This is a genomic window from Mycobacterium sp. NPDC050551, assembly GCF_040674075.1.
Classification (GTDB): domain Bacteria; phylum Actinomycetota; class Actinomycetes; order Mycobacteriales; family Mycobacteriaceae; genus Mycobacterium.
The window spans coordinates 624,970-681,728 of the sequence record NZ_JBFARC010000003.1 but is presented as its reverse complement, the minus strand read 5'-3'; the positions used below and the strand labels follow the sequence as shown (position 1 = coordinate 681,728).

Sequence of the window (56,759 nt, the reverse complement as noted above, 5' to 3'; positions counted from 1 at the left end):
GGCCAGGCCGTCTCCATCGGTGTCCGCAAGCTGGTCATCGGCCTGACCGTCGGCGTCGACGTCGACCAGCGGACCGCCGACCTGCTCGGCGCCGTCCAGCCCGAACCAGCGCACCTGGCCCGCCCGGTCGACGCTGAGCAGCCAGGTGCCCGAGCCGTCGTCGGTGAAGTGGGCTTCCGCGCGGTCGTCGTCGTCGAGGTCGAGGGCGGCCTGATCGGCGAGGCCGTCACCGTCGAGGTCGGCCAACGCGTCGTCGAGGCGGCCGTCGCCGTCGAAGTCCAGGCCGACCGCGTCCAGCCGGCCGTCACCGTCGAGGTCGACGTCGGGCTCCGCGGTCCAGATGGTCGCCGACCCGTCACCCTCGCCCAGGCAGTACTCCATGTGGGTCAGACGTCGCGCCGTGGCGGGCGGTTCCCCTACGTGTTCTGGCGGGTCTTCCACCAGGCGAGCAGTTCGTCGACGGCCTCGTCGTGGTCGAGCGGCCCGCGGTCCAGCCGCAGTTCCTTGAGATACCGCCACGCCTCGCCGACCTCGGGGCCCGCCGGGATGTCCAGCAGCCGCATGATCTCGTTGCCGTCCAAGTCCGGGCGGACCCGCTGCAGGTCCTCCTTTGCCGCCAGCTCGGCGATCCGTCGCTCCAGGTCGTCGTAGTTCGCCTGCAGCCGCGCCGCCCGCCGCTTGTTGCGGGTGGTGCAGTCGGCCCGCACGAGCTTGTGCAACTGGGACAGCAGCGGTCCGGCATCGGCCACGTAGCGGCGGACCGCCGAGTCGGTCCAGCGGCCGGTCCCGGTCCCGTCGGCGTAACCGTGGAACCGCAGGTGCAGATACACCAGCTGCGAGACGTCGTCGACCATCTGCTTGGAGTACTTCAGCGCGCGCATCCGCTTGCGGCTCATCTTCGCGCCGACCACCTCGTGGTGGTGGAAACTCACGCCGCCGTCGGGTTCGTGGCGACGGGTGGACGGCTTGCCGATGTCGTGCAGCAGCGCCGCCCAGCGCAACACCAGATCCGGCGACTCCTCCAGGTCGATCGCCTGCTTGAGGACCGTCAGCGAATGCCAGTACACGTCCTTGTGCTGGTGGTGCTCGTCGATCGCCATCCGCATCGCACCCACCTCGGGCAGCACCACGTCACCGAGCCCCGTCCGCACCATCAGGTCGATGCCCGCCACCGGGTCGGCGCCCAACAACAGCTTGTCCAGCTCGGCGGCCACCCGCTCGGCGGTGATCCGCCCCAGCTGCGGGGCCATCTCGGTGAGCGCGGTGAGCACCCGCGGCGCGACGTCGAACCCCAGCTGCGACACGAAGCGGGCGGCGCGCAGCATCCGCAGCGGGTCGTCACCGAAGGACACCTCCGGCGACGACGGCGTGTCCAGCACCCGTGACCGCAGGGCGGCCAGCCCGTTCAGCGGGTCGTGCAGCTCGCCGATACCGTCGGCCGTGATGCGCACCGCCATCGCGTTGGCCGTGAAGTCCCGGCGCACCAGGTCGCCCTCGAGGGTGTCGCCGAACCGCACCTCGGGATTGCGTGACACCTGGTCGTAGCTGTCGGCCCGGTAGGTGGTGATCTCCAGCCGGTGACCGTCCTTGCCGACACCGAGGGTGCCGAACTCGATGCCGGTGTCCCACAGCGCGTCCGCCCACCCCCGCAGCAGCTTCTGCATCTGCGCCGGGCGCGCATCGGTGGTGAAGTCGAGGTCGGTACCCAGCCGGCCGAGGAGCGCGTCGCGCACACTGCCGCCGACCAGATACAGGTCGTGACCGGCGCCGGCGAACACCGCGCCGAGCTCACGCAACAGCGAATCGTGCAGGCGCAGCGCGGCGACCGCACCGGCCAGCAGTTCGAGGTCAGCAGCGGAGTCGGACACGTTCGATGAGCCTAGACGGTAACGGTCCTGCACCGACCGGTGAGTGCGGCCGGGACGTATACCAGGTGGCAGCTACTATCGCTTGGGTGTCGGAAGGCGAACAGGCCAAACCACGACGGCGCCGCGGGCGTCGCCGCGGCCGACGCGCGGCAGGCCCGCCCGAGGCCGGCCAGCAGGCTCAGCCCGTCGCCCCGCAGAACCACTCCGCGGCACCCACCCCGCCGCGCACCCCCGCCGAACACGCCAAGCAGCAGAAGAACCGGCCGCGCCGCCCTCCGGAGCGGTTGCGCACTGTGCACGAGACCTCCGCGGGCGGCCTCGTCATCGACGGTCTCGACGGCCCCAAGGACGGTCAGGTCGCCGCGCTGATCGGGCGCATCGACCGCCGCGGCCGGATGCTGTGGTCACTGCCGAAGGGCCACATCGAACTCGGCGAGACCGCCGAGCAGACCGCGATCCGCGAGGTCGCCGAGGAGACCGGCATCCAGGGCAGCGTGCTCGCCGCGCTCGGCAGCATCGACTACTGGTTCGTCACCGAGGGTCGCCGCGTCCACAAGACCGTGCACCACTACCTCATGCGGTTCCTCGGCGGTGAGCTGTCCGACGAGGACGTCGAGGTGACCGAGGTGGCGTGGGTGCCGCTGAAGGAACTTCCGTCGCGGCTCGCCTACGCCGACGAGCGACGCCTCGCCGAGGTGGCCGGTGAGCTGATCGACAAGCTGCACACCGACGGGCCGAGCTCGCTGCCGCCGCTGCCGCACAGTTCACCGCGGCGGCGCCCCCAGACCCACTCCCACACCCGCAACCGTCGTCGCGACGAGTCGAGCCCACCCACATCAGGCCGGCGGACGAACGGATGCGGACAGGGGCCGTGACCGCCAGGCGCTGCCCGGCCGTGCTGCCGCGGCTCTTCGCCGCCGTGGCGCTGCTCGTACTCTTCGCCGTCCCGGCCGCGCTGCCCAAGGCCGCCGCGGGCGAACCGGGTGCCACGCCGTTCCTGCAGCTGCGCATCGACCGGGTCACCCCCGACGTCGTGACCACCACCAGCGACCCCGTCGTCACCGTCTCCGGTGTGGTGCTCAACGTCGGTGATCGCCCGGTGCGCGATGTGATGGTGCGCCTCGAGCACGCCGCGGCGGTGGACTCGTCGGCGGGCCTGCGCACCAACCTGACCGGCAACCTCGACCAATTCGCCCCCGTCGCCGAGTTCGTGACGCTGGCCCCGGAACTGCAGCGCGGCAGGCAGGTGCCGTTCACCCTGAGCTACCCGCTGCGCTCCCCCGACCAGCCGTCGCTGGCCATCGGCGCCCCCGGGGTGTTCCCGGTGCTGGTCAACGTCAACGGCACCCCCGACTACGGCGCGCCCGCCCGGCTCGACGACGCCCGGTTCCTGCTGCCGGTGCTCGGCGTGCCGCCCGACGGCGCCGCCGCGTCGGTCGCCGAGACCCTGACCTCCGTGGTGCCGCCCGACACCTCCCGGCCGGTGAGGCTGACCATGTTCTGGCCGCTGGCCGACCGGCCGCGGCTGGCTCCGGGTGTCCCCGGCGGCGCGGCGCCGGTCCGGTTGGTCGACGACGAGCTGGCCACGTCGCTGGCGCCGGGCGGCCGGCTGGACACCCTGCTCTCGGCGGTGGACTTCGCCGTCGGCCCGACCGTCGACGCCGGCGGGCAGCTCAGCGGCGCCCTGTGTCTGGCCGTCGACCCCGACCTGCTCGTCACGGTCAACGCGATGACCACCGGCTACGTCGTCAACGACGGCGTCGACGCGGGACCGGGCACGCCGACCCGGCCGGGCACCGGCAAGGACGCCGCGATCAGCTGGCTCAACCGCCTCAAGGCACTGGCGCAGCGGATGTGCGTCGCGCCGACCACCTACGCCCAGGCCGATCTCGACGCCGTGCAGCGGGTCGGCGACCCGGCGCTGCGCGCAATCGCCACCAATGGCGCCGCCGACATCGTCGACCAGCTGCTGGGGGTCCCGTCGATGCGCGGCGTGACGATCGTCGGCGACGGCCCGCTGACCGGTCCTGCCGCACAGCTGCTGTCCGCGCAGGGCCGCCGGGTCGCCATCGCCGCCGCCGACCTGACCGCGCAGGACTCCGCGACCGGCGTGCTGAGCACCGCCGACCTGGCCCCGATGCGGTTGGCGCCCGACCTGGTCGCGGTGCCGTTCGACCCGACCGTCGGGGCGGCGCTGGCGGGTGTCGGCACCGAGCCGGTCGCACCCAGCTACCTGGATCCGTCGCTCGAGGTCCCGGTTCAGCACGACTCGGAGGTGGCCCGCCGCCAGGATGCGCTCGGCTCCCTGCTGTGGCGCGGTCTGCGCCCGGACGCCGCGCCGCGCACCCAGCTGCTGATGCCCCCGCTGACGTGGAACGTGCGGGCCGACGACGCACAGGCGATCCTGACCGCCGCCGCCACCGCGATCCGCGCCGGACTGGCGGTGCCGCGACCGCTGGCCGAGGTGATCGCCGACGGGGACGCCCTGCCGCCGCAGCCGCTGGCACCCGCCCCGCCGTCGGAACTCGGCAACCCGCAGGGCCGCATCGACCAGGCGGTCACGTCCGGCATCGCCGCGGCTGTCGGCAGGCTCAACGGACTCTCGACGGCGCTGACCACCGACGTGCGCACCGGCCTGACGGGCACCCAGTACATCGCGCCGCTGCGCGAGGACATGCTGCGCGCGCTCAGCCTGGCCGTACCGCCCGGTGCCCGCAACGGGCTTGCCCAGCAACGTCTTTCGCGGATTGCGAACACGGTCGACGACCTGTTCGGCGCGGTCACCGTGGTCAACCCGGGCGGCGCCTACACGCTGGCGACCGAGCGCAGCCCGCTCCCGCTCGCCCTGCGCAACGACCTCCCCGTGCCGGTGCGGGTGCGCCTGCAGGTCGACGCCCCGCCGGGCATGTCGGTGACCGACATGGGGGTGATCGAACTGCCCCCGGGCTACCTGCCGCTTCGGGTGCCGATCGAGGTGCACTTCACCCAGCGGGTCGCGGTCGACGTCGCACTGCGCACCGCCGACGGTCTGTCGCTCGGCGAACCGGTGCGGCTGTCGGTGCACTCCAACGCCTACGGCAAGGTGCTGTTCTTCATCACGCTGACCGGCGGGGCGGTGCTGGCGCTGCTGGTCGGCCGGCGGCTGTGGCACCGGTTCCGCGGCCAGCCCGACCGCGCCGACCTCGACGTCGACCCCGACGAGCGGTCCGACCCGCTGGACACCGCCATCCGGCACGCGCCCGGCGCGGAAGCCGACCCGACCCGGGTGGGCCGCGCGTCACCGGGCGACCGGGCATGAGCACCACCGGGCGGTGGGGGCCAGACCCGACGACGCCGCCGCCGGTCCAGCGGTTCGAGCGCACGCCGACCGCGCCCCCGCCGCGCCGCCACGCACCGCCGGGACCCCCTCCCCCGCCACGGCGGCGGCCGCCTCCGCCGCCACGGCAGCGCATCCCCCGCGGACCCGCGCCGCGCCGGAAGGCGGGCCGGCCGGAACTCTCCGACGCGGCCGTGGTGTCACGGTCCTGGGGCATGGCGCTGGCCACCCTGGTCAGCCGCATCACCGGCTTCCTGCGCATGGCGCTGCTGGCCTACCTGCTCGGCGACGCGCTGCTGAGCTCCTTCTCGGTGGCCAACCAGCTGCCGAACCTGATCGCGGCGCTGGTGCTGGAGGCCACGTTCACCGCGATCTTCATCCCGGTGCTGGCCCGGGCCGAGCGCGACGACGCCGACGGCGGCACCGCTTTCGTGCGCCGGCTGTTCACCCTGGCCACCGCGCTGCTGGTGGTCACGACCGTGCTGTCGGTCGCCACCGCCCCGCTGCTGGTGCGCCTGATGCTGGGCGACGATCCGCAGGTCAACAGCCCGCTGACGGTCGCCTTCGCCTTCCTGCTGCTGCCCCAGGTGCTGTTCTACGGGCTGTCGTCGGTGTTCACCGCGATCCTCAACACCCGCAACGTGTTCGGCCCGCCGGCCTGGGCGCCGGTGATCAACAACGTCATCGCGATCCTCACGCTCGGTGTCTACATGCTGGTGCCCGGCGAGCTGTCGCTCGACCCGGTGGAGATGGGCAACGCCAAGCTGTTGGTGCTCGGCATCGGCACCACACTCGGTGTGGTCGCCCAGACCGTGGTGCTGCTGGTCGCGATCCGCAAGGAGCGCATCAGCCTTCGACCGCTGTGGGGCCTGGACGACCGGCTGAAGAGATTCGGCGCGATGGCCGCCGCGATGGTCTGCTACGTGCTGATCAGCCAGCTCGGCCTGATCGTGGGCAACCAGATCGCCAGCACCGCCGCGGCGTCGGGCCCGGCGATCTACAACTACACCTGGATCGTCCTGATGCTGCCGTTCGGCGTGATCGGCGTGACGGTGCTGACCGTGGTGATGCCGCGGCTGAGCCGCAACGCCGCCGCCGACAACCTGTCCGCCGTGCGGGCCGACCTGTCGCTGGCCACCCGGCTGACCATGGTCACCCTGATCCCGATCGTGGCGGTGATGACCGTCGGCGGTCCGGCGATCGGCAGCGCGCTGTTCGCGTACGGCAACTTCACCCCCGAGGCCGCCGGCTACCTCGGGATGGCGATCACGCTGTCGGCGTTCACGCTGATCCCGTACGCGCTGGTGCTGCTCCAGCTGCGGGTGTTCTACGCCCGCGAACGCCCGTGGACGCCGATCGCCGTCATCGTGGTCATCACGACGGTCAAGATCGCCGGGTCGCTGGCCGCGCCGCACCTGACCGACGACCCCCAACTGGTGGCCGGTTACCTGGGTCTGGCCAACGGGCTGGGCTTCCTCGCCGGCGCGACGGTCGGCTACTTCCTGCTGCGCTCGCACCTGCGTCCGCCCGGCGGACGGCTCTTCGACACCCAGGTGCTGCGCACGATCCTGGTGACCGTCGCCGCGTCGCTGCTCGCCGGGCTGCTCGCCCACGTCGCCGACCAGCTGCTCGGGCTCGAGTCGCTGACCGAACGTTTCGGCGCCGGTGGCTCGCTGGTGCGGCTGGCGGTCATCGGACTGCTGATGGGGCCGATCATCGCCGGGGTGCTGCTGGCCGCGCGGGTGCCCGAGGCGGCCGCCGCGCTGGGGGCGGTGCGGCGGCGGTTCGGGCGCCGGTCCGAGGTGGCCGCGGCTCCCGCCGAGCGGGCCGTCTCGCCACGCCCGGGGAGCCGGTTCCCGTACCCTGAGCAGAGGAATCTCCACCCGGAACGACGACTGCCAGGACCGGTCGCCGGCCGGCCGAGACCCCCGGCGGGGGCAGGGATGCGGAAAGGACCAGCGGTGACCGACGAACCCGCGGGTGACGCCGTACCTGCGCCGGACCGCACGGCCACCACCAAGCTGCCCCGCGCCACCGCCGACGACTTCCAGCCCGACGTGGGCTCCTCCGACGATGCTTCCGCCGACAGGGACGTCACGGCGGAGGTGCCCAACGGCACCACGCCGATGCCCGCCTCGGGCCGCCCGCCCGCCGACTACGGCGGCGATCCGACGCGCGAGTCGCTGCCTTTCGACGCGCCCCGCGAACCCGCCATCGAGGCCGCCACCTCCGACGAGGACGTGCACCTCATCCCCGGCGCCACCATCGCCAACGGTCGGTACCGCCTGCTCGTCTTCCACGGCGGCCCGCCGAACCTGCAGTTCTGGCAGGCCGTGGACACCGCCCTGGACCGCCAGGTGGCGCTGACGTTCGTCGACCCCGAGGCCACGCTGCCCGACGACCAGCTGCAGGAGATCCTCGGCCGCACCCTCAAGCTCAGTCGTATCGACATGCCGGGAGTGGCGCGCGTGCTGGACGTCGCGAACACCGGCTCGGGCGGGCTGATCGTGTCGGAGTGGATTCGCGGCGGCTCGCTGGCCGAGGTCGCCGACACGTCGCCATCACCGATCGGCGGCGCCCGCGCCATGCAGAGCCTGGCCGCCGCGGCCGAGGCCGCGCACCGATCCGGGGTGTCGCTGTCGATCGACCATCCCAGCCGCGTCCGGGTCAGCATCGAGGGCGACGTGGCGCTGGCGTTCCCGGCGACCCTGCCCGACGCGACGCCGGAGGACGACATCCGCGGGATCGGCGCCTCCCTGTACGCGCTGCTGGTCAACCGCTGGCCGCTCGACGAGTCGGGGGTGCCGAGCGGCCTTCGGCCGGCCGACCTGGACACGGCCGGCAATCCGGTGGAACCCCGGTCGGTGGATCGCGACATCCCGTTCCAGATCTCGGCCGCGGCCGCCCACGCGGTACAGCCCGACGGCGGTATCCGCAGCGCGCCGACGCTGCTGAACCTGCTGCAGCAGGCGACCGCGATCGCCGACCGCACCGAGCAGATCAACCCCGTCGACCAGCCGAACGGGCCGGAGCGGGCACGCCCGGCGCCGGACGACGACCCCGAGTTCGTCGCCCGTCGGCGCAAGGGCCTGATGGTGGGACTGGCGATCGGCGGCGCGATCCTGGTCGTCGCGCTGATCGTGCTCGCCACGGTGCTCAGCCGCATCTTCGGTGACGTCGGCGGCGGCCTCGACGGCGACGAGCTCGGGCTCAACGCGCCGTCGTCTACCGAGGCCGGAGAGTCCGGCGGCAGCACCGGCACAGCCGTCAAACCCGTTCGGGTGACGGTGTTCTCACCCGAAGGCGAAGCCGACGCGCCCAGTGAGGCCGGCCTGGCGATCGACGGCAACGCCTCGACCGTGTGGCCGATCGACACCTACTCCGACCCCGAGCCCTTCCCGAACTTCAAGAACGGCGTCGGGTTGATGCTCGAGCTGCCCCAGCCCACCACGCTGGCCGCGGTGAAGATCGACCTGAACAGCACCGGCACCGAGGTGGAGATCCGGTCCGCATCGTCGCCCACCCCGTCGTCGCTGGACGACACCACCGAACTCACGCCGGCGACCCCGGTGCGCCCCGGCTCGAACACCATCGAGATCAGCGACGCCGCACCGACGTCGAACGTGCTGGTGTGGGTGTCGAAGCTGGGCAAGGTGGACGGCGAGAGCCGCAGCGACATCGCCGAGGTCACCATCGAGGCCGCCTCCTAGGCGCTGTCCCCAGCTCCCGCGCCGCCGAACACGCGGTGGGAGCCACCGGCGCAAACTGGTGTCACGACCGTCCTCCTGCGCCGTTTAGTGTTCGGCTGTGGAGAGTTTCGGGGGAATCTCTGAACCACCGGCGGTCACGGACTGCCAGTCGGACGCGGAGCTGCTCGCCGCGCACGTCGCGGGTGACCGGTACGCGTTCGAGGTGTTGTTCCTGCGCCACGAGCGGCAGCTCTACCGGCTGGCGCTGGTCACCAGCCGCAACCCCGAGGACGCCGCGGACGCGCTGCAGGACGCCATGCTCAAGGCGCACCGCAGTGCCAACGCCTTCCGGTACGACTCCGCGGTGAGCAGCTGGCTCTACCGCATCGTCGTCAACGCGTGCCTGGACCGGTTGCGGCGCAACAAGAATCACCCCACCACCGCCCTGCTCGACGACGCCGTACCCGCGAGTGACTCCACCGCGCGCGTCGACACGGCGATCGTGGTGGAACGGGCGTTGCTGACGCTGCCGGTGGAGCAGCGGGCTGCGATCGTCGCCGTCGACATGCAGGGCTACTCGGTGGCCGAGACGGCGCGGATGCTGGGCGTGCCCGAGGGCACGGTGAAGAGCCGGTGCAGCCGGGCCCGCGCCAAGCTCGCCGAAGCGCTGCACTACTTCGACGCGGCCGCCGAATCGCGCCGCGAACCGCGGGCGGGTCGCCGCATCGCCGGCACCCATGATGGAGACTGGGTGGCGGACAGGCCAGTGGTGCGGCGACGGAACGACAGGGGCGGCGATGCCGGACGAGGGGCGCACGGACGACGCGCCGGCCGACGTCCCGATCACGCCTGAACTCCTGGCCGATCTGCAGGCCGGTGCCCTCGACGACGAGACGGCCGCGCGGCTGTGGCGTCGGCTGCGCACCGACCCGGCGGCGGCCGCGACACTGGCCGGCCTGGACCGGGTCCGGCGGGACCTCGCGCATCTCGGCGGTGACGACGCATCGGCGTCCGGGGTGCCCGCCGCGGTGACGGCGGGGGTCACCGCAGCACTGCGGGCGGCGGCGACCCGCCCCCGCCCCGGGTGTTGACCGCCCCACACTTGCGCCGGCCGTAGTCTGACCCACAGCCGATCGGGGAACACCCGGACCTAGGCTGGTGTTTGTACCCGTGCCGGCGCGATACGGCAGAAAGGCGCACATGACCACCTCATCGAAGGTCCACGACCTGATCATCATCGGTTCTGGCCCGGCGGGTTACACCGCGGCGGTCTACGCCGCCCGCGCCCAGCTCGAACCCCTGGTCTTCGAGGGCACCCAGTTCGGCGGCGCGCTGATGACCACCACCGAGGTGGAGAACTTCCCCGGCTTCCGCAACGGCATCACCGGACCGGAGCTGATGGACGAGATGCGCGAGCAGGCCCTGCGCTTCGGCGCCGACCTGCGGATGGAAGACGTCGACGCGGTGTCGCTGGAGGGTCCGGTCAAGACGGTGACCGTCGGCGACGAGACCCACCGGGCGCGCGCGGTGATCCTGGCGATGGGCGCCGCGGCTCGCCACCTCGGCGTGCCCGGCGAGGACACGCTGCTCGGCATGGGTGTCAGCACCTGCGCGACCTGTGACGGGTTCTTCTTCCGCGACCAGGACATCGCGGTGATCGGCGGCGGCGACTCCGCGATGGAGGAGGCCACCTTCCTCACCCGATTCGCGCGCAGCGTCACCGTGATCCACCGGCGCGAGGAGTTCCGCTCCTCGCGCATCATGCTCGACCGGGCCCGCGCCAACGAGAAGATCACGTTCCTCACCAACACCCAGGTGACCCAGATCGAGGGCGACCCGAAGGTGACCGGTATCCGGCTGCGCGACGCCATCACCGGCGAGGAGTCCAAGCTCGCCGTCACCGGCGTGTTCGTCGCCATCGGGCACACCCCGCGCTCGGACCTCGTGCGCGGTCAGGTGGAACTCGACTCCGACGGCTACGTGCAGGTCGAAGGCCGCACCACCAGCACGTCGATCGAAGGCGTGTTCGCCGCGGGCGACCTGGTCGACCGGGTCTACCGGCAGGCGATCACCGCGGCGGGCAGCGGCTGCGCCGCGTCCATCGACGCGGAACGCTGGCTGGCAGAGATCGGCGTCGCCCCGGTCGATCAAGAGATCTCCGCGCCGATCTGACGCCTCGACCAACAGCCTGAACTCTGAAGAAGGAGAAATACGATGCCCGAGACCTCCGCGACGGTCGCCGTCACCGACGACTCGTTCGCTGACGACGTATTGTCCAGCAGCACACCGGTACTGGTGGACTTCTGGGCCACCTGGTGCGGCCCCTGCAAGATGGTCGCCCCGGTGCTCGAGGAGATCGCCGGCGAGAAGGCCGGTGCACTGACCGTGGCCAAGCTCGACGTCGACGCCAACCCGAACACCGCCCGCGACTTCCAGGTGGTGTCGATCCCGACCATGATCCTGTTCAAGGACGGGGAAGCGGTGAAGCGGATCGTCGGGGCGAAAGGCAAGGCCGCGCTGCTGCGCGAACTGGCCGACCTGGTCTGACATCCGCCACGCGGCAACCGCGACCCGCCTGCAGTTTTCCGTATTCCGGCGAAGGTCTGCGACAATGCTGACTAGCGGTTTCTGAAATAGTCGGCGCTGTCATTTTTCTGTCAGCCGGATCGAAAGGCCAGCCTGGAGGGCCATATGTCGATTCTTCGTCGCGGTGACCGCGGGGGTGCGGTCACCGAGGTCCGCGCGGCACTGTCCGCTCTGGGCCTGATCGACAGCCCGGATGACGACTTGAGCACCGGAAAGCACGTCGCTCTCGACGTGTTCGACGGCGAGCTCGACCATGCCGTTCGGGCCTTCCAGCAGCACCGCGGGCTGCTCGTCGACGGCATCGTCGGCGAGGCCACCTACCGGGCGCTCAAAGAGGCCTCCTACCGACTGGGCGCGCGCACGCTGGCCCACCAGTTCGGCGCCCCGATGTACGGCGACGACGTCGCCACGCTGCAGGCCCGGCTGCAGGACCTCGGTTTCTACACCGGCCTGGTCGACGGGCACTTCGGCCTGCAGACCCACAACGGGTTGATGTCCTACCAGCGGGAGTACGGCCTGTACCCGGACGGCATCTGCGGCCCGGAGACGTTGCGGTCGTTGTACTTCCTCGGCTCTCGGGTCACCGGCGGGTCGCCGCACGCGATCCGCGAGGAGGAGCTGGTGCGGCGCTCGGGCCCCCGCCTGTCGGGCAAGCGGGTGATCATCGATCCGGGCCGCGGCGGCTCCGATCACGGGCTGATCATGAACGGTCCCGAAGGCCCGATCAGCGAGGCCGACATCCTGTGGGACCTGGCGAGCCGGCTCGAGGGCCGGATGACCGCGATCGGGATGGAGACGTTCCTGTCGCGGGCCAACAACCGCTCGCCGTCCGACGCCGAGCGGGCCGAGACCGCCAACACCGTTGGCGCCGACCTGATGATCAGCCTGCGGTGCGCCACCCAGTCGAGTCCCTCGGCCAACGGCGTCGCGTCGTTCCACTTCGGCAACTCACACGGGTCGGTGTCCACGATCGGGCGCAACCTCGCCGACTTCATCCAGCGGGAAGTGGTGGCCCGCGCCGGGTTACGCGACTGCCGCACCCATGGCCGGACGTGGGATCTGCTGCGCCTCACCCGGATGCCCACGGTGCAGGTCGACGTCGGGTACATCACCAACCCGCGGGACCGCTCGCTGCTGGTGTCGACGCAGACCCGCGACTCGGTCGCCGAGGGCATCCTCGCGGCGGTGAAGCGGCTCTACCTGCTGGGCAAGAACGACCGTCCCACAGGGACTTTCACGTTCGCCGAGCTGCTGGCGCACGAACTGTCGGTGGAGCAGGCGGGCCGGCTGCCGTCCTGACGGGGCGGTGCCGGGCCGAGACATGCTGGGGCACATCGGGATCAACGTCCCCGATCTCGTCGCCGCCAAGAAGTACTACGACGCGTTGATGCCGCTGGTCGGCTTCGAGCCGTTCCTGGCCGCCGACGACCAGTTCGCCTTCCGGCCGGCGAGCGGCAAGCCCGGTACCTACCTGTTCTTCTATCCTGCCGCCGAGGCAGGCCCCTACTCCCGCCACCGCGCCGGCCTGCAGCATCTCGCGTTCATGGTGAAGACGCGCTCGGCCGTGCATGCCGTCCATCGGCTCGTCCAGCGCATCGGTGCCGACGTGGTGCACGAGCCCCAGTCGTTCCCGCAGTACCAGCCGCCGTACTTCGCGACCTTCTGGCTCGACCCGTTCGGGGTGATGCTGGAAGCGGTGTGCCACTACGACCGGGATTGATCCCCAACCGATTCGGCCGATGTCGTCAACCCGACCCGGCCCGCGCCTGCGCCAACGGGTTGCTGCAGCTGCGCGTGCTCCAGTAGCCGCTCCAGCGCCGCCTCGACGCCGGCCTTCCAGCCCAGTCCCTGCTCCAGCTCGAGACGCAGCCGGGGGAAGTAGCGGTGCGGGGAGACGACGGTGAACCCGACGTCTTCGAGGAAGTCGGCGGCGACGATGCACTGGTCGACCGTGCAGTCGCCGAGTGTCTCGACGACCGGAACCAGATCTCCTGGCACCAGCCGCGGGTCGATGAGTTCGGCGGCCTCGGCGGTTCTGCCGAATGCTTCGAGCGCGCGGACACCGCGTCGGACCAGATCGCTGACCACCGATGTCAGCAGGCTGCGCGACAATCCGTCGCAGCCGTCGCCGGCCTCGACGCCGACCGTCGTCAGCAGGATCGCGTCGGCGCTGACCGGCCCGGTCGGGAAGAGCCCGGCCCGCGGCACGGCGCGGGGCGGGGCATAGAACGCGTACCCGAGGCAGGATCCGGTGTCCTCGGTGGGAGCCGCATCCTCGAACCCGGGCGGCGCGTGGACCGCGACCTGGCCGCACGATCCCCACTCCAGCATGACCATCGACAGCCAGGCTTCCTTCTCGAACTCGGGATCACTGAGGTGGTCGTCGGTGCCGAGGGTGGAGGGATCCACCTCCCAGAACACGCAGCGGCGCGCATGCTTCGGCAGCTGTTCGAAGGCCTCGAGCCGAAGAGGCGTGATTCGGGCCGGCACTAGATTCCCCGGATTCGTCGGTGGGCTGGCATTCGCGTGTGCGCCTCCAGGATAGGAGAGCCCGCCGAGCCGGGCCCGGTTTCTGCCGCTTCCCACGACGAAATCGCGTCCGCTGACGAAACAGGTTGTTGCGCAATGAGATTGCGCGACCCATGAGTACGGCGTGGCATCAGTGTCACAGTGACGTAATTACCGTGTGTGGACGGTCATCGTTGCGACGAGTTCATCAAGTCCACAATTCGCTGCAGGTCCTCGACCGACCCGAACTCGACCACGATCTTGCCCTTGCGTTTGCCGAGGCTCACGGTGACGCGGGTGTCGAAGGCCGACGACAGCTTCTCAGCAACGTCCTGCAGGCCGGGCATCTGAATCGGCTTGCGCCGCGGGGCCGACGGCGCTGAGCCGTCCCCCCGGTTGGCCAGCGTGACCGCTTCCTCGGTGGCGCGCACCGACAGGCCCTCGGCCACGATGCGTGCGGCCAGCTCCTCCTGCCGATCCGGGCCACCCTCGAGCGAGAGCAGGGCGCGGGCATGGCCGGCGGACAGCACTCCGGCGGCGACGCGGCGCTGGACGGCGATCGGCAGGCGCAGCAGCCGGATCATGTTGGTGATCAGTGGGCGGGAGCGACCGATCCGCGTCGCGAGTTCATCGTGGGTGACGTCGAACTCTTCGAGCAACTGCTGATAGGCGGCCGCCTCTTCCAGCGGGTTCAACTGCGCTCGATGAATGTTCTCCAGCAGCGCATCGCGCAGCATGCTGTCGTCGGCGGTCTCGCGGACGATCGCCGGGATGGCGGCCAGTCCGGCCTGCTGGGCAGCGCGCCACCGCCGCTCCCCCATCACCAACTGGTAGCGCGGTGTCTCCGTACCGGCGCTGACGGCGCGCACGACGATCGGCTGCATCAGACCGAACTCACGGATCGAGTGCACGAGCTCGGCGAGCGCCTCCTCGTCGAACACCTGCCGCGGCTGGCGCGGATTGGGCTCGATGGCCGCCGGATCGATCTCCCGGTACGTCGCACCGACCTCGTTGTGCTCGGCCACGGACGGTCCGCCGATCACGACGTCGGCGGCGGCGTCGCCCATCCGTGGACCCATGGCGCCGGGGCCGCCCTCATCGGCGGGACCGGTCGGGATGAGGGATGCCAGACCACGTCCGAGGCCGCTGCGCTTACGGGTGGGTTGAGTCATCGTCGTCCTCTCGTCACGGATGTCATGCGGCGTGCGTGCTCATCGCGGCGGTGCCTCGCCTGGCGCACCCCGTTCGGCGAGTTCACGGCTCGCGTCGAGATAGCTCAGGGCACCACGTGAGCCCGGGTCGTAATCGAGGATCGTCATCCCGTAACCGGGCGCCTCGGACACCTTGACGCTGCGCGGGATCACCGTCCGCAACACCTTGCCGCCGAAGTGCGCGCGGACGTCCGCGGCGACCTGATCGGCCAGCTTGGTGCGGCCGTCGTACATCGTGAGGATCACGGTGGTCACATCGAGTTCGGGATTGAGGTGCGACTTGACCATCTCGATGTTGCGGAGCAGCTGGCCCACACCCTCCAGCGCGTAGTACTCGCACTGGATCGGGATCAGCACCTCCGGCGCCGCCACGAGCGCGTTGATGGTGAGGAGTCCCAGAGAGGGCGGGCAGTCGATGAACACGTAGTCGAAGTCGAACTGCTTGAGCTCGGCGAGCGCCGTGCGCAGCCTGCCTTCGCGGGCGACCATGCTGACGAGTTCGATCTCGGCGCCCGCAAGGTCGATGGTGGCGGGGATGCAGAAGAGCCGTTCGTTGTGCGGGCTGCGCTGCAGCGCCTCCGCGACCGGGATCTCCCCGATGAGCACCTCGTACGACGACGGCGTGCCGGGGCGGTGTTCGATGCCGAGTGCGGTGCTGGCGTTGCCCTGCGGATCGAGATCGATCACCAGCGTCTTGAGGCCCTGCAGCGAGAGCGCCGCCGCGACGTTCACCGCTGTGGTGGTCTTGCCGACGCCGCCCTTCTGGTTGGCGATGGTGAACACCCGCTGACGGGCCGGCCGCCGCAGCTGACCCTTCGCTGTGTGCAGCAGGCGCACCGCGCGCTCTGCCTCGGCCCCGATCGGGGTGTCGATGCCGGCGTCGTCGGTCCAGGCGCCGCCGCTCCCGCCGCGTTGCCATGTTTCACGTGAAACATCCCGCGGCGGCTGCGCTGGGCCGCCTGCCCGCGGCCCGGCAGGTCCGGTCGGTGGTAGCGGAGCGCTCGCACCGGGTGGCGCGGTCCGTTCGCTGTCTGGCCCCGGCCTCATCGAGTTCTCCTGCTCGTTCGTTCCGACCGACCCGATCTCGGCTTCTTCATCTCGCGCCGCGCCACGACCACGGTCGCGGGTGGATCTAGATAGTCCGCGCCACATTTCAACACCCTCACATCGACGGCGCCAACCGACGCCAGCACACGCCGGTGTTCTTCGATCTCGGTCTCGGCGCGCTCGCCCTTCAGAGCGATCATCCGGCCGCCGTCCCGAAGCAGCGGAACGCTCCACCGGGCGAGCTTGTCCAGGGAGGCGACCGCGCGCGACGTGACGACGTCCATCTCCCCCACCTGTTCGCGCACTCCCTTGTCCTCGGCTCGTCCCCGCACGACGTCCACTGCGAGCCCCAACTCGGCGACCACCTCGGTGAGGAATTCACTGCGCCGAAGCAGCGGCTCGACGAGGGTCACCTCGAGATCCGGACGCGCCAGTGCCAACGGTATCCCCGGCAGGCCGGCGCCGCTGCCGATATCTGCCAGCCGCTCCTGGGGTGCGAACAATTCGGCGATGGCCGCGCTGTTGAGCACGTGCCGGTCCCACAACCGCTCGATCTCGCGCGGGCCGATGAGGCCACGCTCGACACCGGCTCCGGCGAGGATCTCGGTGTAGCGCTGGGCGATGGACAGCCGGTCGCCGAACAACGCTGCGGCCGCCTCCGGTGGGCGCCCGGCATCGGCATGTTTCACGTGAAACATCCCTCCGCCGAGTCGCTCGCGGGAACTACACCGGTGTAACTCGAATGATCAGTCAGCGAGGACGACAACACGGCGGGACGGCTCCACGCCCTCGCTCTCGCTGTGCACACCCTGAACCGCGGCCACCGCGTCGTGCACGATCTTGCGCTCGAACGGGGTCATCGGCGCCAGCTCCTCACGCTCCCCGGTCTCGAGCACCCGGCGGGCCACCTTGTCGCCCAGGGCCGCCAGCTCGTCGCGGCGATTGCGGCGCCATCCGGCGATGTCGAGCATCAGCCGGCTCCGCTCGCCCGTCTTCTGGTGCACGGCCAGCCGGGTGAGTTCCTGTAGCGCGTCGAGCGCCTCGCCCTTGCGGCCCACGAGCTTGTTCAGGTCGGTGCCGCCGTCGATGCTCACCACCGCACGGTCACCCTCGACGTCCAGGTCGATGTCGCCGTCGAAGTCCAGCAGGTCCAGCAGCTCCTCGAGGTAGTCGCCCGCGATCTCGCCCTCGGCGACCAGTCGCTCCTCGAGGTCCTCCCCGGCCGGGCGGCCGGCGCTGTCCTCGGCCTCACCCTGCTCGAGTCCGTTGTCGACTTCTTCGGTGCGCTCGGTCGTATCAGCGTCCGTCATCTGTGTCTCTCCCTCTCCCCCAGCCCGCGGACTGGTCAACGCTTTCGCTTCTTCGGACGGGCGCCCGGCCGCGGCGTGCGGTTGGCGACCTGTTCTCCGCCGGCCGCCTTGGTGGGGCTGCCGTTGTTCTCACCGTCGATCGACGCGGTGCTCGTCGGCTCGCTGCCTGACGCCTCGGGTTCGCCGGCGACGTCCTTACCCGCGGCAGCCGCCGCCGCCTTGCGCGCGCGATTCGGCTTAGCGCCCGGCGCCGGCGCGTTGGCCGCGCGGCGCTCCAGCGCCTCGGTCTTCTTGGCTTCTTCTTCCTTCTCGATCTTGCCGAAGACGTAGTGCTGCTGGCCGTAGGTCCAGATGTTGTTCGCGAGCCAGTACATGATCACCGCGAGCGGCAGGAACGGTCCACCGACCACCACGCCGAGCGGGAAGACATAGAGGGCGAGCTTGTTCATCATCGCCGTCTGCGGGTTGGCCGCCGCCTCGATGCTCTGCCGCGCCACCGACGCCCGGCTGTTGAAGTGCGTTGCGACGCCGGCCAGGATCATCACCGGCACGCCCACGAGGATCACCGACACGCGGTTGAATTCGGTGAACGCCAGCAGGCCGTGCTGCTGGATCATCGTCGCGCCGAGCGGAGCGCCGAACAGGTTCGCGTCCAGGAAGTGCCCGACGTCGGTCGCGCTGAACACGTAGTTCCCGAGGCTGCGGTTCTCCTCCACCGACAGCCCGAGCCGGCCGATGCCGGTCTGCGTCCGGTTGAAGGACATCAACACGTGGTAGAGGCCGAGGAACACCGGCACCTGCGCGAGCATCGGCAGGCAGCCCAGGATCGGGTTGAAGCCGTGCTCGCGCTGTAGCTTCTGCATCTCGAGCGCCATGCGCTGGCGGTCCTTGCCGTACTTCTTCTGCAGCGCCTTGATCTGTGGCTGTAGTTCCTGCATCTGCCGGGTGGTGCGGATCTGGCGCACGAACGGCTTGTAGAGGATCGCGCGCAGGGTGAACACCAGGAACATCACCGTGAGCGTCCACGTGAAGAAGTTGTCCGGACCCAGGAACGGGATGGCGGAGAAGGCCTTGTACCAGACCCACATGATCGCCGACACCGGGTAGTAGATGATGTCGAGGCTGAACCAGTTAAACACGCGCCTTGCTCCAGACTTGGTCGTCGGCGGCCGCTTCGGTACCGCTCGCATCCGCGGAGTGCGCGCAGGCGCCGCCCGCGCGCTCCGGTATCGGATCCCATCCTCCCCTATGCCAGGGGCCACACTTGGCGAGCCGCACGACGGCCAGCCATCCGCCGCGCACCAGGCCGTACTCGGTCAGCGCGTCGACGGCGTACTGGCTGCAGGTCGGCATGAACCGGCAGGTCGGCAACCGCAGCGGTGAGACCGTGTGCCGGTAGAGCTGAATGGCGCCGATGACCGCACGCGCCGCCAGCGCACCCGCGCCCCGCAGGCCACTCATCGGGCCGTCCCCCGGCGGCGCCGCACGCGAGCCAGGCCGTCCCGCAGTTGGCGTTCCAGATCGGGCGAGACCGCACGGCCGGCGTTCGGCAGCGCCCGGATCACCAACCGCTCGCGGCTGTCGAGATCATCGAGAAGGGTTCGGGACGCGTGCCGCAACCGCCGGGACACCCGGTGGCGCGTCACGGCATTGCCGACGGACTTGGAGACGACCAGGCCGATCCGCGGGCCGGTGTCGTCGGCAGCGTCGAGGGCGGCATGCAACACCAGATCGGGGTGCGCCGAGCGCACCCCTTTACTGACCGTGGTACTGAACTCCGTCGACCGCGTCATCCGGTACCGGGCCGGAAGCACCGCGCTAGACCCTGCGTCGGATCACGCAGTGAGCGAACGACGGCCCTTGTGACGACGACCCGAGACGATCGCACGGCCCGCACGGGTGCGCATCCGCAACCGGAAGCCGTGGACGCGCGCGCGCCGGCGGTTGTTGGGCTGAAAGGTCCGCTTGCCCTTGGCCACGGCAGTATCTCCTCGTTACGAGTGGCGGCCACGCGCCACGCACAGCGGACTGTGTCGGTGGACGCGGTCGCCGTTGGTAAGCTCATGCGTCTTGCTAACCGGCGCGGTCTCCGAAACCCCGGGTCGCAGCCGTGTCGCCACGTGCGGGCGACTGTTCGAGGGTACTGACGAGATTTCGCTGGGTCAAACCTGCTCGGGCGACCCCGGGCCGGCGGTGAAATGTTCACAACAGTCACAACCTTCACCGTCTTCAACCAGCTGTCCAGCGACGTCCAAACAATGTTGCAGAACGGTTGGCACGTCGAGAGAAAACTGTTAGCTTCTGGCAATGCCGTTCCCAGACCGGGGCGGCGGCGACAACGAAGCGAGGACGCCCACCGCACCGAGAGCCCACAGCATGCACCACCACTGTGACGAGCCCCGGCCAGCGGCGTTCCCGCCGGTAGGCAACAGAGAGCGACGACGTACTGTCTCTATCCACAGACTGTGGATAACCATGTGGACAGACGGTCTTCGTTCCTTTGGTCGTCCCTGGACCGACCACGAGGGGGTAGGCGTCAATTGACTGCTGACCCCGACCCGCCCTTCGTCGCCGTGTGGAACAACGTGCTGGCCGATCTGAACGGCGACGGCGACACCCGTGAACACAACGGCTCCGGGCCGGTGCCCGTCCTGACCCCGCAGCAAAGGGCATGGCTGAAACTGGTCAAACCGCTGGTGATCACCGAGGGCTTTGCCCTGCTGTCGGTTCCCACGCCGTTCGTGCAGAACGAGATCGAACGCCACCTCCGCGAGCCGATCATCTCCGCGCTCAGCCGGCACCTCGGTCAGCGGGTGGAACTGGGGGTCCGCATCGCGACCCCGTCGACCGACGACACCGACGACCCCCCGCCACCACCACCTCCGGCTGCGATCTCCGAGCCCGACGAGGTCGACGACGACCGCGAGGCGCTCGCCAGTGCCGAAGAGAACTGGCCGACGTACTTCCGCGCTCCATCGACCGACTCCTCGGCCGCCGACGCCAATGCCGTCAGCCTCAACCGTCGCTACACCTTCGACACCTTCGTGATAGGTGCGTCCAACCGGTTCGCCCACGCCGCGTCCCTGGCGATCGCCGAAGCGCCGGCCCGGGCCTACAACCCGTTGTTCATCTGGGGCGAGTCCGGCCTCGGCAAGACACACCTGCTGCACGCCGCCGGCAACTACGCCCAGCGGCTGTTCCCCGGCATGCGCGTGAAGTACGTGTCGACCGAGGAGTTCACCAACGACTTCATCAACTCGCTGCGCGACGACCGCAAGGCGTCGTTCAAGCGCAGTTACCGCGACATCGACGTGCTGCTGGTCGACGACATCCAGTTCATCGAGGGCAAGGAAGGCATCCAGGAGGAGTTCTTCCACACCTTCAACACGCTGCACAACGCGAACAAGCAGATCGTCATCTCCTCCGACCGGCCGCCCAAGCAGCTGGCCACACTGGAGGACCGGTTGCGGACCCGCTTCGAGTGGGGACTCATCACCGACGTCCAGCCACCCGAACTGGAGACCCGCATCGCGATCCTGCGCAAGAAGGCGCAGATGGACCGCCTCGACGTGCCTGACGACGTGCTGGAACTGATCGCCGCCGGCGTCGAGCGCAACATCCGCGAACTCGAGGGCGCGCTGATCCGCGTCACGGCATTCGCCTCGCTGAACAAGACCCAGATCGACAAGTCGCTCGCCGAGATCGTGTTGCGCGATCTCATCTCCGACGCCAGCACGATGCAGATCAGCACCGCGGCGATCATGGCCGCCACCGCCGAGTACTTCGAGACGACGATCGAGGAACTGCGCGGGCCGGGCAAGACCAGGGCACTCGCCCAGTCGCGGCAGATCGCCATGTATCTGTGCCGCGAGCTCACCGAGCTCTCCCTGCCCAAGATCGGTCAGGCCTTCGGCCGCGACCACACCACGGTCATGTACGCCGAGAAGAAGATCCGCGGCGAGATGGCCGAGCGCCGTGAGGTGTTCGACCACGTCAAGGAACTCACCACCAGGATCCGTCAGCGCTCCAAGCGCTGAGTTCCGGTCTCTCCGCTCTCCCCGCCTCTTCTGGCGTGACTTCTTCGTGTCGTCGGCATGCTCCGGTGGCGATCCGCATGCGTTCATGGGCCGCCGGGGCGCCCGAATTGCACCGCCGCACGCGAAAAACTTCCGTCACATCGGCATCACTCGTCACCGGCACGGCCTGTGCACAACGGTGTGAACAACATGGTGGCCGACCGGCCGAACCGGCGATGTTGTCACACACCGACCGGGTGCTCCACAGTTGCCGACCGCCCGCAGCCGGCCCGTCCACAGCCGACTCACAATTCGACACGCATGACTGCCAGCGGCGACACTGCTTCATCCCCAGCGTCCACAGCCCCTATTACTGTTACTCATTTCTCTCCATAGGTTTCTTCTCTGAACACAGCGCCTGGGGAAACTCCGTCACCACCCCGGCCGGACCGCCGCACACGCTCGGTTGTCACCCCGATCGATTAGCTTTCAAGTTGGCGCGGAAAGCTCTACGGTGGTTCATCGACAGCCGTTACGGTCATCGCATCGCATGCAGGTCACGCGGGTTGAGACACCGAGAAACCGCTGGTTATCGCTGATTGTGTGGTTCATCGAAGGGACGTTTTGGACGTGACGACATCGACGGCTGGTCTCACGGATCTGAAATTCCGCCTGGTTCGTGAGGACTTCGCCGACGCGGTGGCCTGGGTGGCCCGCAATCTGCCGACCCGCCCGACCGTTCCGGTGCTCGCCGGCGTGCTGCTCACCGGCAGCGACGACGGGCTGACGATCTCCGGATTCGACTACGAGGTCTCCGCCGAGGTCCGCGTCGCGGCCGAGATCGCTTCTCCGGGAAGCGTTCTGGTGTCCGGCAGGCTGCTGTCCGACATCACCCGGGCGCTGCCGGCCAAGCCGGTGGACGTCAGCGTCGAGGGCACCCGCGTCTCGCTGACCTGCGGCAGCTCCCGATTCTCGCTTCCGACGATGGCCGTCGAGGACTACCCGACGCTGCCCACCCTGCCCGAGGAGACCGGTGTGGTTCCCGCCGATCTCTTCGCCGAGGCGATCGGTCAGGTCGCGGTGGCGGCCGGCCGGGACGACACCCTGCCGATGCTGACCGGAATCCGCGTCGAAATCTCCGGCGATTCGGTGGTTTTGGCAGCGACCGACCGGTTCCGGCTCGCGGTCCGCGAGTTGACGTGGTCCACCGGAACCGCAGGCATCGAGGCCGCGGTGCTGGTGCCCGCCAAGACGCTCGCCGAAGCGGCGAAGGCCGGTACCGACGGCTCCGACGTGCACCTGTCGCTGGGCGCAGGCGCGTCGGTCGGCAAGGAGGGCCTGCTCGGCATCCGCAGCGAGGGCAAGCGCAGCACCACCCGCCTGCTCGACGCGGAGTTCCCGAAGTTCCGCCAGCTGCTGCCCAGCGAGCACACCGCCGTGGCCACCATCGGCGTCGCCGAACTGACTGAGGCGATCAAGCGTGTCGCCCTGGTCGCCGACCGCGGCGCGCAGATCCGGATGGAGTTCTCCGAGGACGGTCTGCGGCTGTCCGCCGGTGCCGACGACGTCGGCCGCGCCGAGGAAGACCTCCCGGTGTCGTTCGCCGGCGATCCGTTGACCATCGCGTTCAACCCGACCTACCTGACCGACGGTCTGGGCTCGCTGCACTCCGAGCGGGTGGCATTCGGCTTCACGACACCCAGCCGTCCCGCTGTGTTGCGGCCCGCGGGCGAGGATGATGGAACAGTCGGCGCAAGTGGTCCCTACCCGGCCGCCCAGACCGATTACGTGTATCTGTTGATGCCGGTACGGCTTCCCGGCTGACCGGCCCTTAACGCCGGAGAAGAGGGCACACATGCAGCTGGGTCTGATCGGGCTGGGCAAGATGGGCTTCAACATGCGGGAGCGCCTGCGTGAAGGTGGCCACGAGGTCGTCGGATTCGACCCGCGCCCGGAGGTGACCGACGTGCCGACCATCGGCGCGCTGGCCGAGGCCCTCGCGGCACCCCGGGTGGTGTGGGTGATGGTGCCGTCGGGACCCATCACCCACGACACGATCGCGACCCTGGCGAACGAGCTCAGCGAGGGCGACCTGGTGATCGACGGCGGCAACTCCCGCTACACCGAAGACGGCCTGCACGCGAAGTTGCTGCACGAGAAGGGAATCGCGTTCATCGACGCGGGTGTCTCGGGTGGTGTCTGGGGCCTGAAGGAGGGCTACGGCCTGATGGTCGGCGGCAGTGACGCCGACGTCGAGCGGGCCATGCCGATCTTTGACACGCTGCGGCCGCCGGGTGAGCGGGCGGACGGATTCGTGCACGCCGGGCCGGTGGGCGCGGGTCACTTCGCCAAGATGGTGCACAACGGCGTGGAGTACGCCCTGATGACCGCCTACGGCGAGGGCTACGAGATGCTCGCCGCCCAGGAGCTGATCAAGGATCCGCAGGCGGTGTACCAGGCGTGGACCAACGGCACCGTGGTGCGCTCATGGTTGCAGCAGCTGCTCGCCAAGGCGCTCTCCGAGGATCCGCAGCTGGCCGAGATCTCGGGCTACACAGAGGATTCCGGTGAGGGCCGGTGGACGGTCGAGGAGGCGATCCGGTTGCGGGTGCCGGTGCCGAGCATCGCCGCGTCCCTGTTCGCGAGATTCTCCTCGCGTCAGGAGGATTCGCCGACGATGAAGGCCGTCGCGGCGCTTCGCAACCAGTTCGGGGGTCACGCCGTCAAGAGGATCAGCGAGTCCGGTTAGCCCGTGTACGTCCGTCACGTGACACTCACCGACTTCCGGTCCTGGGCACACATCGACATCGAGTTGACGCCCGGCCGGACGGTGTTCGTCGGTCCGAACGGCTTCGGCAAGACGAATCTCGTTGAGGCACTCTGGTACTCGGCGACGCTCGGGTCGCATCGTGTTGGTGCGGACGCCCCGCTGATCAGGACGGGCGCCGAACGGGCGGTGGTGTCCTCGATCGTCGTCAACGACGGCCGCGAGCTCGCCGTCGACCTCGAGATCACCAGCGGCCGTGCGAACAAGGCGCGGCTGAACCGCTCCCCCGTGCGCAGTGCGCGCGAGATCCTCGGGGTGCTGCGCGCCGTGCTGTTCGCGCCGGAGGACCTGGCGCTGGTGCGCGGCGACCCGAGCGATCGGCGCCGCTACCTCGACGAGCTGGCCACCACCCGGCGACCGTCGATCGCCGGGGTGCGAGCGGATTACGAGAAGGTGGTGCGCCAGCGGACCGCGCTGCTCAAGACCGCCGCGGGTGGCAGGCACCGCGGCGACCGCAGTGTGCTCGACACCCTCGACGTGTGGGACGGCCACCTGGCCGCGCACGGCGCCCGGTTGATGGCGGCGCGCGCCGTGCTGATCTCCGAACTCGCCCCCGAGGTGGAGAAGGCCTACCAACTGCTGGCCCCCGCGTCGAGGCCGGCCGCCATCCGGTACCGCCCCAGCATCGAACTCGACGACGAGGTGCCCGCGGCCGACAGCGTCGAGTACTACGAGGCGGCGCTGCTGGCGGCGATGAGCAGCCGGCGCGACAGCGAGCTGGAACGCGGGCTCTGCCTGGTCGGTCCGCACCGCGACGACCTCGAGCTGCGGCTCGGCGACCAGCCCGCCAAAGGCTTTGCCAGCCATGGGGAATCGTGGTCGATGGCGCTGTCGCTGCGGTTGGCGGCCTACGAATTGTTACGTGCCGACGGCGGCGACCCGGTACTGCTGCTCGACGACGTGTTCGCCGAACTCGACACCGCCCGGCGGCGGGCGCTGGCCACCGTCGCCGAATCGGCGGAGCAGGTCCTGGTCACCGCGGCCGTCGGCGAGGACATTCCCGAGGGCTGGGACGTCCGGCGGATCGAGATCCGCATGGAGGACGGCGACGACGGGCGGATCTCGACGGTGCAGACATGACAAACGACGGCAGCCAGGAAAAGAACGACGACGACGACACCCCGCCGGGGCCGCCGGCTCATCTGGCCGGCCTGTCCGGGATGGACCTGGTGCGGCGCACCCTCGAGGAGGCCCGCGGCGCTGCGCGCAGCCAGGGTAAGGACGTCGGCCGCGGTCGCACGTCCCCGACCCGCCGCTCCCCCGTCGCAGGACGGCGCCGCAGCTGGTCGGGGCCCGGCCCGGACTCCCGGGATCCACAGACGCTCGGCGCCGCGACCAACGACCTGGCGCGCAACCGCGGCTGGTCGGGCCGGGTGGCGGAGGGTTCTGTGCTCGGCCGGTGGACCACGGTGGTCGGTGAGCAGATCGCCGAACACGCCGTGCCCACCGGCCTGCGCGACGGGGTGCTGACGGTGTCGGCGGAATCGACCGCCTGGGCGACCCAGCTTCGGATGGTGCAGTCCCAACTGCTGGCCAAGATCGCGGCGGCGGTCGGCGACGGCGTGGTGACGTCGTTGAAGATCGTCGGCCCGGTGGCGCCGTCCTGGCGCAAGGGCCGCTACCACATCTCCGGCCGCGGGCCCCGCGACACGTACGGGTGAGCGGCGACCGATCCGCTGTGCGCCGTCTGGCGCACAGATCGACGGTCCTCAAGCGTCCTCACGCACCGAACTTCGAGAAATTCCGCGCACGGCCCAGTCAGATAGGTCAAAACGCCGCCACAGTGTCAGTCCAGTCGGCATGTTTCGGTAGACTGGTGGCCGATCACGAGGGGCAGTCGACCCCTCATGCGAACCCCGAGGAGACGCGTCCGACGTGCCTGCCCAAAAGAAGAGTGCTCCGACCGAGTACGGCGCCGAGTCGATCAAGGTCCTCGAAGGGCTGGAGGCGGTCCGTAAACGCCCGGGCATGTACATCGGTTCCACGGGCGAGCGCGGTCTGCACCACCTGGTCTGGGAGGTGGTGGACAACGCCGTCGACGAGGCGATGGCCGGCTACGCCACCAAGGTCGACGTCAGGATCCTCGAGGACGGCGGCGTCCAGGTCACCGACGACGGCCGCGGCATCCCCGTCGCCATGCACTCCACCGGCATCCCCACCATCGACGTCGTGATGACCGTGTTGCACGCCGGCGGCAAGTTCGAGGAGGGCGCCTACCAGGTGTCCGGCGGTCTGCACGGCGTCGGCGTCTCGGTGGTCAACGCATTGTCGTCGCGGCTGGAGGCCGACGTCCGCACCGACGGCTACGAGTGGTTCCAGACCTACGAGCGGTCGGTCCCGGGAACCCTGAAGCAGGGTGAGAAGACGAAGGAGACCGGGTCGACCATCCGGTTCTGGGCGGATCCCGACATCTTCGAGACCACCGACTACGACTTCGAGACGATCGCGCGGCGGCTGCAGGAGATGGCCTTCCTCAACAAGGGGCTGACCATCGACCTCGTCGACGAGCGGGTGAAGGCCGACGAGGTGGTCGACGAGGTGGTCAGCGACACCGCGGAAGCCCCCAAGACCGCGGAGGAGAAGGCCGTCGAGAAAGCGGCGCCGCACAAGGTCAAGCACCGCACCTTCCACTACCCGAACGGTCTCGTCGACTACATCAAGCACATCAACCGCACGAAGACGGCGATCCACCAGAGCATCGTCGATTTCGGCGGCAAGGGCACCGGCCACGAGGTCGAGATCGCGATGCAGTGGAACGCCGGCTACTCCGAATCGGTGCACACCTTCGCCAACACCATCAACACCCATGAGGGCGGCACCCACGAGGAGGGTTTCCGCGCCGCGCTGACCTCGGTGGTGAACAAGTACGCCAAGGACAAGAAGCTGCTCAAGGAGAAGGACCCCAACCTCACCGGTGACGACATCCGTGAGGGCCTGGCCGCGGTCATCTCCGTGAAGGTGGGCCAGCCGCAGTTCGAGGGGCAGACCAAGACGAAGCTCGGCAACACCGAGGTCAAGTCTTTCGTGCAGCGGATCTGCAACGAACAGCTCACCCATTGGTTCGAGGCCAACCCGGCCGAGGCGAAAACCATTCTGAACAAGGCGGTCTCGTCGGCGCAGGCCCGGATGGCCGCGCGCAAGGCCCGGGAGCTGGTGCGGCGCAAGAGCGCGACCGACATCGGTGGTCTGCCGGGCAAGCTCGCCGACTGCCGGTCCACCGACCCAAGCCGCTCGGAACTGTATGTGGTGGAGGGTGACTCGGCCGGCGGCTCGGCCAAGAGCGGCCGCGACTCGATGTTCCAGGCGATCCTGCCGCTGCGCGGCAAGATCATCAACGTCGAGAAGGCGCGCATCGACCGGGTGCTGAAGAACACCGAAGTCCAGGCGATCATCACCGCGCTGGGCACCGGCATCCACGACGAGTTCGACCTGTCCAAGCTGCGGTACCACAAGATCGTGCTGATGGCCGACGCCGACGTCGACGGCCAGCACATCTCGACGCTGCTGCTGACCCTGCTGTTCCGATTCATGAAGCCGCTCATCGAGAACGGCCACGTCTTCCTGGCCCAGCCGCCGCTGTACAAGCTGAAGTGGCAGCGCACGGAACCGGAGTTCGCCTACTCCGACCGCGAACGCGACGGCCTGCTCGAGGCGGGTCGCGCGGCGGGTAAGCGGATCAACACCGAAGACGGCATCCAGCGGTACAAGGGCCTCGGTGAGATGGACGCCAAGGAGCTGTGGGAGACCACCATGGACCCGTCGGTGCGGGTGCTGCGGCAGATCACGCTGGACGACGCCGCGGCCGCCGACGAGCTGTTCTCCATCCTGATGGGCGAGGACGTCGAGGCCCGTCGCAGTTTCATCACCCGTAACGCCAGAGACGTTCGCTTCCTTGACGTTTAACCGCCTCGCGACCACGACCAGCGACCAGAGGATCTGATGACTGACACCACGTTGCCCCCGGGCGACGAAGCCGGCGACCGCATCGAACCGGTCGACATCCAGCAGGAGATGCAGCGCAGCTACATCGACTACGCCATGAGCGTGATCGTCGGCCGCGCGCTGCCGGAGGTGCGCGACGGCCTCAAGCCTGTGCACCGCCGCGTCCTCTACGCGATGTTCGACTCCGGCTTCCGTCCCGACCGGGGACACGCGAAATCCGCACGGTCGGTTGCCGAGACGATGGGCAACTATCACCCGCACGGCGACTCGTCGATCTACGACACCCTGGTCCGGATGGCGCAGCCGTGGTCGCTGCGCTACCCGCTGGTCGACGGGCAGGGCAACTTCGGCTCGCCGGGCAACGACCCGCCGGCCGCCATGCGTTACACCGAGGCGCGGCTCACTCCGCTGGCGATGGAGATGCTGCGTGAGATCGACGAGGAGACAGTCGATTTCGTTCCGAACTACGACGGGCGCGTGCAGGAGCCGACGGTCCTGCCCAGCCGGTTCCCGAACCTGCTGGCCAACGGCTCCGGCGGGATCGCCGTCGGCATGGCCACCAACATGCCGCCGCACAATCTGCGCGAGCTCGCCGAGGCCGTGTACTGGTGCCTGGAGAACTTCGAGGCCGACGAGGAAGCCACCCTGGCCGCCGTCTGCGAGCGGGTGAAGGGCCCCGACTTCCCGACCCACGGCCTGATCGTCGGGTCACAGGGCATCGAGGACACCTACAAGACCGGCCGCGGGTCGGTCCGGATGCGCGGCGTGGTCGAGATCGAGGAGGACAGCCGCGGGCGCACCGGCATCGTCATCACCGAGCTGCCCTACCAGGTCAACCACGACAACTTCATCACCTCGATCGCCGAGCAGGTGCGCGACGGCAAGCTCGCCGGCATCTCCAACATCGAGGACCAGTCCAGTGACCGGGTGGGCCTGCGGATCGTCGTCGAGGTCAAGCGCGACGCCGTGGCCAAGGTGGTGCTCAACAACCTCTACAAGCACACCCAGCTGCAGACCAGCTTCGGCGCCAACATGCTGTCCATCGTCGACGGCGTCCCGCGCACGCTGCGGCTCGACCAGCTGATCCGTCACTACGTCGACCATCAGCTCGAGGTCATCATCCGGCGCACCACCTACCGGTTGCGCAAGGCCAACGAGCGGGCCCACATCCTGCGCGGCCTGGTCAAGGCGCTCGACGCGCTCGACGAGGTCATCGCGCTGATCCGGGCGTCGGCGAACGTCGACGTCGCGCGGCAGGGCCTGATCGAGCTGCTCGAGGTCGACGAGATCCAGGCCCAGGCCATCCTGGACATGCAGCTGCGGCGCCTGGCCGCCCTGGAACGCCAGCGCATCGTCGACGACCTCGCCAAGATCGAGGCCGAGATCGCCGACCTCGAGGACATTCTCGCCAAGCCCGAGCGCCAGCGCGCCATCGTGCGCGACGAGCTCAAGGAACTCGCCGACAAGTACGGCGACGACCGGCGCACACGCATCGTGCCTGCCGACGGCGAGGTCAGCGACGAGGACCTGATCGCCCGCGAGGACGTCGTCGTCACCATCACCGAGACCGGCTACGCCAAGCGCACCAAGACCGACCTGTACCGCAGCCAGAAGCGCGGCGGCAAGGGTGTCCAGGGCGCGGGGCTGAAGACCGACGACATCGTCAACCACTTCTTCGTCTGCTCCACCCACGACTGGATCCTGTTCTTCACCACCCAGGGCCGGGTCTACCGGGCGAAGGCCTACGAACTGCCGGAGGCCTCGCGCACCGCGCGCGGCCAGCACGTGGCCAACCTGCTGGCGTTCCAGCCCAACGAGCGCATCGCCCAGGTCATCCAGATCAAGGGCTACGAGGACGCGCCGTACCTGGTGCTGGCCACCCGCAACGGCCTGGTGAAGAAGTCCAGGCTGACCGACTTCGACTCCAACCGCTCCGGCGGCATCGTGGCGGTGAACCTGCGCGACGGCGACGAACTGGTCGGCGCGGTGCTGTGCTCGGCGCAGGAGGATCTGCTCCTGGTGTCGGCCAAGGGCCAGTCGATCCGGTTCTCGGCAACCGACGAGGCGCTGCGGCCGATGGGCCGCGCCACCTCGGGTGTGCAGGGCATGCGGTTCAACGAAGAGGACAAGCTGCTCTCGCTCAACGTCGTCCGGCCGGACACATATCTGCTGGTCGCGACCGCGGGCGGGTACGCCAAGCGGACCGCGATCGACGAGTACACCGCGCAGGGCCGCGGCGGCAAGGGCATCCTGACCATCCAGTACGACCGCAGGCGTGGCAACCTGGTGGGTGCGTTGATCGTCGATGACGACACCGAGTTGTATGCCATCACCTCCGGCGGCGGCGTCATCCGGACCGCGGCCCGTCAGGTCCGCAAGGCCGGACGGCAGACCAAGGGCGTTCGCTTGATGAACCTGGGTGATGGCGACACACTGATTGCCATCGCGCGCAACGCCGAAGAGGGCGACGGCACCGACGAGGTCAACACCGACCTCGGCGAGTAGTCGGCGCCGGACCACTGAAGGAGCCGTAGGTGAGTTCACCGAACGAGCCGGGATACCCGCGCGCGGGCGATGGTCCGAGTGTTGCCAACGGTTCCGCGGCCGGCCGAGACGGCGGTGCGCTGGGCGGTGCGGCCGGGCGCAGCGGGCCGTCGACCGGGCACGCCGCCGAGCACGGCGAGATTCCGCCGTGGCAGCGCAGCCGGGCCCGGCCACCGCGTCCGCAGGGTGATGCGCCGGTCCGCACCGACGGGCCGCGCGGCCCGGAGGCGCCGTCGCGCACCGACGGGCCACGCGTCGCCGAGGGACCGCGCGTCGCCGAGGGACCGCGTGGGACCGATGGGCCGACCCGCACCGAACCGGTGGCGCCGCCGGCTGTGCGGGCGCCCGAGCGCCCCGACGGCGGGCGCCCCGAGACCCGTTCGGAGGCCTACGCCAGCGAGCTTCCGGACCTGTCGGGACCGGTGCCGCGGCCTCCGCAACGGCGCACCGGAACCGACCGGCCCGCCGAACCTGCGCCGCGGACGTCTTCGCCGACGAGCCGTGTCCACGTCGGCGGCAGCAAGGCGAAGGGCCCGGTGCGGGCCAGCATGCAGATCCGGCGCGTCGATCCGTGGAGCGCGCTGAAGGTGTCGCTGGTGCTGTCGGTGGCGCTGTTCTTCGTCTGGATGATCGCCGTCGCGTTCCTCTACCTGGTGCTGGGCGGCATGGGCGTGTGGAGCAAGCTCAACAGCAACGTCGGCGACCTGCTGACCAGCGCGAGCGGCAGCACCGGCGGCGAGTTGGTGTCCAGCAGCACCATCTTCGGCGGCGCGGCGCTGATCGGCCTGGTGAACATCGTGATCCTGTCGGCCATGGCGACGGCGGGGGCGTTCATCTACAACCTGACCACCGACCTCGTCGGTGGGGTCGAGGTCACGCTCGCCGACCGGGACTGAATTTGGGGCCGACGGCGGAATTACGGTAATCTTCCCGCTCGGCCGTATGCGATTACGGGCCTATAGCTCAGGTGGTTAGAGCGCTTCGCTGATAACGAAGAGGTCGGAGGTTCGAGTCCTCCTAGGCCCACGGGCCGGCACAGCCGGCGGGCGCCCACGGAAGGGGCACCAATGAAGCTGGTGGTGGTGATCGCCATGGCGACAGCCGCAACCGTCGCCACGGTGGTGTGGCGTTCGCGTCACGGCGCCGAGGTGTGGCACTCGGTCGATCACCCGGCCTGAACCCGCGAGGGGCCTTAGCTCAGTTGGTAGAGCGCTGCCTTTGCAAGGCAGATGTCAGGAGTTCGAATCTCCTAGGCTCCACTCCCCTGGTGTGACCGTTATCAAGAAGAGGTGCGGCGCATGGTTGTCTCGGCGCTGTCCGACACCGCGTTGATCGAGAAGGCCGACGGCATCGCCGAACGCGCGCACCGCGGGCAGGTCGACAAGATCGGCCGGCCCTACATCGCCCACCCCCGTCGCGTCGCCGGACGTGTCGACACGGCGCAGGCCAAGGCGGCGGCACTGCTGCACGACGTCATCGAGGACTCCCCCGTCACCGCGGCCGACCTCGTCGCCGAGGGAATCCCCCGCGCTGTCGTCGACTGCGTGATTCTGCTGACCCGCCGCGACGACGTGCCCGACGCCGACTACTACCGGGCGATCAACGCCCATCCGCTGGCGCGTGTCGTGAAGATGGCCGACCTGGCTGACAACTCCGATGCCGCGCGGTTGGCCCAGATCCCGGAGCCCAAGCAGAGCGAGCTGCGGGCCAAGTACCGCCGCGCCTACACCGCGCTGGGCGAGCCGGAGCGGGCCGCCGCGCTGTGTCCGAAGCCGTCGGCTTGAGCGGACCGAGCCCGCAACCGCCCGAGGGATGGGTCGGCACGACGGGCGGTGTCCGGGAACGCCTCGCCATCGGCGGCACACTCGCGATCGCGGCGGTGTCGTTTCTGACGGGAATCGTGGCCGCGCGCGGCGGGAACGCAACGGCGACCAAGTACTGTCTGCTGTTCGCGCTCGCGATGGCCCTGGTGGCCGCGCTGGGGGCGGCGATCGGCTTTCGGCGGGTCGGCCTCTCGGCCGCGGTGCGGACGGTGCGCGAGCCGGGTGGCGTTCCGGCGACCGAGATCCGCTACTCCGCACTCCAGTTCACCCTCCTGGTCTCGTTGACGGTGTGCTGCGCGGTCTTCTTTCTCGTCGCCGCAGTCGAGGTCTTCGTCCGTCGACAGGGCGGCGTTGCGGCCGCACTGTTGGGGGCGGGTGCGCTCTTCTTCGGGTCATTCGTAGCCATGGCAGCATCGGGCCGGATCCGGCGTGGCGGGGTGACGCTGTCCCGTCGAGGCATCACCCATCGAGGATGGAGCTTCGAGTCACGATTGGAGTGGCCGGCCATCGCCGGCGTCAAGCCCGCATTCAACGGCTACCCGGTGATCCTCCTCATCGGGTACACCAACGCCGACTGGGACCGCCGGTACACGACACGGCTCTGGCGAATCGACCGCCTCCCGCCGGTGCCGATGATCGAAGCCGACTGTCGCAGAATGGACGTCGACCCCGGGGTGCTCTACCGATACCTGCAGGCGTACGTCGATTCCCCGGACGCGCGCAGCGAACTCGGAAGCGAGGCCTCGCTCATCAGGGCGCGGAAATCGCTCTGAGCCGTCACGGCCTGGGCGTCACCTCGACGCTCGGCGGAAGTGGGGACGGCTGCGGCTTGTTGTTGCGGCGCACGACCGAGAACGCCACTGCCCCACCGGCCAGCACCACGGCGCCGACGGCGGCGTACACGAGCGGGCGGCGGCGCCGGCGCGGCGGTGTGCGCACATCCTGCAGCGCCTGCGGGAGATTCGCGACCACTTCCTGGGCGGCGGCGAGCTCGCCGGCGATCGCGCTCTGCGCCGCGGCGATCTCCCTGCGCAGGCGGCTCTTGCGGTACTGACGGCGCAGGCTCGCGGTGGTCGACTGGGCCGAGTCGACGCCGAGGCCGAGCACGCCGCGGGTGACGTCGACGGGTCCCACCGCGGAGTACTTCAGGCCCCGGGCCAGTCGCTCACGCGGGGCCAGTCGCGCATCGGTCTTCGAACTCATCTCTGCCCTCTCTGCGGCCGTGCAACGGTGCGCTCCACCCTGCCATCATCGTCGGCGCCGCGGCGGGCATTGCCGTGACAGTGGGTGGCGTGCGGGTGCCCGATCGACGGGTGGCACACTGACTTCCCGTGACGAGCCCCATTCAGACAGCGACCGCGACCCTGCACACCAACCGCGGCGACATCAAGATCGCACTGTTCGGTAACCACGCGCCCAAGACCGTCGCCAACTTCGTCGGGCTGGCTCAGGGCACCAAGGACTACAGCGGCGAGAACGCGTCCGGCAGCACGTCGGGACCCTTCTACGACGGCGTCATCTTCCACCGCGTCATCGACGGCTTCATGATCCAGGGCGGTGACCCCACCGGCACCGGCCGCGGCGGGCCCGGCTACCAGTTCGCCGACGAGTTCCACCCCGAGCTGCAGTTCGACAAGCCCTACCTGCTGGCGATGGCGAACGCCGGGCCGGGCACCAACGGCTCGCAGTTCTTCATCACCGTCGGCAAGACCCCGCACCTGAACCGCAGGCACACCATCTTCGGTGAGGTCGTCGACCCGGAGTCGCAGAAGGTCGTCGACGCGATCGCCACCACGGCGGTCGATCGCAGTGACCGGCCCACCGAGCCGGTCGTGATCGAGTCGGTCACCGTCTCCTAGCTTCCGCACGCGATTTGTGGAGTCTCGCCCGCGCTCACCGCGGCTGAGACTCCACAAGTCGCGTTTCTATCTTCCGGCGTAACCCGCGTCGGTGAGGGCGTCGAGCACGCTCAACGGGTTCGTCCCGAGGTCCCACCGGGTGAACACCTGCAGCCGGTCATCGGTGGTCTCGATCTCCAGCAGTCGCACGGTGCGCCCGATGCGGCGGAACTCGGTGATCCGGATGAGCTTGATGTCGGCACGCTGCAGATTCTGCGTCCGCAGCCACCCGCGAATGGCCAGTCCGTCGCCGGTGATTGCCAGTTTCGGGCGCGCCCGCCACGACATGCTTGCAAACGTGAGCAATCCCACTGCGGCAATGCCGGTGAGGACACGTCCCGGGGCGTCTGTGACAAGGGTCACAGCGGCCGCAGCCATCATGAGCCCGAATATGCCGCACGCGACGATCCCCATGGTGGAGGGGCTCCACTCAGTTTGCTGCATGGCTCCCTTAGGGGCTCTTACCGTTGCGAATGGAATTATCCACAGGTGCTATCCCCAATGGGGATGAATCACACGGATGTGATTGGCCACCCTCGTCGTTGCTGGAACGGTAACGCGCTGAACATCATTTGAATTCAAAGCGCGGCATGGAACGGTCAGCGCCAGCGCATCGTGAGCAACAGGCCGGTGATCATGAAAGCAAACGCGACGGCGTAGTTCCACGGACCGAGGTCGGCCATCCACTGCAGCATGCCCGGCGTGTCGATCGGATTGGTCGCGGCGAGCTGGAACACGAGCAGCCAGATCAGGCCGATCAGCATCAGGCTGATGAAGAGCACCACGAACCACACGCTGGACGGCCCGGCCTTGACCTTCACCGGTGTCCGGCTGACCGGGCTGATGGTGAAGTCGTTCTTCTTGCGGACCTTGGACTTGGGCATGGGTACCTTCGCGGACGATACGGGCGCCGCACTCGTCGTCATCGGTGCGGATACCGACCACGCAGTGCGACGATGGAGTTGCACCAGAGAGCCTAACGTAGCCAGCGACCAGAGAGGCCAGCCGATGGACCAGCCACAGCGTCGTTCGGCCTGGCGCTTCGGCGTCCCGGTCGTGTGCCTGCTGGCCGGTGTGCTCCTGGCGGCGACGCACAGCGTGGCCGGCGGTGACGAGATCCGGCGCAGCGACGCCCCGCGCCTGGTGGACCTGGTGCGTGAATCGCAGCAGTCGGTGGATCGGCTGACAGCCGAGCGGGACGCCCTGTCGACCCGGGTGGATGACCACCACGGTGGCTCGCCGGGCGCGGACGCCGCACTGGCGGCCATCACGGCGCGCTCGAGCACCCTGGCAGAACAGGCTGGACTCGACCCGGTGCACGGCCCGGGACTGGTCGTCACACTCAACGACGCCCAGCGCGACGCCGAGGGCCGATTCCCGCGCGATGCGGCGCCCGACGACCTGGTGGTGCATCAGCAGGACATCCAGGCCGTGCTCAACGCGTTGTGGAGTGCCGGCGCCGAGGGCATCCAGATGCAGGACCAGCGCATCATCGCCACCTCGGCGCCGCGGTGCGTGGGCAACACCCTGCTGCTCAACGGCCGCACGTACAGCCCGCCCTACGTCGTCACCGCGGTCGGTGACCCCGCCGCGATGCAGGCCGCCCTGTCCGCCGCGCCCCTGGTGACGCTGTACAAGCAGTACGTCGTCCGGTTCGGCCTCGGCTACACCGAAGAGACGCGCAGCGACGTCGAACTCACCGGCCACACCGAGCCCGTCCGGATGCGCTACGCGAAGCCGGCAGGCCCGATCGGCTACTGATGGCCGATGACAGCCGCTGGCTGGCCTACCTCTACGAGACCCACCCGCCCGAGCAGTTGCGGCGATGGGCGCCCAGCCTGCGGTACTTCCGTTTCTGCCGCGCATTCGGCGGCCACGCCGGTGACGGCGACTCACTGCGGGCCGCGGTACGCGCCTCGACCGAAGACGAGGTGGCGACCGCCCTCACGGGCCTGAGCCTCGGCGTGACGCCGGTTCCTGCCGGTGCGCCGGACCCGGTGCCCGGTGTCGCGTACCGCGGAGATGCGTACGCCAGACTCCCCCGGCGAATCGACCACCTGCCTCACCTCGCGCAGCCCGGACACGTCCACATCCATGGCGAACGCGCGTTCGTGTGGGTGCGGGCCGATCGCGTCGAGATCTCCCTCCACGACCGCGGCGAGGTGACGCGACAGGTGGTCGACTCGGCGCTGCGCATCGAGCCGCACCTGACGCCGTTCGGGGACGACGTCATCGACCCGCCGCTCGACGACCCGCACTGCGTCTGCCCGAAGTACCACCCGCACCTGTGGCGCTGAGCCCGCGAAATCACCCGGGTAACCTGGCCTGGTGCAGATCCTGGTCGTCGACAACTACGACAGCTTCGTGTTCAACCTCGTCCAGTACCTGGGCCAGCTCGGGGTGAGCGCGCAGGTGTGGCGCAACGACGACCAGCGGCTGAATTCAGACGCCGGAATCGCCGGGGTGGCCGACGAGTTCGACGGCGTCCTGCTCAGCCCGGGGCCCGGCACCCCGGAACGGGCCGGGGCGTCCATCCCGCTGGTCAAGGCCTGCGCCGCGGCCGCCACCCCGCTGCTCGGGGTGTGCCTCGGGCACCAGGCCATCGGGGTCGCCTTCGGCGCGACCGTCGACCGCGCCCCCGAACTGCTGCACGGCAAGACGAGTGTCGTCCATCACGCCGATACCGGTGTGCTGCAAGGGCTTCCGGACCCGTTCACGGCGACGCGATACCACTCGCTGACCATCCTGCCCGAGACGGTGCCCGCCGAGCTCGAGGTCACCGCGCGCACCCCCGGCGGCGTGATCATGGGTGTGCGTCACGCCGAACTGCCCATCCACGGCGTCCAGTTCCACCCGGAGTCGATCCTCACCGAGGGCGGGCACCGGATGCTGGCCAACTGGCTCGGCTACTGCGGCAGCGCGCCGGACGAGACGCTGGTGCACCGACTGGAGGACGAGGTCGCCCACGCGGTGGCCGCTGCTACGCAGCGAACGCCAGCGTGATCGATCCGTCGTAGTTCACACCGGTGCCCGGCGCCGGGCTCTGCGTCACCACCGCATTGAGCCGCTGACCGCTGTCGCGCACATCGGCGGCCCGGTCCAGCGGCCCCGTCCAGCCCAGCGCCTGCAGGCGGGGGAACGCGTCCGACCAGAACTGCCCGACCAGGTTCGGCATGATGAACTGGTTGCCCTTCGACACCCGCAGCGTGATCGGCGTGTTCTTCGGCACCGACGTGCCAGGCCCCGGATCGCACGCGATGATCTCGCCGGACGGCCGCGGGCTGTCCACCGGCGCCGTGAGCACCGTGGCGAATCCGATGGTGTTCAGGTTGCGGGTGGCGACGTCGACCGTCTGACCCTCGCACTCCGGCACCGGCAGTGACCCCGGGCCGGAACCGACCACGATGGTGATGACGTTCGTGATCGCCGACGTCGAGTTCGCCGGCGGCAACGTCGCCATCACCTTGCCGCTCTGCTCCGGCGTGGACTCCGAAGGCTGCTGCTGCACCTCGTCGAACCCGGCGTCGGCGAGCTTGCGGACCGCCTCGGAGTAGGTCCCGCCGCGGACGTCGGGGACCTCGCGCTGCTCGGGTCCGGTGGACACGTTGAGCGTGACCTCGTCGCCGGCGCTGACCTCCGAGCTGGCCTGCGGCGAGGTGCTGATGACGTGGTCGGGCGGCACCTCGGAGTTCGGCTGCTGTTGGGTGCGCACCCGGAAGCCGGCGTTCTGCAGCTCCGCGATCGCCTCGGCCGACACCTGGCCTTGCACGTCAGGCACCGCAACGTCGCGTGTTTCGCCGCCGAACATGTTGATCGCCACAGTGACGACCACCGTCAGCACGGCCAGGATCGCCACCGCGATGAGCCAGCGCCCGATCGATCCGCCGCGGTCACCGCCGGCGGCGCGGGGCTCCGGACGCGGCATGTAGTTGATCTGCTCGGTGCGGTCATGGGCGGGCGGCCCGGACATGAAGGACGTCCGATCCGCGTCGGTGAGCACCTTCGGCGCGTCGGGCTGCTCGCCGCTGTGCACCCGGACCAGGTCGGTGCGCAGGTCGGCCGCCGTCTGGTAACGGTTGTCCGGATTCTTGGTCAGCGCCTTGAGCACCACGGCGTCGAGCTCCGGGCTGATGCCCTCGTGCCGGCGCGACGGCGGAATCGGATCCTCGCGGACGTGCTGGTAGGCCACTGCGACGGGGGAGTCACCGACGAACGGCGGTTCACCGGTGAGCATCTCGTAGAGGACGCAGCCCAGCGAATACACGTCCGAGCGGGCGTCGACGGTGTTGCCGCTGGCCTGCTCGGGCGACAGGTACTGCGCGGTGCCGATCACGGCCGCGGTCTGGGTGACGCTGTTGCCGCTGTCGGCGATGGCGCGCGCGATGCCGAAGTCCATCACCTTCACCGCGCCGGCCTTGCTGATCATGATGTTGGCCGGCTTGACGTCGCGGTGGATGATGCCGTGCTGGTGGCTGAAGTTCAGCGCCTGGCAGGCATCGGCGATGACCTCCAGCGCCCGCTTGGGCGGCATCGGGCCGTCGTTGTGCACGATGTCGCGCAGGGTGACGCCTTCGACGTACTCCATCACGATGTAGGGCAGCGGCCCGGTCGGCGTCTCGGCCTCGCCGGTGTCGTACACCGCGACGATGGCCGGATGGTTCAACGCGGCGGCGTTCTGCGCCTCGCGGCGGAACCGGAGGTAGAAACTCGGGTCGCGGGCGAGGTCGGCGCGCAACACCTTGATGGCGACGTCTCGGTGCAGACGGTTGTCGCGCGCGAGGTGGACCTCGGACATGCCGCCGAAGCCGAGGATCTCGCCCAGCTCGTAACGGTCGGACAGATGCTGTGGGGTTGTCATGTCTGTTCTGGAAGCCATATGTGTTCGGAGACGCGTGTCTGGTGTACCGCAGGATTCACCGGCGGCCGTTCGGTCGCGCCGAGTAGGGATACCCCGAATCCCGCATCGACAAGACTTTCCTGCTCGAAACCGCCCTGACCAGGCGCGGGCATCGCCGTCGGCGACGCGGGAGGCGTGGTCTCGGTGATCGTGTTGGTGATGGTCGGCGCAGGCGACTGCTGATCACGCCGATCCTGCGCGTTGAGCACGATGAGCACTGCGATCACGATGGCCAGCGCGCCGAGCACGCCCGCCGCCCACAGCAGCGCCCGCTGCCCCGACGAGAACGTCCGGCGCGGCGGGGGCGGCCGGTGACCCGTCGTCACCGGACGCGAACGGGCCGCCGTCACCGGGGACCCGCCGGTCATCGCCGCTCGGTTCTGCGCCGCGGACGGCACCGCGGCAGGCGCTGCCCGCCCGATCGTCGGCGCCTGATTGGGGCGCGGAGGCCGCCGGCCCGAGCGCACCGCGGCCACGGCGTCGGCGAACGGTCCACCCGAGCGGTAGCGCATGCCCGGGTTCTTCACCAGCGTGATCTCGATCAGCTCGCGCACGTTCGGCGGCAGGTCGGCCGGCAGCGGCGGCGGCGTCTCCTTGATGTGCTTCATCGCGACCGTGAGGGCGCCGTCACCGGTGAAGGGGCGCTTGCCCGACACCGACTCGTAGCCGACGACTCCCAGGGCGTAGACGTCGCTGGCCGCGGTCGCGTCGTGGCCGAGGGCCTGCTCCGGGGCGATGTACTGCGCGGTGCCCATCACCATGCCGGTCTGGGTGACCGGGGCGGCGTCGACGGCCTTGGCGATGCCGAAGTCGGTGAGCTTCACCTGTCCGGTCGGCGTGATCAGGATGTTGCCGGGCTTGACGTCGCGGTGCACCAGGCCGGCGGTGTGCGCGACCTGCAGCGCGCGCCCGGTCTGCTCCAGCATGTCCAGCGCGTGCCGTAGCGAAAGCCTGCCGGTGCGCTTGAGGACGGAATTCAGCGGCTCGCCGTTGACGAGCTCCATCACCAGGTAGGCGGTGCGGCCCTCGCCGTCCATGTCGGTCTCGCCGTAGTCGTAGACGCTGGCGATGCCCGGATGGTTGAGCATCGCGACCGTGCGCGCCTCCGCGCGGAACCGCTCGACGAATTCAGGATCCGAGGAGAACTCCGCCTTGAGCACCTTGACGGCGACACGGCGGCCCAGGCGCGAGTCCACCGACTCCCACACCTGACCCATACCGCCGGTGGCGATGAGCCGCTGCAGCCGGTAGCGACCGGACAGCGTCACACCTACGCGGGGGCTCATTGCTCGCCTCGCTTCGCTCGGCTTCGGTGGCTCACGAGCCCTCCCTCAGCGCTGCGGCGATCGTCGCCCTGCCGATCGGCGCGGCCAGCGCGCCGCCGGTGGCCGACAGCCGGTCACCGCCGTTCTCCACCAGGACGGCGATGGCCACCTTGGGAGCCTGAGCGGGAGCGAAGGCGATGTACCAGGCGTGCGGCGGAGTGTTTCGCGGGTCGGACCCGTGCTCCGCCGTGCCGGTTTTCGAAGCGATCTGCACGCCGGCGATGGCTCCCTTCTGCTGCGTCACCTGCTCGGCGCCGACCATCAAATCCGTAAGTGTACTTGCGACCTGTGGCGTGACCGCCCGTCGCTCTTCGACCGGACTGGTGGTGCTGATGTTGGCCAGGTCGGGTCCCTTGAGGCTGTCGACCAGGTAGGGCCGCATGGTTACCCCTTCGTTCGCGATGGTGGCGGCCACCATCGCGTTCTGCAGCGGTGTGAGTGCCACGTCCTTCTGGCCGATGCTCGAGATGCCCAGCGCGGCGCCGTCGGCGATCGGGCCGACGGTCGACTCGGCGACCTGCAGAGGAATCGGCGCGGGTGCGTCGTCCAGGCCGAAGGACTGCGCGGTGTCGCGCAGGGCATCGGCACCGGTGTCGATGCCGAGTTCGACGAAGGCGGTGTTGCAGGAGCGCGCGAACGCCTCCCGCAGGGTCGCCGTCGGCCCGCCGCCACACGACGAGCCGCCGAAGTTCTCCAGCGTTGCGGTGCTGTCCGGCAGGGTGATTCGCGGCGCGGCGGTCACCGTGGTGTTCGGGGTCGCGCCTGCCTGCAAGGCGGCCGCGGTGGTGATCACCTTGAATGTCGACCCCGGCGGGTAGGTCTCGGATATCGCCCGGTTCACCAACGGATTGTCGGGGTTGTCCCGCAGCTGACCCCACGCGGTGGCCTGCTCGTCCAGGTTGTGGGAGGCCAGCAGATTCGGGTCGTACGACGGCGCCGACACCATCGCCAGGATCTTGCCGGTGGTCGGTTCGAGCGCCACCACCGCGCCCTTGCACGCCCGCCCGTTGCAGCCCTCGGACATCGCGTCCCACGCGGCCTGCTGCACCTGCGGGTTGATCGTGGTGGCGACGTTGCCGCCGCGCGGATCGCGGCCGGTGAAGAAGTCGGCCAGCCGCCGAGCGAACAGCCGCTCGTCGGAGCCGTTGAGGATGGTGTCCTCGGCGCGCTCCAGGCCGCTGCTCGAATAACTCAGCGAGTAGAAGCCGGTGACCGGGGCGTAGGCCTGCGGTTCGGGGTAGACCCGCAGGAAGCGGAACCGGCCGTTGGTCGAAACCGAGTACGCCAGCAGCTCGCCGCCCGCGGAGATCTGGCCGCGTTGACGGGAGTACTCGTCGAGCAGCACCCGCTGGTTGCGCGGGTCCGAACGCAGCCCGTCGGCCCTGAACACCTGGGTCATGGTGGCGTTGGCCAGCAGCAGCACGATCAGCGCCATGATCGTGACGGCGATGCGGCGAAGTGAGGTGTTCATACCTTCTCGATCACCTCGGTGCTGGCCGCCGCGATCGGCGTCTGCTGCGCCGGCTTGGTGTCGATGGGCCGGCGCGCGGCGTGCGAGATGCGCACCAGGATCGCCAGGAGCAGGTAGTTGGCGAGCAATGACGACCCGCCGTAGGACAGCCACGGCGTGGTCAGGCCGGTCAGCGGGATCAGCCTGGTGACGCCGCCGACGACGATGAACAGCTGGATGCCCAGTGTGGAGGCCAGCCCGGCGGCCAGCAGCTTGCCGAAGCTGTCCCGCACCGCGATGGCGGTGCGCAGGCCGCGGATGATCAGGATGGCGTAAAGCATCAACACCGCGGCGAGCCCGACGAGCCCGAGTTCCTCGCCCACCGCCGCGATGATGAAGTCGGTCGAGGCGGCGGGCACCGTGCCGGGCTGGCCGTTGCCGAGCCCGGTGCCGAAGATGCCGCCGGTGGCGAAGCTGAACAGCGACTGCACCATCTGGTAGCCGGCGCCGTCCGGATCGGCGAACGGGTCCAGCCAGGTCTGCACGCGCACCCGGACGTGGCCGAACATGTGGTATGCCGCAACGCTTCCCACGGCGAACAGGGTCAGCCCGATGACGACCCAGCTGAATCTCTCGGTGGCCACGTAGACCAGCACCAGGAACGACGCGTACAGCAGCAGCGAGGTGCCGAGGTCTTTCTCGAAGATCATCACGCCGATCGACGCGATCCAGGCGGCCAGCAGCGGCGCCAGGTCGCGGGGGCGGGGGAGTGTCATGCCCAGGAAGTGCTTACCGGCGCTGGTGAACACGTCGCGCTTGGCCACCAGCACGGCGGCGAAGAAGATCAGCAGCAGGATCTTGGAGAACTCGGCGGGCTGAATCGAGAAGCCGGGCAACTGGATCCAGATCTTCGCGCCGCCCTGTTCGGAGTAGCGCGCCGGCAGCAGGGCGGGGATCACCAGCAGCACCAGTCCGGTCAGTCCGCAGACGTAGCCGTACCGCGCGAGTAGACGATGGTCGTGCAGGAAGACGACCACCAGGGTGAATCCCGCGACACCGACGAGCGCCCACAGCATCTGCTGATTCGCGGTGCCGCCCAAGCCTTCTGACGTCAGCTCGCCCGCGGCGAGGTCCAGGCGGTGGATCATCACCAGGCCGAGCCCGTTGAGCAGTGCGACCACCGGGAGCAGCAGGGGATCGGCGTAGGGCGCGAAGCGGCGGACCGCGACGTGCGCGGCGGCGAACAGGGCGAGGTACCCCAGTGTGTACTGGGCGAGATCCCAACTCAGACCCTGTTCTTGATTCACCTCGACGATCAGCAGCGCCACGGTCGTGATGAGTGCCGCGAAGCCGAGCAGGAAGAGCTCGGCGTTGCGCCGATTCGGCAGCGGCGGCATCACCGTGACCGGTGACTGGGGCTGCGTCGTCACGCCGCCTCCCGGCAGTTGGTGCCAGGTTCCGGGGGCGGGGGCGGCAGCGCCGTCACGGTGGGGGAGGGGGACGGGGTGGGCGGCGCCGGGGGAGGTGCCTGCGGGCCGCCCGCAGCGGGGCCGGGCGAGGGGGCGACGGTCCGCGGTGTCTCGGGGGCCGGCGCGGCGCCACCGGACGTCGCCGGGGCGTTCGGCACGCCGGGCGACTGCGGCGAGCCGGGCAGGTGCGGTTGTGCCTTCGGGGTGGGCGTCGGCTTGGGCGCCTGGCAGATCGGCAGCAGCGAATCGCGTGCCAGCTGGTTGATCTGGCCGATCGCCTCGTCCTCGGAGCCGGTCGGCAGGCCCGCGATCACCTGGCGCTGTTCGGACTGCTTGAGATCGGCGACGCGGAACAGCTCACAGTCGCGCGGCGCCTGGCCGGGGTTGATCAGCGTGAGGCCGTCGCGGGCGGTGAGGCAGCCCTGCCGGTAGGGCTCCTGGAGGTGATAGCCCAGGAAAGATCCGGGCACGCCGCGCATGATCGACACGGTGCCGTCGTCGTCGCTGACGTAGTAGTTGTTGCGGACGATCTCGCGGCCGATGGCCAGCCCGGCGAGGGCCACCAGGATGAGCAACACCGCGGCGATGATCATCCGGCGTTTCGAGCGCGGCTTGCGGGGGTCCTCCGCGGGTTGCGGCACAACGCGTTTCGGTTCGTTGCGCTTCGGGTTGAACGCCGACGCGCGGCCCGCCGCGGTGTTGGGCGGGGGTTGGTCGTCGTCGCCGGAGACGGCGCCGGCCAGGATCGGCTGGGTCTGTCCGTAGTCGTAGTCGACCACGTCGGCGACCACCACGGTGACGTTGTCCGGGCCGCCGCCGCGCAGCGCGAGCTCGATGAGCCGGTCGGCGCTCTCGGCGACGTCCGGGATCTGCATCGCCTCCTGGATGGTCTCGTGGCTGACGGGGTCGGACAGCCCGTCCGAGCACAGCAGGTAGCGGTCGCCGACCCGGGCCTCACGGACGATCAGTGTGGGCTCGACCTCGTGGCCGGTGAGTGCCCGCATGATCAGTGACCGCTGCGGGTGGCTGTGCGCCTCCTCGGCGGTGATGCGGCCCTCGTCGACCAGCGTCTGGACGAAGGTGTCGTCCTTGGTGATCTGGGTGAGCTCACCGTCGCGCATCAGGTAGCCGCGCGAGTCGCCGATGTGCACCAGGCCGAGGCGGTTGCCCGCGAACAGGATCGCCGTGAGCGTCGTGCCCATGCCCTCGAGTTCGGGATCGGCCTCCACGTGCGCCGCGATCGCCGAGTTGCCTTCGGCGACGGCAGAATCGAGTTTGCCGAGCAGATCGCCGCCGGGCTCGTCGTCGTCGAGATGGGCCAGCGCGGCGATCACCAGCTGCGAGGCCACCTCGCCCGCGGCGTGACCGCCCATACCGTCGGCGAGGGCGAGCAGGCGCGCACCCGCGTAGACCGAGTCTTCGTTGTTGGCACGGACCAGACCGCGGTCGCTGCGCGCGGCGTACCGGAGAACCAGCGTCACGGGCGCAGCTCGATCACCGTCTTGCCGATCCGAACCGGCGTGCCAATCGGAACCTTTACCGCCGTCGTCACCTTCGCCCTGTCGAGGTATGTGCCGTTGGTCGATCCTAGGTCCTCCACGTACCACTCCGAACCTCGTGGGGAGAGCCGGGCGTGGCGGGTGGAGGCGTAGTCGTCGGTGAGCACCAGCGTGGAGTCATCGGCGCGGCCGATCAGCACCGGCTGGCTGCCCAGGGTGATCCGGGTGCCGGCGAGCGCGCCCTCGGTGACCACCAGCTGCCGGATCACGTTGCGCTGCCGGTTGGGCAGCAGCGAGCCGCGCAGCGCCAGACCGCGGCGCACCATCACCGCGCCGGTGGGGGCGTAGATGTCGGTACGCAGGATCCGCAGCACCGACCAGATGAACAGCCACAGCAGCAACAGGAATCCGACGCGCGTCAGCTGCAGCACCAACCCCTGCATCTGACGTTCCTCTCGTTCCCCGATCCGTACTCCTGCCCGCATCAACACGGATCCCCGGGTCGCTGCGCCCCTGCCCGCCGGTGCGGCCGGCCGACGTCGGCAACGTCACGATACTTGGACGTTGTTCGACGTGGTGGTGAAGCCTTCAGCTTCGCCCGTGGCTGTGCCCAGGTCGTGACCCAGCCGCGATCACTCAGTGAACGCGGACGATGATCTCGGAGTGGCCGAGCCGGATGACGTCGCCGTCAGCCAACTGCCACTCCTGGACCGGTGCGTTGTTCACGGTGGTGCCGTTGGTCGAGTTCAGGTCCGACAGCAGCGCGACCTGTCCGTCCCAGCGGATCTCCAGGTGCCGGCGCGAGACGCCGGTGTCGGGCAGCCGGAACTGGGCGTCCTGGCCGCGGCCGATCACGTTTGCACCTTCGCGCAGCTGGTAGGTGCGGCCGCTGCCGTCGTCGAGCTGCAGGGTGACGGTCGCGCCACCGGCCGGGTAGTCGCCCTGCCCGTACGCGCCGCCGTAGCCGCCACCGGCCTGCTGGCCGTACTCGTAGTCGCGGCCCGCGGGCTCGGCGTAACCGGCCTCGCCGTAACCGGCCGGCTCGGCGTAACCGCGTCCGCCGCCGTACTCCTGCTGCCCGTAGTCCTGGCGGCCGTACTGGCCGCCGCCGTAACCACCCTGATCCGGGTAGCCACCCTGATCCGGGTAGCCGCCCTGGTCGGGGTAACCGGGCCGGCCGGCGGGCGGTGCGCCGTAGCCACCGTCCTCGTGCCTGCCGGGCGCCGGGGGACGGCCGTAGTCGTAGTCGGCGCCGGGCTGCCCGTATCCGGGCTGGCCACCGCCGTAGCCACCGGGACCGCCGGGGCCGGCGGGACCCGGCCGGTAACCCTGGTCGTAGCCGCCACCGGGCGGCGGGCCGGGCGGCGGGCCGTAGCCGCCGGGACCTGCGGGGCCGCGCTGCTCATAGGACGGCGGCGGGTAGCCACCCTGGTCCGGGTAGCCGCCACCGCCCTCGGGGTAGCCGCCGCCGTCGGGGTAGCCACCCTGCTCGGGGTAGCCGCCGCGGGGCGGGTAGTTCGGCTCGCCACCCTGCTGCGCCGGGTAACCGCCCTGCTCGGGCGGGTAGGCCGCGCGTGGATCGTCGCCCTGGCGTCCGTACCGCTCGTCGTAGTACTCGTCGCCGGGCCGCCCCTGTCCCTGGCCGCCGCCGCGGTACGTCGGATTGTCGGTCATCGGTGGTACTCCTGATCCTGCGTCGAACGCATGCTCTCGGTGTGCTGGGGCGGGTTCGCCGGTGGTCGAGTCTGGGTTGACCGCGCACCGCGCGCGGAATTGGCCGGTGTGCAGATTCGGGGACTGCTCGAATCTGACGACCACATCACCATACGTTTGCCACCCCTGATCATGGATGTATCCCTCCAGATGTCTGGCGAATGTGGTCGAGGTCAGGTCCGGGTCGGCGCTCACCTTCTGGTAATCGGAAACACCGAGGGTAATTACGTACTCGTTCGGTGCCAAAATGCGGTCGCGGCCGACCTCGCGGGTGCCGGCCTCGGCTTCGCGGCGCAGAAGCGTCTCGACCTCCTGCGGGACGATCGATCCGCCGAAGACGCGGGCGAAGGCGTCCCCGACGGTGGACTCGAGTTTGCGTTCGATGCGGTCGAGAGGACCCATGTCACCGCCCGCCTCACTCGTGTCGTCGCTCGGCCCCGCTCACCTCGGCCTCCCACCGCGTGTCGCTCGGGCACTTTCCTGCAGTGCATGGTATCGGCCCAGCACTGAACTGCGGGACCAACAGAACTCTGAGAATCCTGTCGTCGCAGGTCAGGGACGCGATCTTGGGCGCCGCGGGGGTTGCTGGAGGCTCTGGTCGGCCCGATCCTCGCGGTTTGGGAGCCGAGGCGCTCGGGTGATAGGCTCCCTCGGTCTTCAGGGCGAGTGGCGGAATGGCAGACGCGCTGGCTTCAGGTGCCAGTGTCCTTCGGGACGTGGGGGTTCAAGTCCCCCTTCGCCCACACTCGACAAGGGTCACGAATCTCCGGGTTCGTGACCTTTGTCATGTGGTGGGCCGCCATGCGCCGTCGCGAGGATCCCGCACCTCTTCCCGGTCTGCACTGGGGTAGCCGGCTACCCGGTACCCGCCCGCCGAGTCCTGAGAGCATCGCCCTGTAGAGCCTGGGGAGGTGTGATGCGCGATCCAGCAGAGCGGCTCGGGCCGTGCGAGTTCGGACATCGGACATGGTGACCGAACCGGACACGCATGCACGGCCGACGCCCCACGAAAGCTCCCGGCCACGCGCGGGTTCCAAGGCCACCGGCAGTGATGTTCGGACCGTCTCCCGGACGCTTTCCGTCTTGCTTGCCGCCACCGTGTTGGTCGACGGCGTCTTCGCCTTCGTGCTGGCGATGCGCGATTTCGAATTGACCCGCACGGCGTCGTCGACACTCGGTGCGGGCTTGTTACTCGCCATCGCGGTCGTGTGCATGTGGGCGTTCGTGGCAATACTGCGCAAGTCGGCGAGCTGGCTCACGGCCGTCCTCCTGAGCCAGATCTCCATCGCGTTCTTCGCCGGCTATGTCTGGTTGATCGACCTGCGGAGTCCCGTCTCACAGCTCACCGGTTGGACCGGATTCGTCCTGACGCTCGGCGCAACCGCCGTGGTGTGGATCGTCTACCTCGGGCCGCATGCCAGAGCGACGTTCACCAGAGGCGTCGCCGTTCTCGCGGCGGTGGTCCCGCTGCTCGGCCTCTTCCAGTACTGGTTGGACACGGACTACCTGCCCCGCACCTCCAGGCCGCTGATCGACGTTCAGGCCGACCTGACGCCCATCGGCAACACCGGCCACATCGTGCATCTCCTGGCGAAGGTGACGCTGCACAACCGCGGGACCGTGCAGGCCGACATCGGCGGAACGCTGATGCGCGTGACGGCGTATCCGCGAGGGGGGGAGCCCCAGGCCGCGGGGCCCGTCTATGTCGCGGCGGGAATCGATCTGAGCGGTACCACCGCCGGAAAGGACTTCCGAGCCGACCCGACTCCGGCGGCCGCCGCCCAACTGGTGTACGCCGACGACTTCGACACCGCAGGCGCCTTCCTGCTGCCGGGTATGCAGATCGACTACAAGAAGGTGGTCGACATAGACATTCGTCAGGTGGGTCTGGCTCGCCTTTCCGTGAGCGCCGCCTTCATCACCCAGCGGCGGGTGACCGACACCCGCAGCTGCCTTCCCCCACGGGTATCGCAGCGTGAGGAGCCTGACGAATTCTCCAAGGAGGTGGCCAAGCTCGTGGTCACCACGACCGGGGCCGGCTTCCTGTGCGTCGAGAATGAAATCGCACCGCGCAACGTCGTGCACGACCTGGTGTCCGACCACCCGCTGCTCCGGGTGTATCTCGTCATCAACGACCCGATCCGGAAGGGAGTCGAGTATCCCCAACTTCTCGCCGCCTATGGCACCCGCAGCTCGATTGACGACGGGTACGCCGATCCCGAGCAGGCGGCCAAGATCGACGACGCCAATCCCACCGTCGTCTTCCGGGATGTGGTCGCCGAATACGCCCCGAAGGACGCCGACGTTACGACTGCCGGCGCATTTCCGCCGAGTTGATCGGCGACCCCGTCGATCACGCTCCTAGACCACGTCGGTGATGGTGCCCGAGACGTCGGCGCGCACCTGCTTGCTGCTGCGTTCGCCCTCGACGTTGATGAACATGGTCACGCTCTCGTCGAACGGGATGTTCCGCTTGACGATCACGCTCTGCACCTCGCCGCCGGGGATCGCGGCCATCGTCACCGCGCCGGCGACGGCCGCCTCGATGGCGCCGGTGTCGACCTCGTTGACGGAGAACAGGTTCTCGCCGAGAGCCTCGACATCGTCGCCGTAGTCGACCGGACGCGACGGCCCGACCACGCCTGCGGTGTAGCTCCACTGGTTGAGTTCGGTCGGGGCGTTCGGATCGACGGCCTGGACGGTGAGAGTGCCGGCGATGATCGTCACTTCGACCACCTGCATCGGATCGGCGCCGACCTTCTCTTCGACCGCCGTGTAGGCGGCGTCGATGCCCTCAGCGGTGAACAGGTCGCCGCCCGCCGCGGCCTGGGTGATCCTTTCGGTTCCCGACGTGACGACCTGCTCGGCCGCCTGGGCTGCCACGTCCCTGATCTCCGTGGCTTTCGAGCAGCCGCTCAACGCGGTGATCGCGAGGACTCCGGTGGTGAGTGCGATTCCGATGCGGGTGGCGTTCATGTCTTCCTCTCACGGTTTCCCGTCCCGGCGGGTCCGGCCGCGACGCAGGACAGAGCGTCTCGGCATGAGCCCACTACCGATCACGACTTCGGGACCGCTCAGCGGACGACGCGGTACCGCAGGTGAGCGACGCCGGGAGCCTCCATGACTCGGACCAGTTCGAGTTGCGGGTGGCCTGCCGCGAACCCGTCGAGCAGTCGCTCGCCCGACCCGAGGATGACCGGGTTCACCTGGAGGTCCAGTTCGTCGACGAGTCCGGCGTGCAGTGCCTGCCTGGCGCAGGACGCGCCGCCCGCGATGGAGATCGGGCGGTCGCCCGCTGCCTCCGCCGCGAGCGCGTACGCGGCTTCGACGCCATCGGTGACGAAGTGGAATGTCGTCCCGCCGGACAACTCGATGGGGTCGTGCGGGTGGTGGGTGAGAACGAACACGGGGCAGTGGTAGGGCGGCTCGTCGCCCCACCAGCCCCGCCACGGTGAATCACCCCACTCGCCGCGGATCGGCCCGAACATGTTGCGGCCCATGATCGTCGCGCCCATGTCGTCGAGCATATCCGCAACCACCTGGCGGTTGGCTGGGTGGTCCCGGGCAGGTCCGAGATGCCAACCGTGCAGTTGCTCTCCGCCGACTCCGAGTGGGTGGTCGACGCTCTGGTGCGGCCCGGCGACGTAGCCATCGGCGGATATCGACATCGACAGGTTCGTTCGAGGCACTGCAGTCTCCGTTCGTTCGGGTGCTGGTGAAGACCGCGGTAGGGCCACGAACTCATCGCCGACGCGCGGCCGGCGTTACCGTTGCACCACGACGCACCAACGATGTCACGTGGGGGACTGCACCATGTCGCGGAGTTCGGCAGGCCAGGCACCCGAAATACCCGACGCGCGAATCCGCTACGCCACGGCCGCCTTCCTCGGCTACACCGCGCTGATGATGGTTCTCGAGCGGCGGCTGCGCCGGACCGGCGGCCCAGGCATCATCCCGTTCGAGCTGGCCCGCACTCCTGCCCGCGCCGACAGCATCATGACCCGGTGGGGTCCCCGAGGCCGGCGCACGGCGCGGACGTCCCTGTGGCTGGACTTCGGCTACATGGCCACCTACGGCGTCCTCGCCGGCCTGCTTGTCGACCGTGCGCGGCGGGTTCTCGGCCACCCGCCCACGCCGGTGCTGCTCGTGGTCGGCGCCGTCGCCGGCGACGCGATCGAGGGTGTATCGCTGCTGAACGTGTTGAGCGGCAATCAAATTGCCGTACACACGCGACGCGCGCACCTGGCGGCGTCGATCAAGTTCGCCCTGCTGGCCGCCGCGGGCGGATATGTCGCAACGGCGTGGCTCAGCGACTCTCGAACAATGCCTGTCCGAGGTATCCGCCTTCCTCGACCCCCGGCAGCACCGCGAACGTCGCCGACCCGACGGTGGTGGTCCACTCGTTGAGTGCGTCCGCCTCGGCGAGGCGCTGTTGCACCGGCGCGAACTGGACAGCCGGATCCCGCTGATACGCGGCGAAGATCAGTCCGCTGTCGGTGGTGCGGTCGCCCGCGGGCGGGTCGTCGTAGTTGTAGGGCCTGCGCAGGAACCGTTCACCGTCGTTGCGGTGGCGGGCCAGCGCGACGTGGCTATTGGGCGGGATCACCGGGATGCCGCCGGCCGTCGCAGTCAGGTCGGGCTCGTCGGTCTCGTGCCTGCCCGTCAGCGGGGCGCCGGTGTCGAGCCGCCTGCCCACCGCCAGTTCCTTGCTGGTGCGGTCCAATTCGTCCCAGGTGTCCATCTCGGCGCGCACCCGGCGCAGCACCAGCACCGTGCCACCGGCGAACCAGCGCTGCGCCTCGCCGCCGTCCCACACCAGCCGGTCGAAGGCCGCGTCGCCGTGCAGATTCGCGGTGCCGTCGAGCTGGCCCATCAGGTTGCGCATCGTCCCGCCCGACGGGTCGGCGCCGTGGGCGTTGCGGAACCCGCGCTGCCGCCACCGCTGGATCGTCATGGCCCGTACGTTCTTCAGCAGCACCCGGCTGGCGTGCGAGACGGCGATCGGGTCGTCGGCGCAGATCTGCAGCAGCAGGTCGCCGCCGCAGAACCGGGCGTCCAGCCGGTCGGTGCGGAAGGCAGGCGGATCGGCGGCCGTCGGTGGCCGCAGGCGCGCCAGGCCGGTGCGGTCGAACGCGGCGGGCCCCAGACCCACGGTGACGGTGAGGCGGGCAGGCCGCTGCGCCAGCTCCGGCTCGGTGTCGGCCAGCGCAGGTCGGCCCTGGGTGAGCCGGGCGGCGTCGGTGGTCCACAGCCGCAACACGGCGGCCAGGGTGTCGCGGGCGCTGCGGGACCCGTCGGCGCGCAGGTCGAGTGCCAGGAAGAGCGCGTGCGCCTGCGGCGCGGTGACGACACCGGCCTGGTGGGGGCCGAAGAACGGTTCGACCGAGCTCCCGAATCCCGTTGCCGGGGTGGCGGACTGCGCGGCGCTGCACTGGGTGAGCGCGGCACCGGCGGCCAGTGCGGCGGCACCTCCGGTGAGGAGGTGCCGCCGGTTGACCGCGAACCGCTCAGCCACGGTGGTGTGGCGACGCGGCGGGGTGGTACTCCTCGTCGGCGCCGGGGAAGTCGCGCACCTGCGCGGTGACCGGCAGCGCGGAGCCGTCCTCGAAGAGCACGGTCAGCGCCACGTCGGCGCCTGGCTGCATCGGCTCCCTGAGGTCCATCAGCATCAGATGGTCACCGCCCGGGGCCAGTTGGTGGCTGCCGCCCGCGGGCACCGCGATGCCACCGGCCTTGGGCCGCATCGACTTTCCGTCGCCGTCGGCCACCACCTCATGCACCTCCACCCGGCCGGCGGCCGGCGACTCGCCGCCGACGATGCGGGCGTCGTGATGGCCGGTGTTGGTGAGGTTGCCGAACACCCCGACCATCCCGGTGTCCGACGCGCTCACCCACTGCTCGGAGAACGTGACCGCGTCCGCCATCGACTCGTCGTGGTGGTCGTCCTGCGACGTGCAGCCGCTCAGCAGCAGGCCCGCCGCGACGACGGCACATGACAGTGCCCTACGCATCGGCGGCCGCGCTGCGTCGCTTGACCGCACCGACCACGAGGTCGGCCACGAGGAACGCCGCGAGGCTGAGCCCGAACAGCGGCAGGAACCAGCCCACCGCCACCGCGGCGACGACGAGCGCGGTGGTCGCGGCGGGCGGCAGATTGCGCAGCGTCCCGCGCAGCGGCGGCCGGCCCGCGGCCCACGCCGATCCTCGGGTTGGCCTGCGCTGCCACCACATCCGATAACCGCGAACGACGACGGTGATCAGCCCGACGGCCACCAGGGCGAGCACGATCTGGTTGGCCACGCCGAACAGCACGCCCATGTGCGCGTCGATCGCCCAGTCCTTGAGCTTGGCCAGGAACGGCCAGTCCGCCTGGTTCACCCGGTCGAGGACGGCGCCGCTGTCCGGGTCGACCGCGATCGCGTCGGCCCGGGTCGGCCAGTCCCGCTTGTTCTCGGCGGCCTGCCACGCCTCACCGGCCTCGGCGGGCGGCGAGAGCCACATCGGGCCCTGCAGCCCGGCCCGCTCGGCGGAGCGCAGCACCACGTCGGCGCCGCTGCTGTCGGTGGCGGCCGCCCCACCGTGGCCGCCGTGATGGTGATCGCCCGCGGTGGTGTCCGGTCCCGGCGCGGCGATCAATGCGGTGTCGACAACGGGCGCCGAGGAGTTCAGCCGGGCCTGGATGAGGTCGACCGATTCGCCGCCGTAGCGCGACCAGGTGATGCCGGTGACCGACAGGCCGAGCAGCGCGACCACCACCCACACCCCGACGGCGCCGTGCCAGGACATGGTCCGCCGCCGGTCCTTCCTGTCGCGGTCCGGTGCGGCCAGCCGCCGCAGCTTGCGGGTGTCGCGCCGGTGCAGGACCCACAGCGCCAGCCCGGCCAGCGATATCACCCACAGCCAGCTCGCCGCGAGCTCGCTGTAGTTGCGCCCGACGGCGTCGAGGTGCAGGTTGCGGTGCAGTTGGTCAAACCATGCGCGCGTCGGCAGCCACTGCCCGTAGGTGGTCAGCGCGCCGCGCACCTCCCCGGAGTAGGGATCGACGAACACGGTGCGGGCGTAGTCGGGCGGTACGTCGTCGACCGCGAGGCGCACCCACGTGGTCTCGTCCGGCGCGGCCGGCGGCCGGATGCTCGCGACGGTGCCCTCCGGATGAGCGGCGCGTGCGGCGGCGAGCTGGTCGGACAGCGGCAGGCGTTGCTCGCCGACCTGCGCGACGGTCAGCTCGTGGCGGTGCACCAAGGTGTCGATCTGGGGGATGAGCGCGTAGAGCAGTCCGGTGACGGCGGCGATCAAGATGAACGGGCCGACGAAGACGCCGGCGTAGAAGTGCAGGCGCATCAGCAGCGGACGCAGGCCGCGCAACCGCTGCCGGGCGGGCGGCGCGCCGGACGGGTCGAGTGGAGTGTGGACGTCATCGTCCGGGGTGGTGGTCATGACAGGTGTGAGCCCTTCGGGCCGGGGCGGCGCGGCACGCGATGCGGCGCCGCCGACGTGATGCCGCGCGTGCGGCGGTCAGCGGGTATGGGAAGACGCCGCGTCGGTGTGACGGCGGCGACGAAGGCGAAGGGTGGCCGTCAGGCGGCCGGAAGCAGACCCGCGGGCGGCGCGCGCATCCCGAGGCCGGAATGCGGCAGAACCGGAAGAACCACAGCGACATTCGTCGTCCAGCGGCGTACTGCCGGGACGGGGCCTGCGGTGGCCGTGGCGAACAGGCGCAACCAGCGCAGCACCGAAGCGGCCACCACGTAGGCGTATTCGACCGCGGAGATCGCGACGCCGAGCACCACGGCGGCCGCGAGGTGGGCCGCGATCATGCCCCGGCTGAGCCCGGCGCCGCCGGCGTGGTGGTGTCCGCCTGCCATCACGAGGTGGCCGAGCAGTTGGGCGACGGCCAGCGCGGCGGTGAGCACCACGGGGCGGGTGCGGCGCCCGGTGAGCTGCAGGCCGCCGACCGCGCCGCCGACGGTGAGGCAGACCAGCGCGGCGACGACGAGCGCGGAGCCCTTGGGCAGGCCGCCGCCGGCGGCGGCGTGTGCACCCGTGGTGAAGACGGTCGAGCAGACACCGACCAGCCCGCCACGCATCCAGCGTGCGCGGGAGACCGGTGTGCTCACCCGCCGCACGTTACCGGCACCGCTACTACGACACCTAGTAGTGGTGTGCGGTGAGGACCGTCTCGCCGAACTCGCGGACGGTGTCCGGCGCGGCGAAGTCGGCGAACCACACGTAGAAGCGCTGTGCGCCCTGCTCGGCGAGCGTGCCGAAGTGGTCGGTGAGTTCGGCGGCGTCGCCGCAGACCAGCCCGGAACCCAGATGGCCCCAGCGCCGCCGGCTCTTCTCGATGACGGCGTCGCGGTCGGCGTCGCGGCCGACGAAGCCGACCATCTGCTGCACCGACGCCCGCGCCGTGCCGATCTGCGGGAGCAGTTCCGGCAGCCGGTGCACGTAGCCGGCGGGCAGGTTCCACCAGTCCGCGTGCTCTCGCACCAGGCCGAGCATCCGCGGCCCCACCCCGCCGAGCAGCAGCGGGATCGGTGCGCTCGGAACGGGCTGCTGCGCCCCGGCCCAGTACCGCTTCAGGTCGGTCAGCGTCTGCGCGAGCGCCGCGACCCGCTCGCGTCCGCTGGCGGTGCCGAACCCGAACCGCGCCAGCTCGTCGGGCATCGATCCGGAACCCAGGCCGAGCTCGAACCGGCCGCCGGAGGCCTCGGCGAGGGTGACCGCCTCCTTGGCCAGCGTCGCCGCGTGCCGGAACGGGTCGCACAGCACCAGATGCCCCACCCGCAGCCGCTCGGTCCGGGCCGCCACCCAGGTCGCGGTGATCATCGCCTCCCAGATCGGGCTGTCGGGGGCCATCGGGGTCTCGAGGTGGTCGAGCATCGCGATGCCGGTGAATCCGCTCGCCTCGGCGACTCGGGCCCGCATGACGATGTCGTCGATGCCCTGCCTGCTCTGCGGTAGGTACAGCCACCATTCCGGCATGTTCACTCCTTCTCGACCGCCCCGAGGGTAACGTCATTCTCGTAAATGGATAAGGCGTTCTCAGATCGGGAGGTGGGCGCGGTGGTGGGACGTTGTGCCGGCATGGTCGCGTTGGTGACCGGCAGCAGCAGGGGCCTCGGCAGCGCGATCGCCCAGCGGCTGGCCGCCGAGGGCGCCGTGGTGGCGCTCACCGCCCGCACCGCCGAACCGGACCCCAAGTACTCCGGCTCATTGGTCGAGACGCTCGAGAAGATCACCGCCGCAGGCGGATCGGGGATCGCGGTCGCCGCCGACCTCTCGGACCCCGGCGACCGCGAGCGGATGTTCGCCGAGGTCGTCGAGCGCATCGGCGCGCCGGACATCCTGGTCAACAACGCAGCGGTGACGTTCCTCCGCCCACTCGACACGTTCCCCGAGCGGCGGGTCCGGCTGATGATGGAGATGCACGTGCTCGCCCCGCTGCACCTGACCCAGCTGGCCATCCCGGCCATGCGTGAGCGCGGCCGGGGCTGGGTGCTCAACCTGACATCGGTCGGGGGCGATCTGCCCGAGGGGCCGCCGTTCTCGGAGTTCGACCGCAGTGCGGGTTTCGGGATCTACGGCACCGCGAAGGCGGCCCTGAACCGGCTGACCATGAGCCTGGCCGCCGAGCTGCACGCCGACGGCATCGCCGTCAACGCCGCCGCCCCGACCAACCCCGTCGCCACCGAGGGCGCCGGGGCGCTCGACCTCGCCAAGGTGGACACCGAGGACATCTCGCTGATCACCGAGACCGCACTGGCGCTGTGCACCGGTGACCCCGCCACGCTGACCGGCCGGATCGCCCGCACCCAGTC

53 protein-coding genes, 3 tRNA genes and 1 pseudogene (2 of these 57 only partly in view) are annotated in these 56,759 nt (G+C 69.8%); 29 read left to right on the top strand and 28 right to left on the bottom strand.

Annotated elements, in window-relative coordinates:
* Positions 1 to 381 carry the 5' portion of a pullulanase gene (locus AB0K11_RS15670; RefSeq protein WP_364977993.1) on the bottom strand. It extends 117 nt beyond the left edge of the window, so only the first 381 of its 498 coding nucleotides appear in the window; it begins with the start codon at positions 379 to 381; the stop codon falls past the left edge of the window.
* Between the two features lie 35 nt (positions 382 to 416).
* On the bottom strand, positions 417 to 1,868 hold the full coding sequence (locus AB0K11_RS15665) for a CCA tRNA nucleotidyltransferase (protein WP_364977990.1): 1,452 nt from the start codon (positions 1,866 to 1,868) through the stop codon (positions 417 to 419).
* Positions 1,869 to 1,954: 86 nt separating this feature from the next.
* Between AB0K11_RS15665 and AB0K11_RS15660 the strand changes: the two genes are divergently transcribed.
* The 9 genes and pseudogenes from AB0K11_RS15660 (at position 1,955) to AB0K11_RS15620 (ending at position 13,179) form a co-directional block, all read left to right on the top strand.
* Positions 1,955 to 2,743 carry an NUDIX hydrolase gene (locus AB0K11_RS15660; protein ID WP_364977987.1) on the top strand — a complete coding sequence of 263 codons (789 nt, stop codon included), beginning with the start codon at positions 1,955 to 1,957 and terminating at the stop codon, positions 2,741 to 2,743.
* On the top strand, positions 2,725 to 5,166 hold the full coding sequence (locus AB0K11_RS15655) for a DUF6049 family protein (protein ID WP_364977984.1): 2,442 nt from the start codon (positions 2,725 to 2,727) through the stop codon (positions 5,164 to 5,166). The genes AB0K11_RS15660 and AB0K11_RS15655 overlap by 19 nt, the downstream gene beginning before the upstream one ends.
* Positions 5,163 to 8,894, top strand: a complete 3,732-nt coding sequence (gene murJ / locus AB0K11_RS15650; RefSeq protein WP_364977982.1) for a murein biosynthesis integral membrane protein MurJ — start codon at positions 5,163 to 5,165, stop codon at positions 8,892 to 8,894. The genes AB0K11_RS15655 and murJ overlap by 4 nt, the downstream gene beginning before the upstream one ends.
* A gap of 115 nt (positions 8,895 to 9,009) precedes the next feature.
* The gene (sigM, locus tag AB0K11_RS15645; protein WP_364978513.1) at positions 9,010 to 9,726 is read left to right on the top strand and encodes an RNA polymerase sigma factor SigM; all 717 of its coding nucleotides are present in this window, start codon (positions 9,010 to 9,012) and stop codon (positions 9,724 to 9,726) included.
* Positions 9,671 to 9,952: pseudogene (locus AB0K11_RS15640) on the top strand (hypothetical protein); the annotation flags it as partial. The gene sigM and the pseudogene AB0K11_RS15640, both read left to right, overlap by 56 nt.
* A 121-nt stretch (positions 9,953 to 10,073) precedes the next feature.
* A complete protein-coding gene (gene trxB, locus AB0K11_RS15635; protein ID WP_364977979.1) occupies positions 10,074 to 11,045 on the top strand; it encodes a thioredoxin-disulfide reductase in 972 nt (323 codons plus the stop codon).
* A 42-nt stretch (positions 11,046 to 11,087) separates the two neighbouring features.
* Positions 11,088 to 11,420 carry a thioredoxin gene (gene trxA / locus AB0K11_RS15630; RefSeq protein ID WP_264014449.1) on the top strand — a complete coding sequence of 111 codons (333 nt, stop codon included), beginning with the start codon at positions 11,088 to 11,090 and terminating at the stop codon, positions 11,418 to 11,420.
* Positions 11,421 to 11,564: 144 nt separating this feature from the next.
* Positions 11,565 to 12,758, top strand: coding sequence for an N-acetylmuramoyl-L-alanine amidase (locus AB0K11_RS15625; protein ID WP_364977975.1), 1,194 nt, complete (start codon positions 11,565 to 11,567; stop codon positions 12,756 to 12,758).
* 22 nt (positions 12,759 to 12,780) lie between these two features.
* Positions 12,781 to 13,179 carry a VOC family protein gene (locus AB0K11_RS15620; protein ID WP_364977972.1) on the top strand — a complete coding sequence of 133 codons (399 nt, stop codon included), beginning with the start codon at positions 12,781 to 12,783 and terminating at the stop codon, positions 13,177 to 13,179.
* On the opposite strand, the gene AB0K11_RS15615 is transcribed toward AB0K11_RS15620, so the two are convergent.
* The 9 genes from AB0K11_RS15615 to rpmH all read right to left on the bottom strand — a co-directional run bounded on the left by AB0K11_RS15615 (position 13,164) and on the right by rpmH (position 19,514).
* A complete protein-coding gene (locus tag AB0K11_RS15615) occupies positions 13,164 to 13,949 on the bottom strand; it encodes an acetyltransferase (protein WP_364977969.1) in 786 nt (261 codons plus the stop codon). The two genes, AB0K11_RS15620 and AB0K11_RS15615, sit on opposite strands and share 16 nt — an antisense overlap.
* 206 nt (positions 13,950 to 14,155) lie before the next feature.
* Positions 14,156 to 15,139, bottom strand: a complete 984-nt coding sequence (locus AB0K11_RS15610) for a ParB/RepB/Spo0J family partition protein (RefSeq protein ID WP_364977966.1) — start codon at positions 15,137 to 15,139, stop codon at positions 14,156 to 14,158.
* Positions 15,140 to 15,178: 39 nt separating this feature from the next.
* The gene (locus AB0K11_RS15605; protein ID WP_364977962.1) at positions 15,179 to 16,330 is read right to left on the bottom strand and encodes a ParA family protein; all 1,152 of its coding nucleotides are present in this window, start codon (positions 16,328 to 16,330) and stop codon (positions 15,179 to 15,181) included.
* A complete protein-coding gene (gene rsmG, locus AB0K11_RS15600; RefSeq protein ID WP_364977959.1) occupies positions 16,222 to 16,923 on the bottom strand; it encodes a 16S rRNA (guanine(527)-N(7))-methyltransferase RsmG in 702 nt (233 codons plus the stop codon). Before rsmG ends, AB0K11_RS15605 begins: the two co-directional genes overlap by 109 nt.
* 48 nt (positions 16,924 to 16,971) lie before the next feature.
* Positions 16,972 to 17,535: a R3H domain-containing nucleic acid-binding protein gene (locus AB0K11_RS15595; protein ID WP_364977956.1), complete on the bottom strand. Its 564-nt coding sequence runs from the start codon at positions 17,533 to 17,535 to the stop codon at positions 16,972 to 16,974.
* Positions 17,536 to 17,570: 35 nt separating this feature from the next.
* A complete protein-coding gene (gene yidC / locus AB0K11_RS15590) occupies positions 17,571 to 18,674 on the bottom strand; it encodes a membrane protein insertase YidC (protein ID WP_364977953.1) in 1,104 nt (367 codons plus the stop codon).
* On the bottom strand, positions 18,667 to 18,996 hold the full coding sequence (gene yidD, locus AB0K11_RS15585; RefSeq protein ID WP_364977950.1) for a membrane protein insertion efficiency factor YidD: 330 nt from the start codon (positions 18,994 to 18,996) through the stop codon (positions 18,667 to 18,669). Before yidD ends, yidC begins: the two co-directional genes overlap by 8 nt.
* A complete protein-coding gene (gene rnpA / locus AB0K11_RS15580) occupies positions 18,993 to 19,349 on the bottom strand; it encodes a ribonuclease P protein component (protein ID WP_364977947.1) in 357 nt (118 codons plus the stop codon). The genes yidD and rnpA overlap by 4 nt, the downstream gene beginning before the upstream one ends.
* Before the next feature lie 21 nt (positions 19,350 to 19,370).
* Positions 19,371 to 19,514: a 50S ribosomal protein L34 gene (gene rpmH, locus AB0K11_RS15575; RefSeq protein ID WP_364977944.1), complete on the bottom strand. Its 144-nt coding sequence runs from the start codon at positions 19,512 to 19,514 to the stop codon at positions 19,371 to 19,373.
* A gap of 561 nt (positions 19,515 to 20,075) precedes the next feature.
* On the opposite strand from rpmH, the gene dnaA reads away from it, so the two are divergent.
* The 12 genes from dnaA to AB0K11_RS15515 all read left to right on the top strand — a co-directional run bounded on the left by dnaA (position 20,076) and on the right by AB0K11_RS15515 (position 33,460).
* Positions 20,076 to 21,572 carry a chromosomal replication initiator protein DnaA gene (gene dnaA / locus AB0K11_RS15570; protein ID WP_364977941.1) on the top strand — a complete coding sequence of 499 codons (1,497 nt, stop codon included), beginning with the start codon at positions 20,076 to 20,078 and terminating at the stop codon, positions 21,570 to 21,572.
* 603 nt (positions 21,573 to 22,175) lie between these two features.
* Positions 22,176 to 23,375 carry a DNA polymerase III subunit beta gene (gene dnaN / locus AB0K11_RS15565; protein WP_364977938.1) on the top strand — a complete coding sequence of 400 codons (1,200 nt, stop codon included), beginning with the start codon at positions 22,176 to 22,178 and terminating at the stop codon, positions 23,373 to 23,375.
* A gap of 31 nt (positions 23,376 to 23,406) precedes the next feature.
* Positions 23,407 to 24,300: a phosphogluconate dehydrogenase (NAD(+)-dependent, decarboxylating) gene (gene gnd / locus AB0K11_RS15560; RefSeq protein ID WP_364977935.1), complete on the top strand. Its 894-nt coding sequence runs from the start codon at positions 23,407 to 23,409 to the stop codon at positions 24,298 to 24,300.
* Between the two features lie 3 nt (positions 24,301 to 24,303).
* On the top strand, positions 24,304 to 25,458 hold the full coding sequence (recF, locus tag AB0K11_RS15555; protein WP_364977932.1) for a DNA replication/repair protein RecF: 1,155 nt from the start codon (positions 24,304 to 24,306) through the stop codon (positions 25,456 to 25,458).
* The gene (locus AB0K11_RS15550; RefSeq protein ID WP_364977929.1) at positions 25,455 to 26,039 is read left to right on the top strand and encodes a DUF721 family protein; all 585 of its coding nucleotides are present in this window, start codon (positions 25,455 to 25,457) and stop codon (positions 26,037 to 26,039) included. Before recF ends, AB0K11_RS15550 begins: the two co-directional genes overlap by 4 nt.
* A gap of 214 nt (positions 26,040 to 26,253) precedes the next feature.
* A complete protein-coding gene (gyrB, locus tag AB0K11_RS15545; protein ID WP_364977926.1) occupies positions 26,254 to 28,281 on the top strand; it encodes a DNA topoisomerase (ATP-hydrolyzing) subunit B in 2,028 nt (675 codons plus the stop codon).
* 36 nt (positions 28,282 to 28,317) lie between these two features.
* Positions 28,318 to 30,825, top strand: coding sequence for a DNA gyrase subunit A (gyrA, locus tag AB0K11_RS15540; RefSeq protein ID WP_364977923.1), 2,508 nt, complete (start codon positions 28,318 to 28,320; stop codon positions 30,823 to 30,825).
* Between the two features lie 29 nt (positions 30,826 to 30,854).
* Positions 30,855 to 31,760 carry a DUF3566 domain-containing protein gene (locus tag AB0K11_RS15535; protein WP_364977920.1) on the top strand — a complete coding sequence of 302 codons (906 nt, stop codon included), beginning with the start codon at positions 30,855 to 30,857 and terminating at the stop codon, positions 31,758 to 31,760.
* Positions 31,761 to 31,816: 56 nt separating this feature from the next.
* A tRNA-Ile gene (locus tag AB0K11_RS15530) sits at positions 31,817 to 31,890 on the top strand.
* A gap of 160 nt (positions 31,891 to 32,050) precedes the next feature.
* A tRNA-Ala gene (locus AB0K11_RS15525) sits at positions 32,051 to 32,123 on the top strand.
* A gap of 39 nt (positions 32,124 to 32,162) precedes the next feature.
* Positions 32,163 to 32,648 carry a guanosine-3',5'-bis(diphosphate) 3'-pyrophosphohydrolase gene (locus AB0K11_RS15520; protein ID WP_364977917.1) on the top strand — a complete coding sequence of 162 codons (486 nt, stop codon included), beginning with the start codon at positions 32,163 to 32,165 and terminating at the stop codon, positions 32,646 to 32,648.
* Entirely contained in the window at positions 32,645 to 33,460 is an 816-nt protein-coding gene (locus AB0K11_RS15515) for a hypothetical protein (RefSeq protein ID WP_364977914.1), read from the top strand. The genes AB0K11_RS15520 and AB0K11_RS15515 overlap by 4 nt, the downstream gene beginning before the upstream one ends.
* 4 nt (positions 33,461 to 33,464) lie before the next feature.
* Here the strand turns inward: AB0K11_RS15515 and cwsA are convergent, their stop codons facing one another.
* Positions 33,465 to 33,890, bottom strand: a complete 426-nt coding sequence (gene cwsA / locus AB0K11_RS15510; RefSeq protein WP_364977911.1) for a cell wall synthesis protein CwsA — start codon at positions 33,888 to 33,890, stop codon at positions 33,465 to 33,467.
* Between the two features lie 128 nt (positions 33,891 to 34,018).
* Here cwsA and AB0K11_RS15505 point away from each other — a divergent pair, with 128 nt between their 5' ends.
* Positions 34,019 to 34,546 carry a peptidylprolyl isomerase gene (locus AB0K11_RS15505; RefSeq protein WP_264012280.1) on the top strand — a complete coding sequence of 176 codons (528 nt, stop codon included), beginning with the start codon at positions 34,019 to 34,021 and terminating at the stop codon, positions 34,544 to 34,546.
* Between the two features lie 66 nt (positions 34,547 to 34,612).
* Here the strand turns inward: AB0K11_RS15505 and AB0K11_RS15500 are convergent, their stop codons facing one another.
* Together AB0K11_RS15500 and crgA are read right to left on the bottom strand one after the other, a co-directional pair.
* Complete coding sequence (locus AB0K11_RS15500; protein WP_364977907.1) at positions 34,613 to 35,029, bottom strand: PH domain-containing protein; 417 nt, start codon at positions 35,027 to 35,029, stop codon at positions 34,613 to 34,615.
* 155 nt (positions 35,030 to 35,184) lie between these two features.
* Positions 35,185 to 35,469 (bottom strand): cell division protein CrgA, encoded by a 285-nt coding sequence (crgA, locus tag AB0K11_RS15495; protein WP_302916607.1) that lies wholly within the window; start codon positions 35,467 to 35,469, stop codon positions 35,185 to 35,187.
* Between the two features lie 124 nt (positions 35,470 to 35,593).
* Here crgA and AB0K11_RS15490 point away from each other — a divergent pair, with 124 nt between their 5' ends.
* The 3 genes from AB0K11_RS15490 to AB0K11_RS15480 are packed head-to-tail and all read left to right on the top strand — an operon-like array spanning position 35,594 to position 37,588.
* A complete protein-coding gene (locus tag AB0K11_RS15490; RefSeq protein WP_364977903.1) occupies positions 35,594 to 36,346 on the top strand; it encodes a DUF881 domain-containing protein in 753 nt (250 codons plus the stop codon).
* Complete coding sequence (locus AB0K11_RS15485) at positions 36,346 to 36,882, top strand: hypothetical protein (protein WP_364977900.1); 537 nt, start codon at positions 36,346 to 36,348, stop codon at positions 36,880 to 36,882. Before AB0K11_RS15490 ends, AB0K11_RS15485 begins: the two co-directional genes overlap by 1 nt.
* A 31-nt stretch (positions 36,883 to 36,913) precedes the next feature.
* On the top strand, positions 36,914 to 37,588 hold the full coding sequence (locus AB0K11_RS15480; protein WP_364977898.1) for an aminodeoxychorismate/anthranilate synthase component II: 675 nt from the start codon (positions 36,914 to 36,916) through the stop codon (positions 37,586 to 37,588).
* Here AB0K11_RS15480 and pknB read toward each other — a convergent pair.
* From pknB to AB0K11_RS15445, 7 genes are all read right to left on the bottom strand, one after another.
* Entirely contained in the window at positions 37,566 to 39,443 is a 1,878-nt protein-coding gene (gene pknB, locus AB0K11_RS15475) for a Stk1 family PASTA domain-containing Ser/Thr kinase (RefSeq protein ID WP_364977896.1), read from the bottom strand. The two genes, AB0K11_RS15480 and pknB, sit on opposite strands and share 23 nt — an antisense overlap.
* Entirely contained in the window at positions 39,440 to 40,768 is a 1,329-nt protein-coding gene (locus AB0K11_RS15470; RefSeq protein ID WP_364977895.1) for a protein kinase, read from the bottom strand. The genes pknB and AB0K11_RS15470 overlap by 4 nt, the downstream gene beginning before the upstream one ends.
* 31 nt (positions 40,769 to 40,799) lie before the next feature.
* Positions 40,800 to 42,278, bottom strand: coding sequence for a D,D-transpeptidase PbpA (gene pbpA / locus AB0K11_RS15465; protein WP_364977893.1), 1,479 nt, complete (start codon positions 42,276 to 42,278; stop codon positions 40,800 to 40,802).
* Positions 42,275 to 43,687, bottom strand: a complete 1,413-nt coding sequence (locus AB0K11_RS15460) for an FtsW/RodA/SpoVE family cell cycle protein (RefSeq protein ID WP_364977891.1) — start codon at positions 43,685 to 43,687, stop codon at positions 42,275 to 42,277. Before AB0K11_RS15460 ends, pbpA begins: the two co-directional genes overlap by 4 nt.
* Positions 43,684 to 45,207, bottom strand: coding sequence for a protein phosphatase 2C domain-containing protein (locus tag AB0K11_RS15455; RefSeq protein ID WP_364977889.1), 1,524 nt, complete (start codon positions 45,205 to 45,207; stop codon positions 43,684 to 43,686). The genes AB0K11_RS15460 and AB0K11_RS15455 overlap by 4 nt, the downstream gene beginning before the upstream one ends.
* On the bottom strand, positions 45,204 to 45,668 hold the full coding sequence (locus AB0K11_RS15450) for an FHA domain-containing protein (RefSeq protein ID WP_264011818.1): 465 nt from the start codon (positions 45,666 to 45,668) through the stop codon (positions 45,204 to 45,206). The genes AB0K11_RS15455 and AB0K11_RS15450 overlap by 4 nt, the downstream gene beginning before the upstream one ends.
* 193 nt (positions 45,669 to 45,861) lie before the next feature.
* Complete coding sequence (locus tag AB0K11_RS15445) at positions 45,862 to 47,340, bottom strand: DUF3662 and FHA domain-containing protein (protein WP_364977887.1); 1,479 nt, start codon at positions 47,338 to 47,340, stop codon at positions 45,862 to 45,864.
* A 258-nt stretch (positions 47,341 to 47,598) separates the two neighbouring features.
* On the opposite strand from AB0K11_RS15445, the gene AB0K11_RS15440 reads away from it, so the two are divergent.
* Together AB0K11_RS15440 and AB0K11_RS15435 are read left to right on the top strand one after the other, a co-directional pair.
* Positions 47,599 to 47,681: transfer RNA gene (locus tag AB0K11_RS15440), tRNA-Leu, on the top strand.
* A 340-nt stretch (positions 47,682 to 48,021) separates the two neighbouring features.
* Entirely contained in the window at positions 48,022 to 49,275 is a 1,254-nt protein-coding gene (locus tag AB0K11_RS15435) for a hypothetical protein (RefSeq protein ID WP_364977885.1), read from the top strand.
* A gap of 24 nt (positions 49,276 to 49,299) precedes the next feature.
* Here the strand turns inward: AB0K11_RS15435 and AB0K11_RS15430 are convergent, their stop codons facing one another.
* Both AB0K11_RS15430 and AB0K11_RS15425 read right to left on the bottom strand, forming a co-directional pair.
* Complete coding sequence (locus AB0K11_RS15430; RefSeq protein WP_364977883.1) at positions 49,300 to 49,914, bottom strand: hypothetical protein; 615 nt, start codon at positions 49,912 to 49,914, stop codon at positions 49,300 to 49,302.
* Between the two features lie 98 nt (positions 49,915 to 50,012).
* Entirely contained in the window at positions 50,013 to 50,627 is a 615-nt protein-coding gene (locus AB0K11_RS15425; RefSeq protein ID WP_364977881.1) for a dihydrofolate reductase family protein, read from the bottom strand.
* Between the two features lie 124 nt (positions 50,628 to 50,751).
* Between AB0K11_RS15425 and AB0K11_RS15420 the strand changes: the two genes are divergently transcribed.
* On the top strand, positions 50,752 to 51,345 hold the full coding sequence (locus tag AB0K11_RS15420) for a hypothetical protein (protein ID WP_364977879.1): 594 nt from the start codon (positions 50,752 to 50,754) through the stop codon (positions 51,343 to 51,345).
* On the opposite strand, the gene AB0K11_RS15415 is transcribed toward AB0K11_RS15420, so the two are convergent.
* From AB0K11_RS15415 to AB0K11_RS15395, 5 genes are all read right to left on the bottom strand, one after another.
* Entirely contained in the window at positions 51,245 to 52,453 is a 1,209-nt protein-coding gene (locus AB0K11_RS15415) for a Dyp-type peroxidase (protein WP_364977877.1), read from the bottom strand. The two genes, AB0K11_RS15420 and AB0K11_RS15415, sit on opposite strands and share 101 nt — an antisense overlap.
* On the bottom strand, positions 52,446 to 52,949 hold the full coding sequence (locus AB0K11_RS15410; protein WP_364977875.1) for a copper chaperone PCu(A)C: 504 nt from the start codon (positions 52,947 to 52,949) through the stop codon (positions 52,446 to 52,448). Before AB0K11_RS15410 ends, AB0K11_RS15415 begins: the two co-directional genes overlap by 8 nt.
* Entirely contained in the window at positions 52,942 to 54,375 is a 1,434-nt protein-coding gene (locus AB0K11_RS15405) for a PepSY domain-containing protein (RefSeq protein ID WP_364977873.1), read from the bottom strand. Before AB0K11_RS15405 ends, AB0K11_RS15410 begins: the two co-directional genes overlap by 8 nt.
* A 140-nt stretch (positions 54,376 to 54,515) precedes the next feature.
* Positions 54,516 to 55,055, bottom strand: a complete 540-nt coding sequence (locus AB0K11_RS15400) for a hypothetical protein (protein ID WP_364977871.1) — start codon at positions 55,053 to 55,055, stop codon at positions 54,516 to 54,518.
* Between the two features lie 34 nt (positions 55,056 to 55,089).
* Positions 55,090 to 55,923, bottom strand: a complete 834-nt coding sequence (locus AB0K11_RS15395) for an LLM class flavin-dependent oxidoreductase (protein WP_364977869.1) — start codon at positions 55,921 to 55,923, stop codon at positions 55,090 to 55,092.
* Between the two features lie 81 nt (positions 55,924 to 56,004).
* Here AB0K11_RS15395 and AB0K11_RS15390 point away from each other — a divergent pair, with 81 nt between their 5' ends.
* Positions 56,005 to 56,759, top strand: the 5' portion of a protein-coding gene (locus AB0K11_RS15390) for an SDR family oxidoreductase (protein WP_364978510.1). It continues 31 nt past the right edge of the window; only the first 755 of its 786 coding nucleotides appear in the window; the start codon lies at positions 56,005 to 56,007; the stop codon falls past the right edge of the window.

Excerpts from the sequence above, each read along its gene's own strand:
- AB0K11_RS15655 (WP_364977984.1), top strand. The coding sequence starts at position 2,725 with ATGCGGACAGGGGCCGTGACCGCCAGGCGCTGCCCGGCCGTGCTGCCG.
- murJ (WP_364977982.1), top strand. The coding sequence starts at position 5,163 with ATGAGCACCACCGGGCGGTGGGGGCCAGACCCGACGACGCCGCCGCCG.
- trxB (WP_364977979.1), top strand. The coding sequence starts at position 10,074 with ATGACCACCTCATCGAAGGTCCACGACCTGATCATCATCGGTTCTGGC.
- trxA (WP_264014449.1), top strand. The coding sequence starts at position 11,088 with ATGCCCGAGACCTCCGCGACGGTCGCCGTCACCGACGACTCGTTCGCT.
- AB0K11_RS15625 (WP_364977975.1), top strand. The coding sequence starts at position 11,565 with ATGTCGATTCTTCGTCGCGGTGACCGCGGGGGTGCGGTCACCGAGGTC.
- AB0K11_RS15620 (WP_364977972.1), top strand. The coding sequence starts at position 12,781 with ATGCTGGGGCACATCGGGATCAACGTCCCCGATCTCGTCGCCGCCAAG.
- AB0K11_RS15610 (WP_364977966.1), bottom strand. The coding sequence starts at position 15,139 with ATGACTCAACCCACCCGTAAGCGCAGCGGCCTCGGACGTGGTCTGGCA.
- AB0K11_RS15605 (WP_364977962.1), bottom strand. The coding sequence starts at position 16,330 with ATGTGGCGCGGACTATCTAGATCCACCCGCGACCGTGGTCGTGGCGCG.
- rsmG (WP_364977959.1), bottom strand. The coding sequence starts at position 16,923 with ATGTTTCACGTGAAACATGCCGATGCCGGGCGCCCACCGGAGGCGGCC.
- AB0K11_RS15595 (WP_364977956.1), bottom strand. The coding sequence starts at position 17,535 with ATGACGGACGCTGATACGACCGAGCGCACCGAAGAAGTCGACAACGGA.
- yidD (WP_364977950.1), bottom strand. The coding sequence starts at position 18,996 with ATGAGTGGCCTGCGGGGCGCGGGTGCGCTGGCGGCGCGTGCGGTCATC.
- gnd (WP_364977935.1), top strand. The coding sequence starts at position 23,407 with ATGCAGCTGGGTCTGATCGGGCTGGGCAAGATGGGCTTCAACATGCGG.
- AB0K11_RS15550 (WP_364977929.1), top strand. The coding sequence starts at position 25,455 with ATGACAAACGACGGCAGCCAGGAAAAGAACGACGACGACGACACCCCG.
- gyrA (WP_364977923.1), top strand. The coding sequence starts at position 28,318 with ATGACTGACACCACGTTGCCCCCGGGCGACGAAGCCGGCGACCGCATC.
- AB0K11_RS15520 (WP_364977917.1), top strand. The coding sequence starts at position 32,163 with ATGGTTGTCTCGGCGCTGTCCGACACCGCGTTGATCGAGAAGGCCGAC.
- cwsA (WP_364977911.1), bottom strand. The coding sequence starts at position 33,890 with ATGAGTTCGAAGACCGATGCGCGACTGGCCCCGCGTGAGCGACTGGCC.
- AB0K11_RS15500 (WP_364977907.1), bottom strand. The coding sequence starts at position 35,029 with ATGCAGCAAACTGAGTGGAGCCCCTCCACCATGGGGATCGTCGCGTGC.
- crgA (WP_302916607.1), bottom strand. The coding sequence starts at position 35,469 with ATGCCCAAGTCCAAGGTCCGCAAGAAGAACGACTTCACCATCAGCCCG.
- AB0K11_RS15490 (WP_364977903.1), top strand. The coding sequence starts at position 35,594 with ATGGACCAGCCACAGCGTCGTTCGGCCTGGCGCTTCGGCGTCCCGGTC.
- AB0K11_RS15485 (WP_364977900.1), top strand. The coding sequence starts at position 36,346 with ATGGCCGATGACAGCCGCTGGCTGGCCTACCTCTACGAGACCCACCCG.
- pknB (WP_364977896.1), bottom strand. The coding sequence starts at position 39,443 with ATGACAACCCCACAGCATCTGTCCGACCGTTACGAGCTGGGCGAGATC.
- AB0K11_RS15470 (WP_364977895.1), bottom strand. The coding sequence starts at position 40,768 with ATGAGCCCCCGCGTAGGTGTGACGCTGTCCGGTCGCTACCGGCTGCAG.
- pbpA (WP_364977893.1), bottom strand. The coding sequence starts at position 42,278 with ATGAACACCTCACTTCGCCGCATCGCCGTCACGATCATGGCGCTGATC.
- AB0K11_RS15450 (WP_264011818.1), bottom strand. The coding sequence starts at position 45,668 with ATGCAGGGGTTGGTGCTGCAGCTGACGCGCGTCGGATTCCTGTTGCTG.
- AB0K11_RS15445 (WP_364977887.1), bottom strand. The coding sequence starts at position 47,340 with ATGGGTCCTCTCGACCGCATCGAACGCAAACTCGAGTCCACCGTCGGG.
- AB0K11_RS15430 (WP_364977883.1), bottom strand. The coding sequence starts at position 49,914 with ATGAACGCCACCCGCATCGGAATCGCACTCACCACCGGAGTCCTCGCG.
- AB0K11_RS15420 (WP_364977879.1), top strand. The coding sequence starts at position 50,752 with ATGTCGCGGAGTTCGGCAGGCCAGGCACCCGAAATACCCGACGCGCGA.
- AB0K11_RS15410 (WP_364977875.1), bottom strand. The coding sequence starts at position 52,949 with ATGCGTAGGGCACTGTCATGTGCCGTCGTCGCGGCGGGCCTGCTGCTG.
- AB0K11_RS15405 (WP_364977873.1), bottom strand. The coding sequence starts at position 54,375 with ATGACCACCACCCCGGACGATGACGTCCACACTCCACTCGACCCGTCC.
- AB0K11_RS15395 (WP_364977869.1), bottom strand. The coding sequence starts at position 55,923 with ATGCCGGAATGGTGGCTGTACCTACCGCAGAGCAGGCAGGGCATCGAC.